Origin of the sequence: Methylocystis parvus (genome assembly GCF_049675845.1) — a bacterium.
Lineage (GTDB): Bacteria > Pseudomonadota > Alphaproteobacteria > Rhizobiales > Beijerinckiaceae > Methylocystis > Methylocystis parvus_A.
This window is the reverse complement of the sequence record NZ_CP187161.1, coordinates 1,097,100-1,151,988: the sequence shown is the minus strand read 5'-3', so window position 1 is coordinate 1,151,988 and position 54,889 is coordinate 1,097,100. Positions and strand designations below refer to the sequence as shown.

50 protein-coding genes, 2 tRNA genes, 4 pseudogenes and 1 riboswitch (2 of these 57 only partly in view) are annotated in these 54,889 nt (G+C 64.1%); of the genes and pseudogenes, 23 read left to right on the top strand and 33 right to left on the bottom strand.

Translation table 11 applies throughout. The features are described 5' to 3' along the window. The 3 genes from ACPFMJ_RS06110 to ACPFMJ_RS06100 form a co-directional block, all read right to left on the bottom strand. Positions 1-193: the 5' portion of a Panacea domain-containing protein gene (locus ACPFMJ_RS06110; protein ID WP_424362949.1), read on the bottom strand. The gene continues 365 nt to the left of window position 1, outside the view; the window shows 193 of its 558 coding nt (coding positions 1-193); the start codon lies at positions 191-193; its stop codon lies beyond the left edge, outside the window. Between the two features lie 724 nt (positions 194-917). Further along, positions 918-1,181 (bottom strand): general stress protein, encoded by a 264-nt coding sequence (locus tag ACPFMJ_RS06105; RefSeq protein WP_424362948.1) that lies wholly within the window; start codon positions 1,179-1,181, stop codon positions 918-920. 1,117 nt (positions 1,182-2,298) lie between these two features. Further along, positions 2,299-2,421, bottom strand: coding sequence for a hypothetical protein (locus ACPFMJ_RS06100; protein ID WP_424362947.1), 123 nt, complete (start codon positions 2,419-2,421; stop codon positions 2,299-2,301). 165 nt (positions 2,422-2,586) lie between these two features. Between ACPFMJ_RS06100 and ACPFMJ_RS06095 the strand changes: the two genes are divergently transcribed. Further along, positions 2,587-4,440 (top strand): ABC-F family ATP-binding cassette domain-containing protein, encoded by a 1,854-nt coding sequence (locus ACPFMJ_RS06095; RefSeq protein WP_424363797.1) that lies wholly within the window; start codon positions 2,587-2,589, stop codon positions 4,438-4,440. A gap of 44 nt (positions 4,441-4,484) precedes the next feature. Here ACPFMJ_RS06095 and ACPFMJ_RS06090 read toward each other — a convergent pair whose 3' ends face one another. Next, positions 4,485-4,616: a hypothetical protein gene (locus ACPFMJ_RS06090; protein WP_424362946.1), complete on the bottom strand. Its 132-nt coding sequence runs from the start codon at positions 4,614-4,616 to the stop codon at positions 4,485-4,487. A 143-nt stretch (positions 4,617-4,759) separates the two neighbouring features. Next, positions 4,760-5,035 carry a GNAT family N-acetyltransferase gene (locus ACPFMJ_RS06085; RefSeq protein ID WP_424362945.1) on the bottom strand — a complete coding sequence of 92 codons (276 nt, stop codon included), beginning with the start codon at positions 5,033-5,035 and terminating at the stop codon, positions 4,760-4,762. Positions 5,036-5,186: 151 nt separating this feature from the next. Between ACPFMJ_RS06085 and proS the strand changes: the two genes are divergently transcribed. Genes proS through ACPFMJ_RS06070 form a run of 3 tightly spaced genes read left to right on the top strand, consistent with a single transcriptional unit; the run spans position 5,187 to position 8,581 of the window. Beyond that, positions 5,187-6,530, top strand: coding sequence for a proline--tRNA ligase (proS, locus tag ACPFMJ_RS06080; RefSeq protein ID WP_424362944.1), 1,344 nt, complete (start codon positions 5,187-5,189; stop codon positions 6,528-6,530). 49 nt (positions 6,531-6,579) lie between these two features. Further along, entirely contained in the window at positions 6,580-7,893 is a 1,314-nt protein-coding gene (locus tag ACPFMJ_RS06075) for a lipoprotein-releasing ABC transporter permease subunit (protein ID WP_424362943.1), read from the top strand. A gap of 4 nt (positions 7,894-7,897) precedes the next feature. Continuing rightward, positions 7,898-8,581, top strand: a complete 684-nt coding sequence (locus ACPFMJ_RS06070) for an ABC transporter ATP-binding protein (protein ID WP_424362942.1) — start codon at positions 7,898-7,900, stop codon at positions 8,579-8,581. A gap of 62 nt (positions 8,582-8,643) precedes the next feature. On the opposite strand, the gene ACPFMJ_RS06065 is transcribed toward ACPFMJ_RS06070, so the two are convergent. After that, the gene (locus ACPFMJ_RS06065) at positions 8,644-9,216 is read right to left on the bottom strand and encodes a hypothetical protein (protein ID WP_424362941.1); all 573 of its coding nucleotides are present in this window, start codon (positions 9,214-9,216) and stop codon (positions 8,644-8,646) included. Positions 9,217-9,643: 427 nt separating this feature from the next. Here ACPFMJ_RS06065 and ACPFMJ_RS06060 point away from each other — a divergent pair, with 427 nt between their 5' ends. Beyond that, entirely contained in the window at positions 9,644-10,273 is a 630-nt protein-coding gene (locus tag ACPFMJ_RS06060) for an enoyl-CoA hydratase (protein ID WP_424362940.1), read from the top strand. Here the strand turns inward: ACPFMJ_RS06060 and ACPFMJ_RS06055 are convergent, their stop codons facing one another. The 4 genes from ACPFMJ_RS06055 to ACPFMJ_RS06040 form a co-directional block, all read right to left on the bottom strand. Beyond that, the gene (locus ACPFMJ_RS06055; protein WP_424362939.1) at positions 10,274-12,571 is read right to left on the bottom strand and encodes a putative bifunctional diguanylate cyclase/phosphodiesterase; all 2,298 of its coding nucleotides are present in this window, start codon (positions 12,569-12,571) and stop codon (positions 10,274-10,276) included. A 24-nt stretch (positions 12,572-12,595) separates the two neighbouring features. Beyond that, positions 12,596-13,525 (bottom strand): crotonase/enoyl-CoA hydratase family protein, encoded by a 930-nt coding sequence (locus tag ACPFMJ_RS06050; protein ID WP_424362938.1) that lies wholly within the window; start codon positions 13,523-13,525, stop codon positions 12,596-12,598. A 283-nt stretch (positions 13,526-13,808) separates the two neighbouring features. Beyond that, on the bottom strand, positions 13,809-15,146 hold the full coding sequence (locus ACPFMJ_RS06045) for a multicopper oxidase family protein (RefSeq protein ID WP_424362937.1): 1,338 nt from the start codon (positions 15,144-15,146) through the stop codon (positions 13,809-13,811). Positions 15,147-15,231: 85 nt separating this feature from the next. After that, entirely contained in the window at positions 15,232-15,840 is a 609-nt protein-coding gene (locus ACPFMJ_RS06040; protein ID WP_424362936.1) for an MliC family protein, read from the bottom strand. 139 nt (positions 15,841-15,979) lie between these two features. Between ACPFMJ_RS06040 and ACPFMJ_RS06035 the strand changes: the two genes are divergently transcribed. The 4 genes and pseudogenes from ACPFMJ_RS06035 to ACPFMJ_RS06020 all read left to right on the top strand — a co-directional run bounded on the left by ACPFMJ_RS06035 (position 15,980) and on the right by ACPFMJ_RS06020 (position 20,453). Continuing rightward, positions 15,980-16,064, top strand: a tRNA-Leu gene (locus ACPFMJ_RS06035). 80 nt (positions 16,065-16,144) lie between these two features. After that, a complete protein-coding gene (tig, locus tag ACPFMJ_RS06030) occupies positions 16,145-17,494 on the top strand; it encodes a trigger factor (RefSeq protein ID WP_424362935.1) in 1,350 nt (449 codons plus the stop codon). 177 nt (positions 17,495-17,671) lie between these two features. Further along, positions 17,672-18,305, top strand: a pseudogene (clpP, locus tag ACPFMJ_RS06025) (ATP-dependent Clp endopeptidase proteolytic subunit ClpP). 141 nt (positions 18,306-18,446) lie between these two features. Beyond that, positions 18,447-20,453: pseudogene (locus ACPFMJ_RS06020) on the top strand (acetyl-CoA carboxylase biotin carboxylase subunit). A gap of 119 nt (positions 20,454-20,572) precedes the next feature. Here the strand turns inward: ACPFMJ_RS06020 and ACPFMJ_RS06015 are convergent. The 3 genes from ACPFMJ_RS06015 to ACPFMJ_RS06005 are packed head-to-tail and all read right to left on the bottom strand — an operon-like array spanning position 20,573 to position 24,953. Further along, complete coding sequence (locus ACPFMJ_RS06015; protein ID WP_424362934.1) at positions 20,573-21,763, bottom strand: HlyD family efflux transporter periplasmic adaptor subunit; 1,191 nt, start codon at positions 21,761-21,763, stop codon at positions 20,573-20,575. Positions 21,764-21,807: 44 nt separating this feature from the next. Further along, on the bottom strand, positions 21,808-23,358 hold the full coding sequence (locus tag ACPFMJ_RS06010; RefSeq protein WP_424362933.1) for an efflux transporter outer membrane subunit: 1,551 nt from the start codon (positions 23,356-23,358) through the stop codon (positions 21,808-21,810). 5 nt (positions 23,359-23,363) lie between these two features. Then, positions 23,364-24,953: an MFS transporter gene (locus ACPFMJ_RS06005; RefSeq protein WP_424362932.1), complete on the bottom strand. Its 1,590-nt coding sequence runs from the start codon at positions 24,951-24,953 to the stop codon at positions 23,364-23,366. 870 nt (positions 24,954-25,823) lie between these two features. On the opposite strand from ACPFMJ_RS06005, the gene ACPFMJ_RS06000 reads away from it, so the two are divergent. Further along, a complete protein-coding gene (locus tag ACPFMJ_RS06000) occupies positions 25,824-26,747 on the top strand; it encodes a LysR family transcriptional regulator (RefSeq protein WP_424362931.1) in 924 nt (307 codons plus the stop codon). A gap of 6 nt (positions 26,748-26,753) precedes the next feature. On the opposite strand, the gene ACPFMJ_RS05995 is transcribed toward ACPFMJ_RS06000, so the two are convergent. The 5 genes from ACPFMJ_RS05995 to ACPFMJ_RS05975 form a co-directional block, all read right to left on the bottom strand. Beyond that, complete coding sequence (locus ACPFMJ_RS05995; protein ID WP_424362930.1) at positions 26,754-27,827, bottom strand: 5-(carboxyamino)imidazole ribonucleotide synthase; 1,074 nt, start codon at positions 27,825-27,827, stop codon at positions 26,754-26,756. Position 27,828: 1 nt separating this feature from the next. Next, complete coding sequence (gene purE / locus ACPFMJ_RS05990) at positions 27,829-28,293, bottom strand: 5-(carboxyamino)imidazole ribonucleotide mutase (RefSeq protein ID WP_424363796.1); 465 nt, start codon at positions 28,291-28,293, stop codon at positions 27,829-27,831. A 110-nt stretch (positions 28,294-28,403) separates the two neighbouring features. Continuing rightward, a complete protein-coding gene (locus tag ACPFMJ_RS05985) occupies positions 28,404-29,222 on the bottom strand; it encodes a carbohydrate kinase family protein (protein ID WP_424362929.1) in 819 nt (272 codons plus the stop codon). Positions 29,223-29,458: 236 nt separating this feature from the next. Next, entirely contained in the window at positions 29,459-31,819 is a 2,361-nt protein-coding gene (locus tag ACPFMJ_RS05980) for a TonB-dependent receptor domain-containing protein (protein ID WP_424362928.1), read from the bottom strand. A 107-nt stretch (positions 31,820-31,926) separates the two neighbouring features. Then, positions 31,927-32,120, bottom strand: a riboswitch (cobalamin riboswitch). Positions 32,121-32,132: 12 nt separating this feature from the next. Continuing rightward, positions 32,133-32,663, bottom strand: a complete 531-nt coding sequence (locus ACPFMJ_RS05975; protein WP_424362927.1) for a hypothetical protein — start codon at positions 32,661-32,663, stop codon at positions 32,133-32,135. Between the two features lie 103 nt (positions 32,664-32,766). On the opposite strand from ACPFMJ_RS05975, the gene ACPFMJ_RS05970 reads away from it, so the two are divergent. Both ACPFMJ_RS05970 and ACPFMJ_RS05965 read left to right on the top strand, forming a co-directional pair. Further along, positions 32,767-33,978, top strand: a complete 1,212-nt coding sequence (locus ACPFMJ_RS05970) for a cation:proton antiporter (RefSeq protein ID WP_424362926.1) — start codon at positions 32,767-32,769, stop codon at positions 33,976-33,978. Between the two features lie 109 nt (positions 33,979-34,087). Further along, positions 34,088-34,261 (top strand): hypothetical protein, encoded by a 174-nt coding sequence (locus ACPFMJ_RS05965; RefSeq protein WP_424362925.1) that lies wholly within the window; start codon positions 34,088-34,090, stop codon positions 34,259-34,261. A gap of 408 nt (positions 34,262-34,669) precedes the next feature. Here the strand turns inward: ACPFMJ_RS05965 and ACPFMJ_RS05960 are convergent, their stop codons facing one another. The 6 genes from ACPFMJ_RS05960 to ACPFMJ_RS05935 all read right to left on the bottom strand — a co-directional run bounded on the left by ACPFMJ_RS05960 (position 34,670) and on the right by ACPFMJ_RS05935 (position 40,352). Then, positions 34,670-34,903: a hypothetical protein gene (locus ACPFMJ_RS05960; protein WP_424362924.1), complete on the bottom strand. Its 234-nt coding sequence runs from the start codon at positions 34,901-34,903 to the stop codon at positions 34,670-34,672. A 111-nt stretch (positions 34,904-35,014) separates the two neighbouring features. Next, positions 35,015-36,574 carry an ATP-binding protein gene (locus ACPFMJ_RS05955; RefSeq protein WP_424362923.1) on the bottom strand — a complete coding sequence of 520 codons (1,560 nt, stop codon included), beginning with the start codon at positions 36,572-36,574 and terminating at the stop codon, positions 35,015-35,017. Continuing rightward, a complete protein-coding gene (locus ACPFMJ_RS05950; protein ID WP_424362922.1) occupies positions 36,564-38,066 on the bottom strand; it encodes an ATPase domain-containing protein in 1,503 nt (500 codons plus the stop codon). Before ACPFMJ_RS05950 ends, ACPFMJ_RS05955 begins: the two co-directional genes overlap by 11 nt. A gap of 135 nt (positions 38,067-38,201) precedes the next feature. Further along, positions 38,202-38,420, bottom strand: a complete 219-nt coding sequence (locus ACPFMJ_RS05945; RefSeq protein ID WP_424362921.1) for a YdcH family protein — start codon at positions 38,418-38,420, stop codon at positions 38,202-38,204. Positions 38,421-38,508: 88 nt separating this feature from the next. After that, positions 38,509-39,936 carry a protein adenylyltransferase SelO family protein gene (locus ACPFMJ_RS05940; RefSeq protein WP_424362920.1) on the bottom strand — a complete coding sequence of 476 codons (1,428 nt, stop codon included), beginning with the start codon at positions 39,934-39,936 and terminating at the stop codon, positions 38,509-38,511. A 236-nt stretch (positions 39,937-40,172) separates the two neighbouring features. Continuing rightward, positions 40,173-40,352, bottom strand: coding sequence for a YdcH family protein (locus tag ACPFMJ_RS05935; protein WP_424362919.1), 180 nt, complete (start codon positions 40,350-40,352; stop codon positions 40,173-40,175). 289 nt (positions 40,353-40,641) lie between these two features. Between ACPFMJ_RS05935 and ACPFMJ_RS05930 the strand changes: the two genes are divergently transcribed. The 3 genes from ACPFMJ_RS05930 (at position 40,642) to ACPFMJ_RS05920 (ending at position 41,649) form a co-directional block, all read left to right on the top strand. After that, positions 40,642-40,716 (top strand) — tRNA-Val (locus tag ACPFMJ_RS05930). 452 nt (positions 40,717-41,168) lie between these two features. After that, positions 41,169-41,294: a hypothetical protein gene (locus ACPFMJ_RS05925; RefSeq protein ID WP_424362918.1), complete on the top strand. Its 126-nt coding sequence runs from the start codon at positions 41,169-41,171 to the stop codon at positions 41,292-41,294. Between the two features lie 112 nt (positions 41,295-41,406). Then, positions 41,407-41,649 (top strand): hypothetical protein, encoded by a 243-nt coding sequence (locus ACPFMJ_RS05920; protein WP_424362917.1) that lies wholly within the window; start codon positions 41,407-41,409, stop codon positions 41,647-41,649. A gap of 18 nt (positions 41,650-41,667) precedes the next feature. Here the strand turns inward: ACPFMJ_RS05920 and ACPFMJ_RS05915 are convergent, their stop codons facing one another. The 4 genes from ACPFMJ_RS05915 to ACPFMJ_RS05900 form a co-directional block, all read right to left on the bottom strand. Continuing rightward, positions 41,668-43,380 (bottom strand): MEDS domain-containing protein, encoded by a 1,713-nt coding sequence (locus ACPFMJ_RS05915; RefSeq protein ID WP_424362916.1) that lies wholly within the window; start codon positions 43,378-43,380, stop codon positions 41,668-41,670. 125 nt (positions 43,381-43,505) lie between these two features. Further along, the gene (locus ACPFMJ_RS05910) at positions 43,506-43,730 is read right to left on the bottom strand and encodes a hypothetical protein (RefSeq protein ID WP_424362915.1); all 225 of its coding nucleotides are present in this window, start codon (positions 43,728-43,730) and stop codon (positions 43,506-43,508) included. A gap of 73 nt (positions 43,731-43,803) precedes the next feature. Next, complete coding sequence (locus tag ACPFMJ_RS05905; RefSeq protein WP_424362914.1) at positions 43,804-44,481, bottom strand: SH3 domain-containing protein; 678 nt, start codon at positions 44,479-44,481, stop codon at positions 43,804-43,806. Between the two features lie 57 nt (positions 44,482-44,538). After that, positions 44,539-44,928: a hypothetical protein gene (locus ACPFMJ_RS05900; RefSeq protein WP_424362913.1), complete on the bottom strand. Its 390-nt coding sequence runs from the start codon at positions 44,926-44,928 to the stop codon at positions 44,539-44,541. 51 nt (positions 44,929-44,979) lie between these two features. Here ACPFMJ_RS05900 and ACPFMJ_RS05895 point away from each other — a divergent pair. After that, positions 44,980-46,169, top strand: a pseudogene (locus ACPFMJ_RS05895) (adenylosuccinate synthase); the annotation flags it as partial. Between the two features lie 353 nt (positions 46,170-46,522). Here the strand turns inward: ACPFMJ_RS05895 and ACPFMJ_RS05890 are convergent. Continuing rightward, positions 46,523-46,777 (bottom strand): annotated as a pseudogene (locus ACPFMJ_RS05890) (PilZ domain-containing protein); the annotation flags it as partial. A 155-nt stretch (positions 46,778-46,932) separates the two neighbouring features. Here ACPFMJ_RS05890 and ACPFMJ_RS05885 point away from each other — a divergent pair. After that, positions 46,933-47,124, top strand: a complete 192-nt coding sequence (locus ACPFMJ_RS05885) for a DUF6494 family protein (RefSeq protein ID WP_424362912.1) — start codon at positions 46,933-46,935, stop codon at positions 47,122-47,124. Here the strand turns inward: ACPFMJ_RS05885 and ACPFMJ_RS05880 are convergent, their stop codons facing one another. Continuing rightward, positions 47,125-47,589 carry a VOC family protein gene (locus ACPFMJ_RS05880; RefSeq protein WP_424362911.1) on the bottom strand — a complete coding sequence of 155 codons (465 nt, stop codon included), beginning with the start codon at positions 47,587-47,589 and terminating at the stop codon, positions 47,125-47,127. It abuts the gene before it with no gap. Between the two features lie 57 nt (positions 47,590-47,646). Here ACPFMJ_RS05880 and ACPFMJ_RS05875 point away from each other — a divergent pair, with 57 nt between their 5' ends. The 6 genes from ACPFMJ_RS05875 (at position 47,647) to ACPFMJ_RS05850 (ending at position 51,602) form a co-directional block, all read left to right on the top strand. Continuing rightward, on the top strand, positions 47,647-48,087 hold the full coding sequence (locus ACPFMJ_RS05875) for a MarR family winged helix-turn-helix transcriptional regulator (RefSeq protein ID WP_424362910.1): 441 nt from the start codon (positions 47,647-47,649) through the stop codon (positions 48,085-48,087). A 10-nt stretch (positions 48,088-48,097) separates the two neighbouring features. Continuing rightward, on the top strand, positions 48,098-48,580 hold the full coding sequence (locus tag ACPFMJ_RS05870) for a VOC family protein (RefSeq protein ID WP_424362909.1): 483 nt from the start codon (positions 48,098-48,100) through the stop codon (positions 48,578-48,580). A 158-nt stretch (positions 48,581-48,738) separates the two neighbouring features. Next, complete coding sequence (locus ACPFMJ_RS05865; protein ID WP_424362908.1) at positions 48,739-49,215, top strand: DUF2948 family protein; 477 nt, start codon at positions 48,739-48,741, stop codon at positions 49,213-49,215. Between the two features lie 173 nt (positions 49,216-49,388). Beyond that, positions 49,389-50,690 (top strand): histidinol dehydrogenase, encoded by a 1,302-nt coding sequence (gene hisD / locus ACPFMJ_RS05860; protein ID WP_424362907.1) that lies wholly within the window; start codon positions 49,389-49,391, stop codon positions 50,688-50,690. Beyond that, positions 50,647-51,171: a UPF0262 family protein gene (locus ACPFMJ_RS05855; RefSeq protein ID WP_424362906.1), complete on the top strand. Its 525-nt coding sequence runs from the start codon at positions 50,647-50,649 to the stop codon at positions 51,169-51,171. Before hisD ends, ACPFMJ_RS05855 begins: the two co-directional genes overlap by 44 nt. Positions 51,172-51,176: 5 nt before the next feature. Beyond that, on the top strand, positions 51,177-51,602 hold the full coding sequence (locus tag ACPFMJ_RS05850; protein WP_424362905.1) for a low molecular weight phosphatase family protein: 426 nt from the start codon (positions 51,177-51,179) through the stop codon (positions 51,600-51,602). A 12-nt stretch (positions 51,603-51,614) separates the two neighbouring features. Here the strand turns inward: ACPFMJ_RS05850 and ACPFMJ_RS05845 are convergent, their stop codons facing one another. The 3 genes from ACPFMJ_RS05845 to ACPFMJ_RS05835 form a co-directional block, all read right to left on the bottom strand. Beyond that, entirely contained in the window at positions 51,615-51,881 is a 267-nt protein-coding gene (locus tag ACPFMJ_RS05845) for a hypothetical protein (protein WP_424362904.1), read from the bottom strand. Between the two features lie 131 nt (positions 51,882-52,012). Next, complete coding sequence (locus ACPFMJ_RS05840; protein ID WP_424362903.1) at positions 52,013-53,182, bottom strand: amidase; 1,170 nt, start codon at positions 53,180-53,182, stop codon at positions 52,013-52,015. Between the two features lie 27 nt (positions 53,183-53,209). After that, positions 53,210-54,889 carry the 3' portion of a long-chain-acyl-CoA synthetase gene (locus ACPFMJ_RS05835; protein WP_424362902.1) on the bottom strand. Its footprint extends 99 nt past the window's final position, so 1,680 of the gene's 1,779 nt are visible here — the last part of the coding sequence; its start codon lies off the right edge, out of view — the gene reads right to left on this strand; the stop codon is at positions 53,210-53,212.

Genomic DNA, 54,889 nt, shown 5'->3' with positions numbered 1-54,889 from the left:
GCGAAACGGGTACCGGGCCCATTTTCCAGGCGAAATAATCCAACCCGGTCACGCTTCGGCCGGTTGCCTTGAAGTGCTCAAAGTCTAAGAAATACAATAGCTTGAAAAGCTTCACCTTGCCGCATTTCTTTGTGTTCTGCACAAAGAAAACGATGGCTTGTATGAGCTTCTCCCTTTCTCGCGAAATAAGCATGGCCTTCGTGTCCCCTCGATGATCCAGCCGGCATCGGAACAGATTACGAATGCCTATCTTGGGCGGACCCTACATCCTGGCGATTCACCCGACAAGGACGCGATTGCCACAGTGACCTCCCGCTACACCGGCCCCGCCATGGATCTCGGCAACCTCCGCAGCCTCGGCATGAGCGCGGTCGACGTGTCCTGTGCCTGCGGCCGGCGGGAGAGCGTCGACGTCTCGGGGCTGCCTGGAGAGGTAGAGGTCCCGTCGCTCCGCCTGCGGCTGCGCTGCACGGCTTGCGGCGCCAGGCCCGAGGACGTCCGGCCGGACTGGGGTCAGTATCGGGCGATAGGGATGGGGGCGGCCGCTCTAGCCCCCGGCCAGCCGCACAGCCGCGCTCACCAACTCGGCGACGAGGACTGAGAGCACGAGCGCATCGAGGATTGGAGCCCGGATGAACATGCGGGGAAAATCACCCCGAGTGACGCGGCCCGCAATCCCTCACAATGTCGCGCGCGGGTTGGTCGCAGCGTCAGGCAAATGCGATTGCGGCTACGCTTGATTTGCAGATTGTCTGTGCAGATCATCAGCGCACATAAGCTGACGCCGCACACTCATAGCCGTCAGCCTGGAACGGGTCGCCTCTGGCCAGGCGGCCCGTTTTGGTTTCGAGCTCGTCGCGCTGCACGTGCTTGCCGCCCCGTCATCCGAGGCTCAAAACAAAACCGTGGATTAGCCTTCACTCTTTTGCCGGCTCGCATGCGAGGTCCTGTCCACCCTTCGCGCCACCTTCGGACGCGAGCACGGGGTTTCGTGAAAACGAGCGCTTGGCAGGATTCACCGATTGGCCGCCTTTCTTACCCGCCTTCGAAGCCAATGCTGGATCCTGCGAAAAGCTACGCTTCTCGGCCGGCACGGCTAGACCTCCCTTGCGCGCGATCTCCCGCCGCTTCTCCGGAGACATGGAGGCAAAGCCGCGCGTGCTCTTCTTCGGTTCGTCCATGATCCGCTGCCCTGATCACCCCCAGATAGCCAAGCTAAATCGTGTGGTTACGATTCGAGCAAGCGAAGCAATTGGGGCATCGTGCAAAGAAATCCCCGGGCGTGGGCGTATCACGCGCCGGGGACCGTGCGCCCCAGCTAAGTGGCGTGACCCTGGGGTCTAGGGCCGCCTTTACGATTGCTTAACGACAGTGGAGGGGCAAGCGCCCAAAAGGTCGCGGCTTTGGTCGAAAAAGGACACTGGGAACATTGTTCGAGGATCCAGAGTTGATCTCTCAACTTCTCCTTACTGCCCGCGCCCGCACTCCCAGGTCGGGCGCTTTTTTTGCCCCCATCTGGCGTTACTTACCGCGTTGGGCTCGCCGCGGACTTGGGGCCGGCGAAGGCTATCGATCATGGGCGACCGCGAGTGCCCCTCTGCTCAGGTGTTATATCGCGACAAGCTTCATGAGCTTCTTCCTCTGCGGCGTGCCGCATAACCTCCACTAAAGCCAACCGCAAAAGCAGTAACCCCATATTCCTGGGAAGGGGCTCGGAAAGCGCCGCCTTCAATGAGACGCGCAGCGACCTGCCGAGCTCGGCCAGAACGAGCGCGGGGAATTTCTCATGCGGCGATGACATTAGATTATCGTTATTGGGCCGCATCTGCTCCTCCGTCTGCAAATGCCTTTCATTTGGCAAACCTTCAGCCCGCTAGAGCCGTTCCCCCCAAAAAAGGACTGAGCGAATTTGTCGCGCACGGATGGTTGTGCGCGAGAAAGGGCCCGGCTTGGGAGGCTGCGCCCGCAGTCGGTGGACGTCTGCCGCGCTTTGACGGCTCTGACTCGCTGGCGTTCGTCATCTCGCGCAACCTCCATCGGCGACACATGGACGACGGTCAGCGAGGCATGGTCGCGACGCGGCTCGCGGGTATGGAGCGGGAACTTCTCGACCGCTGCCTTGTAGAAAGCGGCTTCTCCACTAGGAGGGGACGAGGCCCCAGCGCATAGGGACGGCTCCCGCCCGGCTTCGCCTATCCTGAGAATCGGCGGCGCGCCCCTTCGGCCGACCAGCCGGCGCTGAGTGTGGGACTAAACGTGGGACCGTCGCTCAGGGCAGGGCCAGAAGCGCTGGGTTTCTCAAACGCCCCATTTAGCTAACTCATAGAAATATAATCCAATTCGCGTCGCGTAGATGCCGATCAGCGCGAAACCGAAGGCTTTCACCGTGATCCACAGATAGGCTTCCATGTCCGGGTGCATATTTCTGGCCTTTCGTCTCAGTTTGATGCGCCCTGGGCTTCCTTCCTTTCCGCCGTTTGATGGGGACAAAGCAAGGAGCGTGCCGAGTTCTCGTCGGCTTCCTCTCCCAGCGCCGTCAATTCTTCCTAGCGAGCGTTGCGCGAGCCTGTTACTGCCCTTGCGGCCATGCTCACCATCAACGAACTCACCTACCGGCTCGGCGACCGGCTCATCTTCGACCATGCGGGCGTCTTTCTGCCGGGCCGCTCGCGCGCGGGCTTCGTTGGGCGCAACGGCGCGGGCAAGACCACGCTGTTTCGCCTGATCGCCGGGGAGATTGCCGCCGAATCGGGCAATATCGCCCTGCCGGCGCGCACGCGGCTCGGGCGGGTCGAGCAGGAGGCGCCGGGCGGGCCGACGAAACTCATCGACTTCGTGCTGGCCGCCGACCTCGAGCGCGCCGAACTGCTGGCGCGCGCCGAGACGGCGCATGACGCCCACGACATCGCCGAGATTCAAACGCGCCTCGCCGATATCGACGCGCATTCCGCTCCCGCGCGCGCCGCCGCCATTCTCCACGGGCTTGGCTTCGACGCGGAGGCGCAGCAGCGGCCGCTCTCTGAATTTTCTGGCGGCTGGCGCATGCGCGTCGCGCTGGCGGCGGTGCTGTTCTCGGCCCCGGACCTGCTGCTGCTCGACGAGCCGACCAACTATCTCGATCTAGAAGGCACGCTCTGGCTCGTCGATTATCTCGCGCGCTATCCCGCGAGCGTGATCGTCATCAGCCATGACCGCGACCTGCTCGACGACGTGGCGACTCACATCCTGCATCTCGAGCGCGGCAAGCTGACCCTCTACAAGGGCGATTACACCTCTTTCGAAAAGCAGCGGCGCGAGGCGGCGCTGCTCGCGGCCAAGGGCGCGAAGAAGGCGGAGGAGAAGCGCAAGCATTTGCAGGCCTTCGTCGACCGCTTCCGCGCCAAGGCCACCAAGGCGCGGCAGGCCCAGTCGCGCCTCAAAATGCTGGAGAAGATGGAGCCGGTCGCCGCCATCGTCGACGACAGCGTGCTGCCGATCCATCTCCCGTCGCCCGAAAAGCCGCTCTCGCCGCCGATCATCGCGCTCGAAAAGGCGAGCGTCGGCTATGGCGACCGCGTCGTGCTTTCGCGCCTGACTTTGTCGATCTCGAATGACGACCGCATCGGCCTGCTGGGCGCGAACGGCAACGGCAAGTCGACTTTCGCCAAGCTCCTCGGCGGGCGGCTCGAGCCCATGGCCGGCAAGATGGTGCGGGCCGCCAAGCTGGAGGCGGGCTTCTTCGCCCAGCATCAGGTCGACGATCTCAACGAGAACGACACGCCCTATCTGGTCTTTTCGCGGCTGATGCCCGACGCCCCGGAGGCGCGGGTGCGGGCGAAGGCGGCGCAGGTCGGCTTCTCCGGCGCGCGGGCCGACACCAAGGTCGCGCATCTCTCGGGCGGCGAGAAGGCGCGGCTGCTGATGGGCGTCACCTCCTTCAACGCGCCGCATCTGCTCATTCTCGACGAGCCGACCAACCATCTCGACATCGACAGCCGCGCGGCGCTGATCGAGGCGATCATGGACTATGAAGGCGCGGTCGTGCTGGTCTCGCATGACCGCTATCTGCTGGAGGCCTGCGCCGACCGGCTTTGGCTCGTCGATGAGGGCACTGTGAAGCCCTTCGACGGCGATATGGACGAATACGCCAAGATGGTCCTGTCGAAGACCAAGGCCGAAGAGCCCAGGCGAGAGCCGCCGCCCGCGCCTTTGGCCGAGGCGGCCCCCAAGCGCCGGGACGCGGGCTTCTACCGCCGCAAGCTCGCGGAGGCCGAGGCGAAGGTGGAGAAATTCACGCAGCTTCTCGCGCGGGTGGACGAGGCGCTCGCCGCCCCCGACGCCTTCTCGCGCAACCCGCAGGAGGCCGCGAAGCTCGCGGCGCAGCGCGACGAGCTGGCCAAGGCGCTCGCCGCAGCGGAAGAGCAGTGGCTCGAATTCGCTGCGGAGGCGGAGGCGGGGTGAGGACAGCCGGCGGGGAGACCCGCCGGCGCGGCCTTTTCGGAGACTCAGCAGGCCTTGGAGGGGGTGTCGCAGTTCGACCCGTATCGGTTGTAGTAATCGATGGAGTTCGCGGTCGCGGAGGTCGCGGCGCTCGCGGCCAGCATAGCCGTCAGCGCGATGGTCACGATCAGCTTCATGGCGTCTCTCCCAGTTGCGGTTTTATGGTCGCAACCGGCTAAGCTAGCGCGCGAGCCGCCTTTGAAAACGGGCGGGAGCAGACAATCGTTACAGGATGATGACGTTCTTTAGGGTAAGTGGGACGCCGATGTGGTCGGGCCGACTATCCCTCGATATCCGCGAACTCCCGGTGCCGCTTGAGGTAGGCAACCACGAAAGAACATGTCGCCCGCACCTTCAGCCCCTGCGCCCGCGCCGCCAACAGGGCGCCGTGGATCAGCCTCGAGGCCGCCCCACGCCCCTGCAGCGACGGGGGCGTCTCTGTGTGGGTGAAAGTCATCACCCCGTCTTCGAGCCGATATTCCGCGAGCGCGAGCGCGCCGTCGACCTCCAGCTCGAAGCGGCTCTCCGCCGGATTTTGGCGCACGTCCTGGTTCATCCGATCCTCCCGTTCCGCCCTCGACATGGCGCCCGGGCGGCGGAAAGGGAAGGGCGCGGCCTTCGAAGCTTGCCTTTTCGGGCCGTCCGCGCTTCAACCCCCCGCAAGCCGCCGCTATGCTCGGCGTCCTCGAATCGAGAATGGAAAATCCATGCGTCTGTCCCGCTACTTCCTGCCCATCCTGCGCGAGACGCCCAAGGAGGCCGAGATCGTCTCGCACCGGCTGATGCTGCGGGCGGGCATGATCCGGCAGGAATCGGCCGGCATCTACGCCTGGCTGCCGCTAGGGCTGAAGGTCCTCAACAACATCACGCGCATCATCCGCGAGGAGCAGAACCGGGCAGGGGCCATCGAATGCCTCATGCCGGTGATCCAGTCGGCGGACCTGTGGCGCGAATCCGGCCGCTACGACGCCTATGGCAAGGAGATGCTGCGCATCCAGGACCGCCATGAGCGCGAAATGCTCTTCGGGCCGACCAATGAGGAGATGATTACGGAGATCTTCCGCGCCTATGTGCGCTCCTACAAGGATCTTCCGCTCAATCTCTATCACATCCAATGGAAGTTCCGCGACGAGGTGCGCCCGCGCTTCGGCGTCATGCGCTCGCGCGAATTCCTCATGAAGGACGCCTACAGCTTCGATCTCACGGCCGAAGGCAGCCGCCACTCCTACAACAAGATGTTCACGGCCTATCTGCGGACCTTCGCCCGCATGGGGCTGACGGCGATCCCGATGGCCGCCGACACGGGCCCCATCGGCGGCAATCTTTCCCACGAGTTCATCATCCTCGCGGATACGGGCGAGAGCGAGGTCTATTGCCACAAGGACTTCCTGTCCTTCGCGCCTCCGGCGGCGGATGTCGACTTCGACGATGCGGCGGCGATGCAGGGCGTCTTCGAGAAATGGACGAGCCGTTACGCCGCGACGAGCGAGATGCATGACGCAGCCGCCTTCGCCGCGGTGCCGGACGACGCCAAGGTCGCCGCGCGCGGAATCGAGGTCGGCCATATTTTCTACTTCGGAACCAAATATTCCGAGCCCATGAAGGCGGTGGTGAACGGTCCCGACGGCAAGGAGGTCGTCGTGCAGATGGGCTCCTACGGCATCGGCCCCTCGCGACTCGTCGCGGCGATCATCGAGGCCTTCCACGACGACGCCGGCATCGTCTGGCCGGAGGCGGTCGCGCCTTTCCATGTCGGCGTCGCGGATCTCAAGGTCGGGGACGCGGCGACCGGCAAGGTGTGCGGCGAACTGGTCGAGCAGCTCGAAAACGCTGGGCTCGACGTGTTGCATGACGACCGCGACGAGCGGCCCGGCGCGAAATTCGCGACGCTCGACCTGATCGGCCTGCCCTGGCAGATCCTCGTTGGGCCGAAGGGCCTGGCCGAGGGCAGGGTGGAAGTGAAGCGCCGCAAGACCGGCGAGCGCGAGATGCTGGCCCCGGCCGACGCGGTGGCCCGGATCGTCGAGACGGTGAAGCAGGCGGGCGCGTGAGAGCGAGCCATGAGGCTCGCATAGGCGTCCGCCATCATAGGATGGCCGTATGAGCGAAGCGACGACGACTGCGACGACCGCCGCGGAGGAGGCAGCGCCGCCCGTCCCGAGGGCGCGGGCCTTCTCGCCTTTCGAATGGATGGTGGCGCTGCGCTATGTCCGCGCGCGCCGCGCCGACGGCTTCGTCTCCGTCATTGCGGGCTTCTCTTTCCTTGGCATCATGCTCGGCGTCGCCACGCTGATCGTCGTCACCTCGGTGATGAACGGGTTCCATCGCGAGCTGATGGACAAGATCATGGGCATCAACGGCCATGCCTTTCTGCAGGCCGTCGAGACGCCGTTCACGGATTGGGACGACCTCTCCGCCAAGACCGGGAAAGTTCAGGGCGTGAAGCTCGCCATTCCGATGGTCGAGGGCGCCGCCGGCATTTCCACGCAGTTCGGTCAGTCCGGCGTGCTGGTGCGCGGCATTCGCGAGAAGGATCTGGTGCGCCTGCCAGGCATTGCGGGGAATGTGAAGATCGGCGCGCTCGCGGGGTTCGACAAAGGGGAGAGCGTCGCCATCGGGCAGCGCCTCGCCGAGACGCTCGGCGTGACGGTCGGCGACAAGGTGAGCCTCCTGATCGCCAAGGGCGCCCAGACGCCCTTTGGCGTCGCGCCGCGCATCAAGGCCTATACAGTCTCCGCCATCTTCGCCATCGGCATGTCCGAATTCGACAATGTCTTCGTCTATATGCCGCTGGCCGAGGCGCAGAGCTTCTTCAACAAGGACAATGAGGCGACGGTTGTCGAGGTCTTCGTCGACGATCCCGACCAGATGGACCTCTTCCGCGCGCGCTTCCAGAGCGCCGTGACGCGGCCGGTGATCGTCACCGACTGGCGCCAGCGCAACAAGACGTTCTTCGACACGCTCCAGGTCGAGAAGAACATCCTTTTCATCATCCTGACCCTCATCGTCATCGTCGCGGCCTTCAACATCATTTCGGGCCTGACCATGCTGGTGAAGGACAAGACGCAGGACATTGCGATTTTGCGCACCATGGGCGCATCGCGCGGGTCGGTGCTGCGCGTCTTCCTGATCATCGGGGCGTCGATCGGCGTCGTCGGCACCTTCGCCGGCTTCCTGCTCGGCCTTCTGATCGCCGAGAATCTCGAGACGATCCGCGTTTTCCTCAACAAGGTCTTCGACGCCAATCTGTTTCCGGCGGAATTCTATTTCCTGTCGCGGTTGCCGGCGATCGTCGATACGCGTGAGGTGACCGTGATCGTCGTCATGACCCTCGTCATCGCGATCCTCGCCTCGATCTTCCCCGCCTGGAAGGCTGCTTCGCTCGACCCCATTGAAGCGCTGAGGCACGAGTGAACGCATGAGCGACGCCGTTCTGGAATTGCGCAATATTGCGCGCCACTATCGCGAAGGCGAGGCGCGCCTCGACATTCTCGTCGATATCAACCTCTCGATCTTTCCGGGCGAGACCGTGGCGCTGGTCGCGCCCTCGGGCGCCGGCAAGTCGACGCTGCTGCATATCGCCGGCCTGCTGGAGCGGGCGGATGGCGGCGAGACCTTCATCAACTCTGCGCCGACGTCGCGGATGAACGACGCCGAGCGCACCAATCTGCGCCGGGCGACGATCGGCTTCATCTACCAGTTCCACCATTTGCTGCCGGAGTTCTCCGCGCTGGAGAACATCGCTTTGCCGCAGATGATCAACGGCCTCGACCGCAAGGAGGCCGAGGCCCGCGCGCAGCAATTGCTGGAATATCTACGCCTCGGCGCGCGCGCCTCGCATCGGCCGTCGGAATTGTCGGGCGGCGAGCAGCAGCGCGTCGCCATCGCCCGCGCCGTCGCCAATGCGCCGCATCTGCTCCTTGCCGACGAACCAACCGGCAATCTCGATCCCCGCACGGCGGACCTTGTTTTCGCGACGCTGATGACGCTCGCGCGGCAATCCGGGCTCGCTGCGCTCATTGCGACGCACAATCTGGAGTTGGCGGAGCAGATGGACCGCCGCGTTACGCTCCGCGACGGCCGGATCGAGGAGCTTCCGTAAAAAGAAGAAGCCGGGCGAACCCGGCTTCTTTTGTTGTCAGTTCCGACGAGACTGCTGGCCGATCAGGCCGCCGTCTTCTTCTTGTCGATGAACTGGTGCTTGTACCAGAGACCGAAGCCCGCTGCGGCCAGCAGGCCGAAGAAGATGGCGATGGTCATGTCCTTCGTGGAGGTGAGGCCGACCGAGAAGGGGAAGCGGGCGACATATTCCTTGCTGCCGTCGTCGCTCTTGGCCTTCACGATACCGATATACTTTCCTTCGTTCGCGAAGTTGTGATCGAAGGTCAGCGTGCCGGTCTTGTACTTCTTCGGCGGCGAATAATATTCGGTGTTCGCCTGGAGGTTCTCGTTGTCGTCCTTCTGGCCGACGTCGCGCAAGACGCGCATTTCGAGATTCATCTCACGCAGCTCGTCCTGCTGGGCGTCGAGCGTGATGATGGTCGGGCCGGCGTCCGGAATGTCGTCGCAGAACTGCTCGCGGGACTTGAGCGGCTGATAGCCCGTGAAGCTCATCGTGTCCGGGCCGATCTTCATGAGACACTGGCCCTGGTTGGAGCCGACGTCGCCATGCGCGTGCGCCTGGGCCACCCAACCGACCGTCGCCAGGGTCATGGCGACGAGAAAGCGCATTTTCATACTGTTTCTCCCTCTTATCATTCCTCTGCCGCTTCTTTTCCGAGCGGTTCACACTTCAGCCGCCGCGTGATCGCCGCGTCTCCCAGGAAAGCTCGCAAGCGCCCTTGTCTGGCAGGTTGGGGACGCCCCTAGCAGCTTGTTATTAGCATATATCAATTCAAGGGCGGCTGTCCCGCGACCTTCAGCCACACGCCGCGCAGTGTTTTTGGGCCTCCCACCGCGCGCAAGGAGCGAGATTTACAACCCGCCATTAACCAAGAAGCGCTCGAATTTTAACGAGTCCCTAATTTGTCGTGGGAAAAACGGATGCTTTGCGTTAAGTTTTTCTTAACGATCGGCGTCTCGCTGATTTAGCCCAGAGGCCACCATGGGACTTGTATCGAGTAAGGATTGGCAAGCGTTCAACCCGCTTCAGGCGGGCGTAAAGATGACCTGGCTACGCGAGGGCGACACCCTCGTCGTTTCCAAGGCGCGTGCGGGTTTCGACCGCGCCAGCATCGACGTCGTCCTCGACTTGCTGCGCAAGATCGAGAGCGGCGCGCATCCCTCCCTGAAATTCCTGGTCTTCGACTTCGCGCAGGGCGGCGCCGAGGCGACCAGAGCCCCGGACGGTTTCGGCGAAATGGTCGCCGCCAATGCGGATCTGATCGTCGACACGCCAGTCATCACGCTCGCCTGGGCGCGGTCGTTGTTGAACGGGCTCGATTTCGACTTCGCGATGAACTGCTCCGCGCTCGTCGCGGAGACCGGCGCGCGTTTCTCCTTCGCAGGAGAACCGTTCGATCTCTTCGGCCTTTACGCCGCGCTGGGCCGGCGGATCGGATTCGTGAAGGCGGAGCGCTTGATCGACAGCGAGCGCACCCTGTCGGCGGCCGAAGCCAAGGAGTTGATGCTCGTCAAGGACGTCGTGGCCCCCCAGCCGGATTTCAGTGGAATTTTGGCGTACCTGACGAATTTCGAACGGCGCTACAACGCGTCGCACGCGATCTTCCGGGCCCAGCGTCTGGCCGAGCCGCCGATCGACCGTCGCCCGGTCGACATGGTCCAGCGGAGCTGATCAGGCGAGAGCGGCCTCGGCGAGACGGGGAGCGTCCGCCCAGTCCTCGAGGAGGGGCAGGAGTTCCTCGATCGGCCGGGGCTTGCTGTAGAGATAGCCCTGGATGAGGAAGATGTTCTTGCTCGCCATGAAGGCGAGCTGGGCGTGCGTCTCGACGCCCTCCGCGACGAGATCGAGATCGAGATCGCGCGCGAGCGTCGAGATCGCGCCGATAATCGCTTGGGTCTTTGCCGAATCGATCGCCTGGCGGGAGAAAGCCTGATCGATTTTGACCTTCTTGACCGGGAAGCGGTTGAGATAGCTCAAGCTGCTGTAGCCCGTGCCGAAGTCGTCGAGGGCCAATCGCGCGCCGAGCAGCGTGATCGAATTGAGCTTGGCCTCGACGTCCTCCGTGTGGGAAATGAGCGCCGACTCGGTGATCTCCAGCTCGAGCCGCTCGGGGGGAAGGCCCGTCTCCTCCAGCGCCGCCGCGATCGTGTCGACGAGGTCGGACTGCTGGAACTGGAGCGGGGCGAGATTCACCGCGACGCGGATATGGGACGGCCATTCGGTCGCGTCGCGGCAGGCCTGGCGCAGCGCCCAGGCGCCGATCTCGACGATCATTCCCGTCTCTTCTGCGATCGGGATGAAGACGCCGGGCGACACCATTCCGCGTTGGGGGTGGCGCCAGCGCAGAAGCGCCTCCATGGCCACGACCGCGCCACGGCGCGAATCGACGATTGGTTGATAGAAGACGCTCAACTCGTTGCGGGCGAGCGCCTCGCGTAGATCGTCCTCGATCTCCCGCTTCCTGAGCAGCTCTTCCTGCATTTTCGGCGTGTACCAGACGGCCGTGCCGCGGGAGTTCGTCTTCGCCTTGTAGAGAGCGAGGTCGCTGCACCGCAGGAGGCCAACCGGCGTGTCGGCGTCTGTGGGGGCGATGGCGACGCCGATGCTGGCGCCGATGGTGATCCGATGGCCGTCGATGAGGAAGGGACGGCTCATCTCGGTGAGAATGCGGCTGGCCATCGCCGCGATCTGTTCCGTCTCGGGCGATCCACGCATAACGACGCAGAATTCGTCGCCGCCGAGCCGGGCGACGAGGTTCGGCGTCGGCGCGCAGAGGCTCAGCCGTGCGCCGACATGGGCCAGAAGCTGATCGCCGAAGACATGGCCCAGCGTGTCGTTGACTTCCTTGAAGCGGTCGAGGTCGATGTTGATAAGCGCGGCCGTGCGGCCCTCGACCTTCAATTGCGACAGATCCTCGCCGAGCGCGTCCTGGAACTGGTAGCGGTTCGGCAGGCCGGTCAGCTCGTCGAAATGGGCGATGCGCTCTATCTCGCGCAGCGCCCGCTGCTTGGTGGTGACGTCCTCGACGACAGTGATGAAGGCGCCGTCTTCCGCGCGTTCGCAATGAAAGTCGAAATAGCGGTCGCCGATCTTGTGCATGAAGACGTTGGCGTGGGCCATGGAGGCGTGGCGCATCCACCTTTCCGTGAACATGGACGTTTCCACGGGCGCCATGCCGGCGCTCCGGCCGATCGCATGGGCGAGGGCGTCGAGCCGGATCGGCGTCGCGGCGGCGACGATCCCGAAAAACTCGACGATGCGCCGGTTCATGACCGAGATCGTCAGGGTCGAGTCGCCCATGCAGAGCCCATGGGTCATGGAGTTCAGCGCGATGCTGAATTTCTGGCGCTGGCGCATGGCGTCGATGCCGTTGCGCAAGGCGGACTCCAGATGGCCCTGCAGGAATTTCGTCGTCTTGAAGACAGAGAGCGCGCCGAAGAACAGAAAGGCGGAGATGCCCCAGTACCAGGGCGAGAAATTGATCAGCAGGGTGAAGGCGAGGGACATGCAGGTGCCCATCACCTGCCAGAACACGATGTTCGGCCGCGCGGCGTTGCGGCTGGCCAGATTGCCGGTGACGCCGGTCATGATGATCACGCCGTAATAGCCGATCATCTCCTGGTGGTGGTAGTTGAACAGAACGGCCGCCGAGAAGCCCAGCAGCCCCATGAACATGATCGCGCCCGTGGCGTAGCGCCGCTCCCAGATCGCTGCGTCTCGCCGCCTAATTTGGATCGGCGTGCGCTGATGGGCGAGGAGCACTTCCACGCGATAGGCGCCGACGGCGGCCATCATCGCGACGAGACCGAGATAGGAGGCGGTCCCAGTGGACAGCCAGGCGATGGTCGGAATCAGGACGCCGGAAAGAATGCCGGTGATGAGCGTGTGCGTCGTATCGAACAGAGTCTCGACGAGATCCGCGTAAATCTCCGCTTCGGCGGATGTCTTGTGATGGATCGAGACTTTCATATGCAAGTCCGTTCCCCGTCGCCGTCAAAACGAGCTGGATTCAAGGGATCGCTCGGGCTTTGCAGACTTTCCCGTCACCCCGACCAATCTCCGCTGCGCGCGTACCAGCCGCTCCATATGCCTCAGATCGCGTTCCTCGATCCGGGCCGAGCATTCCGCCCAAAGCTCGGTAATGCGAATCAACTCGTCATGGGTGATCGGGTGGCTCCGGCGGCGCGCTTCCGCAATGGCGCGGCGGCGACGCCACTTCTTGTCGTCCGGCTCCTGCATCCATTCGATCGCCGCGGCGCGGACGGCGCCGCGCGGAGCGACCTGGTCGACGACTTCGAGTTCGAACATTTCCCGTCCCGTATAGGTCTGTCCGCTCATGATGATCTGCTGGGTTAACGCGGACCCGACGCGGCGGGTGAGCATTGTCACCGCTCCCATGCCCGGAAATGTATTGAAGGCGACTTCGGGCAGCCCGAAGATCGTGTCTTCCTCGGCGAGGATGAAATCGAAAGCGAGCGCCGCCTCCAGCGCGCCGCCCAGGCATTGCCCATGCGTGGCGCAGAGCGTGACGATCGGCAGGTCGAGACTCTGCGAATAGCTATAGACGAGGTCGACGCAGGCGTGCGCGTATGTGACGAGCGTTGAAAGATCCTGCCGGCGGATCGCCGCGGCGAAGGTCTCGAGGTCGCCGCCCAGCGAGAAAACCTCTGGCCGCTTGGCGGCCATGACGAGGTAGCGGAAGGGAAAATCTTCCGTACGCCCGCCGGCCACGAGCGCGCGGAGAGAGTCGCGCAACTGCAGCAGCTCGACGAGCATGTTGAGCGTGTAGCATTGCGGCGCGTCGGCCCGATAGTTCATCCAAATCGACGCGGTTTCAGGATGATGCTCGATGTCGAGCGTCTCGAAGCGCCAGTTGGGAAACTCCCAGGGGTCTTTGGGGCCGCGGAAGACAATTTCCGTCATGGAAGTCTCTCACACGCATTTCCGCGCGCGACGGGCGTCCTCACTGCGCGCGCGCCGATGAGAGAGTCGCCCAAGCAATCCGCCAGCATTGAAGGGTTCATGCATCCGTCCGGCGCGAGATCGGCGATGGACGCAAGAGTCCAGCGCATCCCACCAAAAATCACAGGTTGTATTTTACGCTGCTGCCGATTATCGGGTGCAATTCTGAAAAAAAAGGAAAAATCCCCATTTTATTTCAATGTGATGCTGAACTCTCTTAGTTTTCAGTAAGATGTGGTCAAGATCAGGCGACCTCGAACCATGTCGCCAGGCCCGACGCTTCGTGCTCCAGAATGTCGTCGTGAATCGCCCATTTACCGGGACTGTTGGCGATGAAGGAGACGTGCTTCGTCTTGCCGGCGGGAACGATCACGCCGTTGCGCCAATAAGGCTCCCACCCGTCGTCCAGATCATGCAGCAGCCGCATGGCGTGGCCATGCACATGCATGGCGAGCGGGACTTTTGATTTATTTACATAGCCCAGCGTGACCGGCGTCCCCGGCTTCACAGTAAAAAGCGCCGGCCCGTCATAGGCTTTCGACGCGGCGCCGTTGATCGTCCACGCCGGTCCGCCAGCGGCGCCGGGTTCGATCACGAGATCGACCTTCCTGGCGTTGTTGAGCTTGATTTCCGCCGGCAAAGTCGGGTTTTCCGGCAGGGAATAGATGAGGCCGCGCTTTTCGGCCTTCGCGCCTTTGGCTGTCGCGACGATGAGGTCGCTCTCGGCGCCGTCGGCGCCGCGCAGGAAGAGGCGCGCCTTGGCGCCTTCCGTCGCCGGCATGTCGAAGATCAGCTCGAACCGTGCGCCGGGCGCGACGGGAATGCTGCGCCGGACCGGTTCGAAGGCGTCGCAGGGCTGACTGTCGATGGCGACGACGAAAGGCTGCACGCCATCGAAGGTAAGGATCATGATTCGCGCGTTGGCGAGATTGGCGAGGCGCAGCCTCACGCGCGAATTGGCCGCAAATTCCAAACGGTTCGGCGCCGCCTTGCCGTTGACCGCGAGGAGCGGGCCCAGGCGCCCGGCTCTGCGCGCCTCCGCTGGGTCGTCGAAGGCCCCGTCGATCTTGTCCTGCGAAAGCCGCCAGTCGTCGAGGACGAGGAGAAGGTCGTGGTCGGCGGGCAGGGGCTCGGGCTCGTCGACGATGAGGAGCCCCTTGAGGCCGCGGCCCATCAGCTCGGGCGTCTTCCCGTAAACGCTGGGGCGATAACAGAAGAGTCCCGGCTCCGTCAGCTTGCGCCGATAGTCGAAAAAGGCGCCCGGCGCGACGGCGGCCTGCGTCAGCGGCGCGACGCCATCCATGGCGTTCTCGCCGCGCAGCCCGTGCCAGTGGATGGAGGCCGGGAGGTCCAGTTTGTTGACCAGTCGGACGGCGAGCTCCTGGCCCTGCTTGTAGCGCAGGATGGGCCCCGGCGTGACGCCGTCAAAGCCCAGAATGTCGGTCTCGCCCGTCCCGATGGTCGCCTTGCCCGGCCGCGCCTCGACGATGCGCGGCCCCATGGGCGACGTCGCGCCCGCGGGCAGGGATATGAAGCTCGCGGCGACGCCCGAGAGGAAAGCGCGGCGGTTGGGCTGTCGCATGGGCGTCGTCCTTCGGGGTCGGGAGGCTGGGATGCATATGGCTTAGCTAAGGGCGGCGCGCAATTCCGGTCGTCGCGCGAGCGCGCTAGCCGCCCTGGTGAATCTCGCAGTTAAGCGTGGGTTTTCCGGGCAGATCGACCGTCGCTTCCTGCCCCTTGTTCCAGAACTGCGCCTCGCCGGGCCCATAGGCTCCCGTATAGCGCGCGCCGGAGGCCGCGACCGCCTGTTTCAGGACGACGGCCTTGTCACGCCAGACCAGAAAGGCGAGGGCGGGGTCGCTGTTGACGAAGGTCACAGAGATCAGCGCGTCGAAGCCGGGGCAGGCCGCGACGGAAGGGCCAAGGCTGATTCCCTCCGAGTCCTTCGTGCGCGCCTCGGCGTAGACTTGCCTCAGATGGAAGATCCGTTCGACCAGCGTGCGTTGCAGGCAGGGTTTTGCGTCCCCGCAGACCGGCAGAGTCTTGCGGAAGCTCGCCTCGCTTCGGGCAAGCTCAGATTTGCGGGACGCCGTCATTTGCGGGCTGGAGCCGGCCAGAACGGCGAGGCGGGACGCCTCCTTGTCGAGCGCCGCAAGGGTCGGATCCTCGCAGATCGTCTTCGCGGGTGGGCGGGTCGCTTTGGCGCAGTCGGTCGGGCTGGCGAAGGCCGCGCCGGGACAAATCAAGAGGAGGGCTGCTAGGGCCGCTCGAATCATGGACGCGTCTCCTGGATGACGTCGGCCGGACTGTAACATGCCCGTATTTTTTTCGAGCATCCCGCGTCGGCCATGCTATAGAGCGGCGCCCGCGGTCGCGGGTTCAAGTTTCGCGGCGGGTCCGGTTGGGGCCGCTCTCGCGGGCGTGGCGGAACTGGTAGACGCGCCGGATTTAGGTTCCGGTGACGAAAGTCGTGGGGGTTCGACTCCCTCCGCCCGCACCAAATGCCGCAGTTTCGCGGAATTTATGCATGAGCCGCCGTCGCGCGCACGGGCGGCTTTGAAGTTGTAGAAGGCGATCGACATGCAAGTGACGCAAACCTCCTCGCAGGGTTTGAAGCAGGAATTCAAGGTCGTGGTGCCGGCGGGCGACCTCGCCGCCAAGCTCGGCGCCCAGCTCGCGGACGTGCAGGCCAAGGCCCAGATCAAGGGCTTCCGCCCCGGCAAGGCGCCGATCGGCCATCTCAGGAAGCTCTACGGCAAGAGCATCATGGGCGAGGTCCTGCAGGAGGCCGTCAACGAGGCTAACCGCAAGATCGTCGAGGACAACCAGCTGCGCCTCGCCGTCGAGCCGAAGCTCGATTTCCCCGGCGGCCAGGAAGAGGTCGAGCGCGCCCTCGAAGCTGAAGGCGATCTCGCTTTCACCGTCACTTTCGAGACGCTGCCCAAGTTTGAAATCGGCTCCTTCGACGACATCTCGCTCGAGCGCCCGGTCGCCGAGGTCGCCGACGCGGACATCGAAGCCGCGTTGAAGAACCTTGCCGACCGCGTTCAGGAATTCGAACCGCGCGCCGAGGGCGAAAAGGCCCAGTCCGGCGACAAGCTGACGATCGACTTCACCGGCAAGCTGGACGGCGTCGCCTTCGAAGGCGGCACGGGCGGCGACATCGACCTGGTGCTCGGCTCCAACACCTTTATCCCGGGCTTCGAGGACCAGCTCGTCGGCGCGGCCGTGGGCGACGCGCGCGTCGTCAAGGTGACGTTCCCGGCGGACTATTCCGCGGCCCATCTCGCCGGCAAGGACGCCGAGTTCGACGTGACCGTGAAGGGCGTCGCCGCGCCGAAGGCGCTGGAGATCGGCGAGGAGCTCGCCAAGAAATACGGCTTCGAGAATTTCGACGCCATGAAGGAAGCGGTGAAGGGCAATCTCGAAGCCGACTTCCACAAGGTCTCGCGCGACAAGCTCAAGCGCGCGCTGCTCGACGCTCTCGACAGCCGCTATTCCTTCGAGCTTCCCGAGACGCTGGTCGGGCAGGAATTCAACAATATCTGGGGCCAGCACGAGGCCGAGAGCCGCCGCGCCGGCCAGCCGCTCGCCGAAGAGGGCAAGACGGAAGACGAGACCAGGGCGGAGTTCCGCAAGATCGCCGAGCGCCGCGTGCGCCTTGGCCTTGTTCTTGCGGAGATCGGCCAGAGCGCCGGCGTGAAGGTCGAGGACAAGGACTTGACCGACGCGCTGATCGAGCGCGCCCGCATGTTCCCCGGCCAGGAAAAGCAGGTTTGGGACTTCTACCGCAACAATGAACAGGCGCTCGCCCAGCTGCGCGCGCCGATCTACGAAGAGCGCGTCGTCGATCACATCTCGAAATTGATCAAGATCACGGACAAGACCGTGACCAAGGACGAACTCTTCAAGGAAGACGACGAAGCGTAAGCTTCGTTTGCGTCCCGGCGCGCTCCGGCATATGACGGGACAACGGTTTTCGCCGGCGGGGGACGCCTCCGCCGGCGTGGCTGCATGAGAGGGACGCGGGGCAAGTTCGAGTAATTGCCTTGCGGCCGGTCTAAATGCGCGGCGCGCCGAGACGGCCGCGCTCGGGAAGGCGATGCGATGCGTGATCCGATCGAGGTTTACAACCAGTATCTCATTCCGCAGGTGATCGAGAATACGTCGCGCGGCGAGCGCGGCTTCGACATCTATTCGCGCCTGTTGCGCGAGCGAATCATCTTTCTGACGGGCCCGGTCGAAGACCACATGGCCTCGGTCATCATCGCGCAGTTGCTCTTCCTCGAATCGGAAAATCCGAAGAAGGAAATTTCGCTCTACATCAACTCGCCGGGCGGCGTGGTGACGGCGGGCCTCGCAATCTACGACACGATGCAGTTCATCAAGCCGAAGGTTTCGACGCTCTGCGTCGGCCAGGCGGCGTCGATGGGCTCGCTTCTGCTCTGCGCCGGCGAGGCCGGCATGCGCTATGCGCTTCCCAACGCCGCGCGTCATGCTGCATCAGCCGTCGGGCGGCTTCCAGGGCCAGGCGTCGGACATTCAGCGCCACGCCGAGGACATTTTGAAGGTCAAGAAGCGCCTCAACGACATCTATGTCCGTCACACGGGCAAGGATTACGAGACGATCGAGCGCACGCTCGATCGCGACCACTTCATGTCGGCGGAAGAAGCCAAGGCTTTCGGCATCGTCGACAGCGTGCAGGTGAAGCGCGCCGACGACGAGACGGAAGCGAAGTGATTTTCCTCTCCCCATGCGAGTGGGGAGAGGCCAAAGCCGCGAGGCCGTGAGAGCTGCGGCGAAAAGAAAAATGACGCCCGCCTTCCTCTTGGGGAAAGGAACGGGCGGCGAGGTGAGAGAACGAGGGCTTAGGGCGCGCGCATGTTTCGCAAGATTTTGATCGCCAACCGCGGCGAAATCGCCTGCCGCGTCATCAAGACGGCGAAGAAGATGGGCATCGCCACCGTCGCCGTCTATTCGGACGCCGACGCCGACGCGCTGCATGTCGAAATGGCCGACGAGGCCATCCATCTCGGCCGCCGCCCGCCGCGCAGTCCTATCTGCTCATCGACAAGATCATCGCAGCCTGTAAGCAGACGGGCGCCGAGGCCGTGCATCCGGGCTACGGCTTCCTCTCCGAGCGCGCCGCCTTCGCGAAGGCGCTCAAGGACAACAATATCGTCTTCATTGGCCCCAACCCGCGCGCAATCGAGGCGATGGGCGACAAGATCGAGTCGAAGAAATTCGCCGCGGCCGCCAAGGTCAGCGTCGTGCCGGGCTATCTGGGCGTGATCGAATCGCCGGAAGAGGCGGTCAAGATCGCCAATGAGATCGGCTATCCGGTCATGATCAAGGCGTCCGCCGGCGGCGGCGGCAAGGGCATGCGCATCGCCTTCAACGACGCCGAGGTCATCGAGGGCTTCACCCGCGCGAAATCCGAGGCGGCGTCCTCCTTCGGCGACGACCGCGTCTTCGTCGAGAAGTTCATCGTCAGAATCCGCGCCATATCGAAATCCAGGTTCTCGGCGACAAGCACGGCAACGTCTTCACCTCAACGAGCGTGAATGTTCGATCCAGCGCCGCAACCAGAAGGTGATCGAGGAAGCCCCGTCGCCGCTGCTCGACGCAGAGACCCGCGCCGAGATGGGCGCGCAGGCCGTCGCGCTCGCCAAGGCCGTCGATTACGATTCCGCCGGCACGGTCGAATTCGTCGCGGCCAGGACAAGAGCTTCTATTTCCTCGAGATGAACACCCGCCTGCAGGTCGAGCATCCCGTCACGGAGCTCATCACCGGCATCGACCTCGTCGAGCAGATGATCCGCGTCGCGGCGGGAGCCCCTGCAGCTCAAGCAGGAGAACGTCAAGATCAATGGCTGGGCGGTCGAGAGCCGCATCTACGCCGAAGACCCGACCCGCAACTTCCTGCCCTCGATCGGCCGTCTGGTGAAATACCGCCCTCCGGAGGAGAAGAAGGAAGGCGGGGTGACCGTGCGCAACGACACGGGCGTCACCGAGGGCCGCGAGATCTCGATCCATTACGATCCGATGATCGCCAAGCTCGTGACGCATGCGCCGGATCGTCTTGGCGCGATCGTGGCGCAGGCCGACGCGCTCGACCGCTTCGTGATCGACGGCATCCGCCACAACATTCCCTTCCTCTCGACCCTGATGCAGATGGAGCGCTGGCGCACCGGCAAGCTCTCGACCGGCTTCATTGCCGAGGAATTCCCGGAAGGCTTTACGGCGCCGGAGCCCAAGGGCGATCTCGCCCTCACGCTGGCCGCCGTCGCGACGCTGATGGATCACATCGGCAACGCCCGCAAGCGCATGATCACCGGCCAGCTCATGAACGGCCGCCCGGTGGAGTTCTCGCGCGAGCGCGTCTGCATGCTCGGCGACGCGCGCTATGATGTCGCGCTCGAGGAGCAGGGCGAGGCGCTCGTCGTCCGCTTCGCGGAAGGCGACAACCGCGCGCATCGCATCTCCTCGCATTGGCGTCCGGGCGAGCCGGTCTTCAAGGGTGACGTCGACGGCCGCGCGGTCTATGTGCAGGTCCGTCCGATCCTCAACGGCTATGAACTCGCGCATCAGGGCGTGAGCGTCCAGGCGCGTGTCTATACGCAGCGCGAGGCCGAGCTCGTCGCCTACATGCCCAAGAAAAAGGACGCCGGCGCCTCCAAGCATCTCCTCTGCCCGATGCCGGGCCTCGTGAAGACCATCGACGTCAAGGAAGGCCAGGAAGTGAAGGCCGGCGAAGCGCTCTGCATGGTCGAGGCCATGAAGATGGAGAACGTGCTGCGCGCCGAGCGCGACGCGACGATCAAGAAGATTGTCGCCAAGCCGGGCGACAGCCTCGCGGTCGACGCAGTGATCATGGAATTCGCGTAAGCGAGCAACTCAATCGAGAAACGCAAAACGCGGCCTTTCGGGGCCGCGTTTTTTGTTTAGTCATGATGTTGATCAAAGCCGCTCCCCTCTCCCAGTTTCCCGGAGAGAGAGGGAAATAATCACTCCGCCGCTGCGCAAGCGCCATCGCTTGCCTCCGCGCCGGCGACGAGATTCTCCTTCACGATCTTGTCCGCGCGGGCTTTCGCTTCCATCAGATCCTTATCGAAGACCTCGGTCGAATATTCTCCCGCCGCCGTCTTCACGATGGAGTCATTCGCGGGCTTAGCCTCCGCGCTCACATTGATCGAGGTGATGGTGGAGAGGCCCGGCCGCAGCGGGGTCGTCTTCAGCTCTTCCGGATCGATGGCGATACGCACGGGAATGCGCTGCACGATGCGGATGAAATTGCCTGTCGCATTGTCGGGCGGCAGCGTGGCGAAGACGGCGCCCGACCCCGGCACGAGGCCTTCCACCGTCCCATGGAAGGTCGCGCTCGAACCGTAAAGGTCGACCTTGATGAGAGCCGGCTGGCCGGGGCGGACCCGTTCCATCCGGTTCTCCCAGAGATTCGCTTCCACCCAGAGGTGATCGAGCGGCACGATGTTGAGGATCTGGTCGCCCGGTCGCACGCGCTGGCCGACCTGCACGCGGCGCTTCGCGACATAGCCGGTCGCCGGGGCGCGAATGTTCTGGCGCAGGAATTCGATATAGGCGTCGTTGAAACGCGCTTTGGCGAATTCGATGTCGGGATGGTTCGTCGGCGTGACGCCCCCCACGCGCGACTCGATGGCTCGAAGCTCCGCGCGCGCCTCGCGCAGGTCCGCCTCCTGCGCGGTGAGGGTGTCCTGAGTGTTCTGCAGCAACTGGTTCGACGCGGCGCCGCTCGACGCCGCTTGCTTGTAGCGCGCAAGATCGTGTCGCGTGCGCTCGCGGACGGCGGTGCGCGACGTGACCTTCTGGCAGACCTGATGGCGGCTGGCGAAGAGCGCGCCGACATTTCTGACCGCGCGGGCAAGTTCCGCCTCGGCCTGTCCCAATGCGGCGCGCGCGCGCTGCGCGTCGAGGCGCACGAGCACGTCGCCCCTGTTCACAAGCTGCGTTTCTTCCGCGAGCACTTGAGCGACGACGCCGGTTGCGTCCGACTGCACCGGGATGATGTTGCCGGTGACGAAGGCGTTGTCCGTCACGACCCAATTTCGGTCATAAGTGAGATAGCGGAACGCCGCCGCCAGGGCGCCGACTCCGACGCCGACTGCGAGAACTTTCAGCAGGAAGTTCCGCCGCGCGCGAATGCTTTTGCGCGAGAGCATGGGTGTGGGCGCTTTTGGCGCCTCTGTTGTTTGTTCGCCCAAGATCAGCCTCCTCCGAGCGATTGGACGGCGTTGACGACCGGGTTGATCGGGTCCGTCTCCGGCGCGGGTCTGGGTTCATTGGCCGCCGGGCCGGCGTCATAACCGCCGCCGAGCGCCTGAAAGAGATCGACCGCCGCTATGAGCTTGTCGCCTTCGAGACCGCGCTGAATGAAGATGGCGTCGAGCATGTCGGCATATTCCTGCACGACCTCGCGGCGGTCGCGCAGCCCGTCGCGCAGCCTGATGCGCGCCAGCTCGAGTTCCGCCTTGCGGGCCTTGATGAAACGCCCCTGAGACTCGTATTCGCTTTTGTAGCGCTTGAGATTGGCGAGCGCGTCCGCCACCTGCTGAGCGGCGGCGAGCACCGTCTCGTTATAGGTGTCGACCGCCTGATCGTAATCGGCGCGCTGGATTTCGAGATTGCCCGTCAGCTTGCCGCCCTGGAAGATCGGCAGATGCAGGCCCGGCGTCACGCTGTAGACCATCGCGCCGGGATTGAAGAGATAGCCGCCGAGCTTTGCGAATTGCGACGAGGTGACCGACGCTTCGAGGCCCGCCGTGACCGAGAGGTCGATAGAGGGCAGGAACATCGTCTTCGCGGCATGGATGCGATCCGCCCAGGCCTCCGCGCGGCGCAGCGCCGCCATCAGGTCGGGACGATGCGCGAGGAGTTCGATCGGCAGGCGCTTCGGCAGAGAGGGCTGAACGGGCGCGATGGATTTCTTGCCCGCAAGGAGATTGCGGGCGTAGTCCGGCCCTTCGCCCATGAGGCGCGCCAGCGCGTTTTCCTGGATGGAGATGGCGGCCTCGAGCGAGGCTTCCCGCCTCACCGCCGACTCCTCTGCAGCCCGGGCGAGCTGCACGATGTCGAGCGTTTCGATGCCGGTATTGTAACGGGTCTCGGCGAGGCCCCGCAGCTCGCGGCGCAGTTTCGTCAGCTCCTTGGCGAGCTTGAGCTGTTCCGCAAGAACATAGCCGCGCAGATAGGCGCGCGCGACGCTGGTCGTCAGCACCAGGCGGGTCTGTTCGAGTTCGCCTTCCTGCGCCAGCGCGTCGCCGATAGAGGCGTCGAGCAGGGCGCGGTTCTTGCCCCAGAAATCGAGCTCCCACTTGGCGGAGATCGGGTTGAGGAAGGCGGCCGACTTTTCCAGTCCCGCCTGCCTGGGGTTCAGCCCCGCCGCGACGCCGCGCTCTGCGTAGCGATACTGCTTATAGGTAAGATCGCTCTCGATATAAGGCGTCAGGCGCGAGCTCGCGACGTCAATTCCGGCCTCCGCCTCCTTGAGCGTGTCCGCGGCTTTTCTGAGGTTCTGGTTGTCCTCGAGCGCCTTCTCGACGATCCGGTCGAGCTCGGCGCTTCTGAAGGCGCGCCACCATTGCTGGCCGGGCCAACCCTTCTCGCTGCTGACGCTCCGGACCCCCGAGGCCGCAACCGTGCGGCTGAGGGACGGCGTCTCCATGAACTGGGCGCGCTCCTCCTGCGCCGTCGGCATGCAGCCGGCGGCGAGCGGCGTGGCGCCCGCAAGAAGGGACAGACGGAAGAATCTGCACATGCGCATCAATGTCCCGCCGTCACCGCTTTGCCCCCGAGTTTCGGCGTCGCATGCGTCGCATAGGCGGATGGGTCCTTCTTCAACCGCGCGAACCAGACCAGGACGCCGAGCAATAGCATGATGCAAGCGCCGAGCAGAAAGGCGTCGTTGAGAGCCAATATGCCCGCCTGCTGGCGCATCACGCGCGCAATCTGGCGGCGCGCCACCGATTCGGACATGCCGAGATTTTGAAACTGTTGGGTCAGCGTCGCGATCGTGTCCAGAGAGGCGTATCGTCTTCCCCCGAGATAATCAGACAAATTGAGCTGGTGCCATGGGGTGCGGCGGAAATAGATCACGCTCTGCAGCGCGATTCCGAAGGCGCCGCCGACAAGGCGGAAGAGCAGGAACTCCTCCGCGGCGCGTTTATATGTCGCGCCCGCCATGCCGTAAGTCGCAAGCGTGGACGTCGGCGCGGAGAGCGCCGCGACGCACAGGCCGAGGAAAATGACCGGAATGACGAGCGCGTCAAAGGACGCGTGCTTGTCGAAGAGTCCGAGCCATGTCAGCACCACGGAGGAAGAGACGCACATCAGGCAGATGACGAGCCGGACGTCGACAGCCTTGGAGATGGCGTACATGAAGCCGGCTAGCGGCAGGCCCGCGATCATCATGACGAGATAGACGTTGCCCGCGAGCGACGAGGTGTATCCGAGCAGCAACTGCATCTGCACGGACAGGAGCGACATCAGGCCCTGAATGGTGAGAAAGCCGAAAAAGCCGCAGGCGACGCCGATGGCGTAGCTCGACCGCGAAAAAAGGCGGACGTCGACGATAGGATTGCGCTCGCCCCATTCCCAGAAGATGAAGGCTGGAACCAGGACGACGAGAATGATCAGATCCAGTTCGAGCAGCGGCGAGCCGAACCAGTCGAAATCATTGCCCGTCGAGAACATAATCTGCAACCCGACGAGGATCGCGGCGAGAAGGCCGAAGCCGACGGCGTCGAAGCGGACGATTTTGCGCTTGTAGCTGCGCCCGTAAAGGAGCGCCCCAACCGTCGCGGAGATGAGAAAGCCCAGCGTCGCGTTCGTGTAGAAGAGCCAGCGCCAGGAGAAATACTCCGCCCAGAAGCCGCCGAGAAACACGGCGAGCGTATAGGGAAGGATACCGAGCGCGGCCCAATAGCCCAGGCCGATCTTGTATTGCTTCTCCGGCAGTTCTCCGAGCGCGGCCGATTGGCTGACGACAGCGAGGAAGCCGCCGATCACGCCGAAGGAAAAGCGCGCCGGCGCATACATGAAGATTGTCTCGCTGAAGGCGCAGACAAGAGAAGCGATCGCGTAGCAGAAGTAACCCGCGAGGAGCGTCCGATACTCCCCGTATCGGCCCGACAGAATGCGGGCGAGCGGCACGCCGAGCGCGACGCCGATCAGATAGAAGGTCGTTCCCCAGGCCGCGAAGCTCGGCGTGACGCCTTCCAGTGAGCCGGCGGAGTAGGGCGTGAGAATGCTGTGGCCGGAGACGTTCGACAGCACGTCGACATATCCCACGCCGAGCGCGCCAAGAAGCAGCAGCAGCTTGCCGCCCGTCAGTCTGTCGAAATCCGCCATCATGCGGGCTGACGATCCTTGGCTCGATTGGGCTGAAGGCGTTCGGGCTTCTGTTCGCAAGCGGGCGCGCCCGCGGAAGCGGGGAAAGCGGCGGAACGAGCGACCTTCTCTCCCTCGGGGCGGAACCTTAAGCATGGGCTGCGCGGCGAAGCAAGCGTTAAAACTGTCATATTCGCCGTCCTATTCTTGAGAAAAGTCTAATTTTTGTGGCTCCAAAATTTCCAATGCTTGTGGTCTCATAAAATTGAATGGTCGTCGACGGCATCAGTTTTCGCCTTTCCCTTGGGATTTTCCTTGACCACGCGGCGAATTATGACGTTTGAACGATCTGCTTTGAAAATAGAAAGAACAAATATTTGGGATCGATTTTCCCAATATACGCAGCGCTTGGGCTTTGCTTTTCAGGAGGTTGTCGAGGGGGATTGCGAAAAGGCGGAAGGACCCCTGCCTGGAGGGAGGATCCTTCCGCCTCTGAGCCAAAGCGAAGAGCGCTCGGTCCTACGCCGGTGCGGGCTGCCGTGCAGCCTATGCAGGCCCGCATCCGGTTTGGAGACGACCAAACACCGCTACGCTTCGACCAAAAGTCCCGGCGCCAACCCTCCGTCATTGCGAAGGCCGCGAACTTCCGGCACTGTGTCGTGAGGCCTCACTCTTGGGCGACTCATCGAAACGCGCCGGGGAAGGACTGGCCATCTCGCCAGCATGGCGGCGTCGATGGCGGTCACCCGGACCTTACGCTCTCCTGACGCTACGCGGTTCCCGCACATGAAGGGGCAGCGGCGCGGGGACCCATGCTCTTGAAATAGCGCAGCCTAGCGTTATAGAGAAATAGGATATAACTATTCGATCCATCGTCTTTTCCGATGAGCTGCCATGGACCGCCTGAACTACCAGCATCTCTTCTACTTCTGGAACGTCGCGCGCGAGGGCAGCGTGACGCGCGCCAGCGAGAAGCTGCGGCTCGCCCAACCGACGATCAGCGGCCAACTCGCCGTCTTCGAGGATGCGATCGGCGCGCAGCTTCTGCGCAAGGAGGGGCGCAAGCTCGCCCTGACGGAAAAAGGGCGCACGGTCTACAATTACGCCGACGAGATTTTCGCGCTCGGGCGCGAACTCACCAACACGCTGAAGGGCCGTTCGGGCGCCCTCGGCCATCGGCTGAGCGTCGGGGTCGCCGACGCGCTCCCAAAGCTTCTCGTCTACCGCCTGGTCGAACCCTCGCTTCGCAATCCGGAAGATACACAGGTCGTTCTGCATGAGGACAAAGTGGAGCGCCTGCTCGCGGAGCTGTCCCTGCATGGCGTCGATATCGTGTTGTCCGACGCGCCGGCGACCGCGTCGATCGGCGGGCGCGTTTATAATCATTTGCTGGGGGAATGCGGCGTCGCCGTCTTCGGCGCGGCGCATCTCGCGGTGAAGTATATGGACGATTTTCCGAGGTCGCTCGAGGGCGCTCCGTTACTCTTTCCCACGCCAGCGACGGCGCTGCGCCGCTCGCTCGATCTTTGGTTCGAGCGGCTGAAGATCTTCCCCAATATCCGCGCGGAGATCGAGGACAGCGCGCTGATGAAGACCTTCGCCGCCGCCGGCGTCGGTCTCTTCGTCGCGCCGCTCGCCGTGCGCGAAGAGATCGAGCGCCAATATGGCGTGTTGAAGGTCGGCTGTCTCGACGGCGTGACGGAGACTTTCTACGCCATCACCGTGCGCCGGAAGGTGGACCATCCCGCGATCACGGCGATTTTGGAGAACGCCAAAAACTGGTTGGTGATCGGGGATCCGCCCGCCTCTGCGAAGTAGGTCGGCCTATTCAGAAATCCGCGTAACGTGACCCATCTTGCGGCCCGCGCGGCTTTCCTTCTTGCCGTAAAGATGCAGGCAGGCGCCGTCCTGCGCCAGTATCTCCGCCCATTTGTCGGCGTCGGCGCCGATCAGATTGCGCATCACGACCTGTTTGCCGTGGCGGCGCGCAGAGCCCAGCGGCATGCCGGCGATGGCGCGCATATGCTGCTCGAACTGCGAGGTCACGGCGCCATCGAGCGTCCAGTGACCTGAATTATGCACGCGCGGCGCGATCTCGTTGACGACCAGGCGTTCGCCGCTCGCCTCCTGCACGACGAACATCTCGACCGCGATGACGCCGACATAATCGGCCGCTTCCGCAATACGATGCGCCATGTCGACGGCGGCCTGCGCGGTGGCGTCGCTGATCGCGGCGGGCGCGGTGGTCGTCGCGAGGATGTGATGCTCGTGGACATTCTCGCAGACGTCGTAAGCGCGGAACTCGCCGTCGAGCCCGCGCGCCGCGACGACCGAGACTTCCTTCGCGAAGGGCACGAAGCCTTCGAGAATGCAGGGCGCATTGCCGAGGCTCTTCAGCGCCTCCGCGAGCTCGACGCCCTCTGCGATCTTCGCCTGACCCTTGCCGTCATAGCCGAAACGGCGGGTCTTCAGGATCGACGGCCGTCCAAGCTGTGCGACGGCGCGCGTGAGCGACTCGGTATCCGTCACATCGGCGAAAGGCGCGGTGGCGATGCCGAGGCTCTGGACGAACTGCTTCTCTATCAGCCGGTCCTGCGTCAGCGCGAGAACCTTGGGGTTCGGCCGCACGGGCCGATGGGCTTCGAGCACTTCCGCCGTGCGCGCGGGAACGTTCTCGAATTCGTAAGTGACGACGTCGACCGACTCGGCGAAGGAAGCGAGCGCCGCCTCATCGAGAAAGTCCGCCTTGGTATGGGCCGCGCAGACGTCGAAGGCCGGGTCGTCCTCGACCGGCGAATAGACATGCGATTCGAGGCCGATCCGCGCGCCGGCCAGCGCCAGCATGCGCGCGAGCTGCCCGCCGCCGAGAATGCCGATGGTCGCGCCGGGTTTCAGCATGTCACGCCTCGTCCTTCGGAGTCTCGGCGACGCTCGCCGTCTGCTTCGCGCGGAAATCCGCGAGCCGCGTCGCGAGCGCCTTGTCTTTCAGGGCCAGAATGGACGCGGCGAGAATGCCGGCGTTGATCGCCCCCGCCTTGCCGATGGCGAGCGTCCCGACCGGCACGCCGCCCGGCATCTGCACGATGGAAAGGAGCGAATCCATGCCCTTGAGCGCATGGGATTCGACCGGAACGCCGAGCACGGGCAGATTGGTCATGGACGCCGTCATGCCGGGAAGATGCGCGGCCCCGCCGGCGCCGGCGATGATCACCTCGAAGCCCTCATCCGCGGCGCCCCTGGCGAAGGCGACGAGCCGGTCGGGCGTGCGATGGGCGGAGACGATTCGCGCCTCGCAGCCGACGCCGAGCGCTCCGAGCGTCTCGACGGCATGCCGCATGGTGGCCCAGTCGGACTGCGACCCCATAATGACCGCGACAGGCGTGTTCGGCTTCGCCACTTTGAAAATCCATCGGCTCGAGCGTGGGAAGCCACGCCCCATAGACGATGGGGCGGCGCAAGGCAAGGCGTCCGCCGCTACCGGGCGCCGAGCCGGGTGATGGCCAGCGCCGCCAGCCGCAGGCCGTTGCGCGCGGCCGTCGCAGCGTCCGCTCCTTTAAGCAGCGCCGCGATAACCCCGGCGTTGAAAGCGTCGCCGCCGCCGATGCGGTCGACGGGCTCGACCGGGACCGTGGGGACGGTCTCCACGCGGCCCCCGCTCAGGACCTTCGCGCCCTCGGCCCCATGGGTCACGTACCAGACCGCTGGATCGCAGCCGTGATGCTCAAGCAGAAAGCCCATCGGATTCTCCGAACCGATCGCGCGCGCCAATTCGTCCCGGTTCGTGAAGACGTAATCCGCCGCGCGGGCGAAGGCGGGATCGTAGCTGCCGTTGAGCTCCAGCGAGAGCCGCCACGGCCCGCGCGCGCGTGAGAGGAATTTGGCGTCCCGGACCGTCACATGCAGCCAGTCCGCTTCCGCCGCGAAGGGCAAGGCGTCTTCCGGCGTCCACGGAGCGTCGAGGGTCGGGCTCGTGACGATGCGCTTGTCGCCGGGCGGCGAGAGGCAGACCGCGACGGGCGATGACGACCGCACGACACTGACGCCCGCCACGTCCACGCCCGAATCCGTGAGGTCGCGAAGGGCGAAGGCCCCGAGGAGGTCGTCGCCAACCCAGCCGAGCATCCGCACGCGGGCGCCTTCTCGCGCGAGCCAAACGGCCGTATTGGCGGCCGATCCGCCGCCGCCCACGGCGATGGCGTTCGCCGGAATCTTCTCATGCGCCTCGGGCAGGCGGTCGAGCCGCAAGGCGACGTCGAAATTGATGCTGCCGAGGCAGCAGATTAGTCGGGGCATGGCGCGGGCGATCTCAACGAGCGGGGCGGTTGGTCCGGCCGAAATAACAGTCTCGCCGCACCTTGTCGCATTATTCTCATCGCTGCAGCGCCCCCACCCTTTATCCCTCCCCGCCACTCCGCGGGGGTGGGAGGCGACTCACGCCAAATATCCGTGGATGCGGCTGCGTCTTGATCCCCGCACTGCGCGCCACCCCTTCTCCCAAAAGTGGGAGAAGGGGTGGCGTGGTCGCAGCCCTAAAACGCCGGCAGCGGCCCGCCAAGCGTCACGCGCACGGCCGGCGGCTCCACCGGCTTGAAATGCCGGTCCATGACGCCGACGCCGCAAACCGACCCCGGCGCGACGCCCGCGAGACATTGGGCGTAAAGCGCGTCGCTCGGCAGCAGCGAGCCATAGCCATAGGTGATCTGGTCCGAACGCGAGTTGAAGATGTTGAAAGCGTCGAGCTGCAGCTTCCAGCCGTCTTCCCAGCGGTATCCAAGCCGGGCGTTGAACGTGCCGGTCGCAGGACTTGTGAGGTAGCCGTCCTCGGTGAGCGGGCGGCGTCCGAAATAGCGGTATTTCAGCGCGCCGAACCAGCCCGTCGCTTCGCCAAGCTCCAGTCCCCCCATGGCGACGATGGATGGCGAGTTGATGAGATAATTGCCGGGCGCATTGCCGAGATAGGTTCCATAGGGAAAGGCCTCGGGCGAAAGCAGGTCGATCCAGGCCAAAGCCTGTTGTTGGTCGACCCCGCGAAAACGCGCCTGCACCAGCGACACGTCGCCGTCGAAGGTGATCCAGCTCGCCGGTTTGTAGTGATTGGCGATCTCGACCCCGTAGCGGCGGCTCGGTCGCCCGAAGGTCGTCGTGCCTTCGTCGCCGACAAACTGGTTTTCGGAATCGAGATTGAGCCAGAAGAAGGCGACGCTGCTGTCGAGGCCCTCGATATATTTCGTGCGCAACCCAAGCTCCGCGCCGCGAGACTTCACGAGCAACGGAATGCGCGCCACGGGAACGAAGCCGTCGCTTTCCGAAAGTTCGGATGTCGAGAAGCGCTGCACGGCGCCGCGCGCGTCGGTCGAATGCATGCCTTCGCCGTAATTGGCGAAGAATTCGGTCTTCTCCCACGGACCGAGAATGATCGAGGCCTTGGGGCTGAAGATCGCCGCGTCGCGCGTTCCGCTGTTGAAGGGGCCCGTCCAGAGGAACGCGGCAAGGCCCGTGCTCGCCGTGAATTTCGGCGCGTCCCAGAGCGTCTGGATGGAGTTGACGCTCGCCGCGTAATAATCGAAGCGCCCGCCCGCGACGGTCTTCAGCCACGGGGCCCAACGCACCGTCGTATCGGTCCAAAGGCCGACGCTGCCTTCGCCAACGGCGTCGTTGCGGATCGCGTCATAGGGCTGGCGACGGATGCTGTCCTGCAAACCGAGGCGAATATCGTCATAGCGCGTCTGCAGGCCGATGAGCGTCTCGACTGGCAGGCCGAAGGAGTCCCATCTGATCCCATGCTGCGCATTTGCGCCGATCATGGTGCGGTAATCGAATTGCCGGAACTGATCGCCGAGATCGGGATGGGCGAGGAAATAGGTGAAGTTGTTGAGAAGCTCCAATGTCGAGCGCACGGCGTAGGCTTCGACCCGCGTCGAATGATCGCCGCTCGTCTCGCTCCAGCGCGCGGAAAGCGAGAAGCGTGACGTGGCGCCGCCGTCTGTCGCGTCGAGCGTGCCCCAAAGCGATTTCAGTCCCGAATAAACGGCGCGCTCCGGTATCTGATCGGTCGAATACCATTTATTGGCGTAGCCCATGAAGGTGACGGAGGCGCCGTCCGCTTCCGTGCCGCGCGACCAGCGCAGCACGCTGTTGATGCGGCGCAGATTGTCGCCGCGCTCCCACGGCCCGTTGTAATATTGCGCCTCGACGGCGCCATAGGCCGAGCCGCCCGCAAAATCCTTGTAGGGCGCGACGGCGAGCGCGCGGCCATAGGCGAAACTGCCGCCGGTGAGCGCGAAGAAGCCTTTGTCGATCTTGTCCTTGTATTGAAGATAGATCGAGCCGGCGGAGGAGAAGTCGCCGTCCTGCGCGTCATAGGGCCCCTTTCGCGCGAGCACGTAAGCGAGCAGCTCCGGGATCAGGAAATTGGAATCCGCATAGCCCTGCGCATGGCCGTTCGTGCGCATGTTCAGCGGCACGCCGTCGAGATACAGCGCCATGTCGGTGCCGTGATCGAGATTGAAGCCGCGCAGGAAATACTGGTTCGCCTTCCCGTCGCCGGAGTGCTGGGAGACGACGAGGCCGGGCACGATCTCAAGCGCTTCCGCTGGCCGCGTGAAGGGCAGGGAATTGACTTGCTTGCCGGTGAAAAAGCTTTCGCTGGCGGCGGTGAGCGGCGGCGGCTTTGGGCCGTCTGAGACTGGCGCCGGCGCCGCGACGGGGCGCGAGACGGCGGCGACGGGAGACGTCGCGCGCGGCTGTTGCGGCCTGGCGGGCGCAGCGACATGCGTCGGGCGCGCCGGGCGATGCGCGCCGATATTGATGGTGGGAAGGGCTTGTTGGGCATGCGCCGCCGTTGCGGCGGATAGAGCAAGGGCGGAGGCGAAAAGCGAAAGACGCGACATGGCTGACTCGCAGCAGACGTGGACCGTCACTGCGAATGGCCGCCGCCTTCGCCGCGCAAACGACGAAAGATGAAGCCGCTCCGGTGCACCCCGCCCGGCGCTTTCGCGCGTGACCACGAATAACGGCAGGTCTCCTGGCTCGCGGGTCATTGCGCTGGACCGCCTTCCCGGGTCGCCCCAGTGGCTTTTTTGGTCTCGCGCTCGCCGCTTACAGTTGCGGGGGCAGCCGCGGCATTGGGCCAAGGGCCCGCACCGCATTCCCTTTTGATCCCCGAAGGGAACCGTTGACGCTAGTCAAAAGGGTTGACGCAGGTCATGTCAAGGGCGCCGGTTCAGATTTCGGCACGGGGAGAGTCTTCGCGGCGTGATGCGTGAGTTCCCGCTCGGCGTTGTAGACGAAATCAGCATGGACCCTGATGAACGAATATTCGTCGGGGATCGAGGTGACGAAGCTATACTCCGTCCTCACGCCCGGATAGACGAAGGTGTATTCCATCTTCTCGGATATGAAGCCGCCTTCGCGAATGAGGTGTGGGAATTTGAGCTGCTTGCGGATCTTCGGATCGCTGTTGTCGATCCCGTCGGTTTCTTTCAGCCCGTTGATGCCGAAGGTGAACTCATAAAGGCGCAGAGGCGTGACGCCCTTGTTCTCGATGGTCGCGACGACTTCCGCGACGGTTTCGCCCTTGTGTCGCCCGACGAAATTGCAGGTGACTTCCAAGAACACCCTCGGAAATAGCTCATCCGTGCGGCGCCATTTCCATAGCGCCCATGCGCCGCCTGCGACGGCTATAAACAGGGAGCTGACGCCCCCGAGAAATGTAATGGCCTCCGAAAAAGACATTTTGATCCTCCGAAAATCCGGAGCGCCGGCGCAAATAGTCTTATTCCGGCGACGACGCCCGCGCTAAAGATAGTCCTTCTTTGCTTCGCCGAAAATCGACACCATGGACGAACAACTCACCAAAGCCGTCGCCTCTCTCGCCGTAGCGATGATCGTCGCCATCGTCGCGCGGCGCCTGAAGCTGCCTTACACGGTCGGCCTCGTCATCGTCGGCGCCGTCATCACGCTGACCAAGCCGGACTTCGGGCCGCATCTCACGCATGAGTTCATCTTCGATCTCATCCTGCCGCCCTTGCTCTTCGAAGCAGCTTTGACTCTCTCCTGGCGGGAGCTGCTGCGCGACTCGCTGCCGCTGCTGACGCTTGCAGGACTCGGCACCGTCATCTCGGCGGCGGCGGTCGCTTATGCCTGCGTTGCCCTTCTGCATTGGCCGGCCCCTTCCGCGCTCGTCTTCGGCGCGCTCATTGCGGCGACCGACCCCGTGGCGATCATCGCCATGTTCAAGGACAACGGCGTCAAGGGCCGTCTGCGGCTCCTCGTTGAGAGCGAAAGCCTGCTCAATGACGGCGCGGCGGCGGTGCTGTTCGTCATGGCGGTCGCCTGGGCCGAGAGCCATGGCGCGGGGCAGGGCGCAAGCGAGATCCTTCTCACGCTCGGCCGCATCGTGCTCGGCGGCGTCGCCGTCGGCGCGCTGGTCGGGGGCGCGGCGATCCTGCTGGCCATGGGCACGACGGAGCACCTCATCGAAGTGGCGCTGACGACGATCGCCGCCTTCGGCTCCTTCCTCTTCGCGGAGCATCTGCATGTTTCAGGCGTGCTCGCCTGCGTCACGGCCGGCCTGATGATGGGCAATCTCGGCCTGCTGCGCGAGGAGAACCGCAGCTATCTGAGCTTCAAGGGCCGGGAGATGGTCCACGGCTTCTGGGAATACGCGGCCTTTCTCGCGAATTCGATGGTGTTTCTGATGATCGGCGTCGACGTCGCATCCACGCCCTTCGGGGAATATGGCTTCGGGTTGATCGTCGCCGTAATCGCGATCGTTCTCGTCGCCCGCGCGCTGACCGTCTATCCGCTGAGCGCGCTCTTTTTGCCGACCCGCTGGCGCATCAGCTTCGGGGAGCAGCATGTCTTGTGGTGGGGCGGATTGCGCGGGGCGCTCGGCCTCGCGCTCGCGCTGTCGCTGCCCGACGAATTGCCGATGCGCGACGTCATCGTGGTCGCAACTTTCGGCGTCGTGGCCTTTTCCATCGTCGTGCAAGGGCTGACAATGCCCCTGTTGATGCGCGCCCTCGGCTTTGTATTTCAAAGGGGTTGACCTTCGGGCTTATGGCGGTCGAACCTGGTTTGACCCGGCGGGGTCTAAAAGACGAATTGGAAGCAAACCATCCGCACGCGCTTCGTCAAAAGGGCGTCACCGGCCAAGGATGCACGCTCTCGGCGTAAAAGGCGCATTCCGGGAAATCTCCGAGGAATTGCCGGAGGACAAGCAATACGTCAGCCGCGTGCGCCGTTGCCCCAAGATCGACGGCCGCAAAGAAATCCGCGAGAAGCATGTCCCGCACGACCTCAGGCCCGCGCCAGAGGTTCAGCAGATATGACGAAAGCAAAACCCGATGCTTGGTCGATGGAGTCACCCCCAGGATCAACTCGCCAGAGGGCAGGCCAGACGCTGCACTAAACTCATTAACGCTCAGCATTTTCGACCTCCGCTCACGGCATCTATGGGACATGATGCTGCGCAGGAAGGCCGCGTTTCAATTTGGTAAATTTACGTATCCTGTGGATAAAACCGCACGGCGATTGACTCATGCTAAAAGAGACGGAGCCTGAGCGAAGCGAGCAAGCCCGCCCCGTTCGAGCGGCACGCTATTCTTATTCCCGCCGAGCCTGTTAACGGCGCGGAGGTCGGTCGCCAAATCGACGACCGGTCCGCGCCGGGGCTGCAATCGGCGACAAAAGCTCCCCGGCGCAGGGGACTTTGCGAGCCCTCGGCTTTATTCCGAGGGTTAGTGATGGAAGGAGAACAACCGCCAGATCGCGAGCGACATCGAGGCGATGGCGACGAGGGCGAGCGCCGTCGTCACCTTGAGGAAGACGGACGCGAAGAGTGGCGCCTTCTCGCGCTCGCCGACGACACGCACGCCGGAGACTTGGCGGGGGCGGCGGCCATAGGCGTCGGGCTGCGGCGCCCGGGGACGGCGGTCGAAGGAGTCGTTGATCGAAATACCGAGACGGGGCATGGCTTGGTTTCCCAATAATTGACCGATGGCGGATCGCTTCTGTCCCAAATGGGGACAGTGGACCGGCCTACAGTCACGGGCTTCAAGCCGCGTGCCGGGGAACCCGCAGTTCTAGCAACCGACGACCTGGCGCAAGGCGTCGCGGCTGATCGGTTTGACAAAGTGATGGGAGAACCCGGCTTCCCGCGTGCGGTCCCGGTCTTCGCTCTGCCCCCATCCGCTGAGCGCGATCAGCATGGCGTCCTTACCTCCTGGCGTCGCCAATATCTGTCTCGCCGTCTCGTAGCCGTCCATTTCCGGCATGCCGAGATCGAGGAAGACGAGATTCGGCCGGAACTCGGACAGCGCGCCAAGCGCTTCCTGGCCGCCATAGGCGACCCGGCTTTCCACGCCCATCGTTGTCAGCAGCAAGGCGAAACTGTCCGCGACATCGCGGTCGTCATCGACGACGAGCGCCTTCACATCCGTCGCGTCTTTGGGAGCAGGGGCGGCCCTGGCCGCTTCCTCGCGTCTTTCGGCCAATGGCAGGCGGACGATGAATGAGCTTCCGCGATCCGGGCCGTCGCTGTGCGCTTCTACCGTACCGCCATGCAACGTCACCAGATTGCGCGACAGAGCGAGCCCGATGCCAATCCCGCCCTGCGCAATGTCGGCGACTCTGTGAGATTGCGAAAAGAGCTCGAACAGCTTGGGCAGCACGGCCGGGAGGATGCCCATTCCATTGTCGGTGACGTCGATCACCGCTTCGTCGCCTTCAGCGCGCATCGAGACGCGAATGTCGCCGCCGGCGGGGGTGTATTTCGCAGCGTTGTTCAGAAGATTTGCGAAAACCTGCGCGAGCCGCACCGGGTCGCCATCCACGATGAGCGGAGCCTCGCTCGGACAGACGGTCAGAACATGGCCGCCGGCCTTGATCAGGGGATCGCTGATTTCGAGCGCCTGGCGCAGGATGTCGGCGAGATTTTCGCGACGCTTCTGGAGAACGATTTTTCCGGTGGCGAAACGGGAGATCTCCATCAGATCGTCAACGAGACGAACCAGATGATCGACCTGCCTCTCCACCATCGAGACCAGCGCACTCGCCTTGTCGCTCCCGCCCGCTCCGTCGCGCTCCAATGTCTTCAAGATGTAAACCGCGTTGCGGATCGGCGCGAGCGGGTTGCGCAATTCATGCGACAGAATAGCGAGAAACTCGTCCTTCTTGCGATTGACGGTCCGTAGCTCCTCCAACGCGTCGCGCACGGAATATTGCAGCCGCCGCGCTTCGACCGCCGCGCGCAGGGCGCTGACCAGCGTTCTTTTCGGAACCGGGCGCACGAGGAAATTGACATTGGGGCGCGCTTCGAGAGCGCGCAGAGCCGGGATTTTGCGAAGAGACGCGCTCCTGCCGAGGAGCACGACGACAGGCAATGACGACCAGGACGGTTCGGGGCGGAGCCAACCATCCTCAAGATCGGCGCGCTCGGTCGGCAGCGCCTCTTCCGCTATCAGCACGCAACCCGCGCCGCGGTCGATCTCCCTGCGCAACGCCTTGAGATCGTCGCAGATGCGCGTCTCCAATCCGCTTCTGGCGAGGGTCTCCGCAGCGAGCGCGGCGTCGCGACCCTGCGGCGTCGCGATCAAGACGCGCAGATCGTCGCAGTCGCTCGCTGCGTCGACGCTAAGGTCCATGAGCCGCACCGTCGCCCTGAGTGGGCGCGAGATAGACGGGCGCTCCCGTGAGTACGCCGGAAAACCCCTCCAGCGGCTCGCTCACGGTTATGAAACCTGCGCCGGGAATCAGCTCGCGGATCGTGGTTTCATGTGGCCCGCTTCGCTTCTTGACCACGGACATGGCCTTGTGGATGGCGCCTTTGACCTCATAGTACCGCATGAGGAACACATTGTCGGCGAGAAAGCTCAAATCAATCGGCGCTGACATTTCGGAGCCCAATATTCCGTGCTGCGTGAGCGTCAGGAACGTCGCGACCTGCCGGCGACCGAGATAGGAGACGAGTTCTCGAATGTGCAGAAACACCGTTCTTTCATCCATGGCGGATTGCAGGTAGCCGTTTAGCGTGTCGATCACGACGACCTTGATCTGCTCCTTTTCCACCTGCCGGACCAGCAGATCGGCGATCTGTCCGACGCTGAGTTCGGCGGGGTCGAGATGGCTCATCAGAACAAGCCCCGACTCTTTCGCGCGCCTCATGTCGAAGCCAAGGCCTTCGGTCCGGGCGAGATGGGTTTCCACGCTTTCGTCAAAGAGCATGATGCTGCTCTTCTCGCCCCTCCTGGCCGCTTCAGCCGCGTAGAGCGTCGCGATTGTGGACTTTCCGATCCCCGCGGGTCCAACGATGAGCGTGCAGGAGCTTCGCGGCACGCCGCCGCCCGTGAGCATGTCGATCTCGTCGATGCCGCTTCGGATCGGCTCGCCCAATACCGCCCTTTCATGGCTTTGGGCGACGAGGCGCGGATAGACGACGAGGCCGCCGGTGACGATGGTGAAATCATGCGCGCCGCTCAAATAGCGGCAGCCGCGCAGCTTGCGCACGCGGAGCCGGCGGCGGTCCGCGCCATAATTGGTGTCGATTTGCTTGAGCTCGATTATGCCGTCTGCGAGGGTCTGGCTGCGAAGGTCTTTCTCCGACGTCGCCGACTCGTCGAGCATGATCGTCGTGCAGTTTTTCGACGACATGTAGTCTCGAATGCATATGAGCTGGCGGCGGTGAAAAGCCGGCGTTGGCGCCAGCACTCTCAGGCTCGAAATTGTGTCGAGCGCGAGCAGCCTCGGCTTCAGCCGGTCGACCTCCTCGAAAAGATGGCGCAGCGTTTCCCCGACTTCGACCTCCGCTTCGGGAAAGAGCGTGTAGTCGGCTCCACCCAGCGCGTCGCCTGTCGCCGGATCTCCAAACTTGATGGTGGGAACCCTCTCCAGGCTCCAACCGTGAGATCGGGCGATGGATTGGAGTTGAGCAGGCGTTTCCGCATTCGTCGCGAGGAGACAGGTCTCGCCGTTTCGGACCGCCTCGAGCAGGAACTGCATCGCAATCGTGGTTTTCCCGCTGCCTGGCGGTCCTTCGATCAAAATCAACGAATTTCGTGGCAAGCCGCCCTGCAGAACCTCATCCAGGCCGGGGACGCCTGATTGGAAACGGGCAAACTCAACCGGAACGTTAGACATAGGCCGCCACCTTGGATCTCAAGGAAATAGAAGCATGGCGGCAAATATGGATCAACTCAGCTGGCCGCTGTAGAAGTAAAAGTCAGACATGATCGGGAATACATCTATCGCTAAGGCTCAGGTTGTTCTCCTGTCCTAAGCGATGATGTCGGGCGTGATCTGGTCTTCCAGCATGGAAATTCGGTCGCGCAGCAGCAATTTGCGCTTTTTCAACCGCTGAATTTGGAGCTGATCCGGCGCGCCCACGGCGATCAGCGCATCGATCGCGGCCTCCAGGTCATGATGCTCCAGCCGAAGCCGCTCCAGTTCGGCCCGGATGGCGGCCTGTGCGGCATCGCTCGGATTGTCGTTCATCGCCGTCAAAACACGCCCCGCCGCAGGGTTCAAGATTCGCTGGGAGATTATCGCGCCGCACATAAGGCGCGTTCAAGCGTAAAACGCCTCAGGCGGGGGCGAAACCGTAAGCGTCTCGCATCTCGGCGATTTGCGCGATTTTGTCTCGCAGCGCCGACCAGTCGTCCGTCTCCGCGATCGGCGCCCAGATGGCCTCGACTTCGTCGATCAGCATGGTGCAGGGGTTGGGCCGCCGGAAATAGGAATGGTCGAGCCGGGCCTCCGCCGTCGCCTTGTGCTCCGCAAGGGCCGCGCGGACGGGTGCAAACTCTTCTTGTTCGTAGAACGGCGCCGAGGGGCTCGCTTTCGCCCGCGCCTCGCTCGCCAGCCCGCCGCGCCAGTCGAAGAAGGTCTGTTCGAAGGGCGCGCGCGTCTTCATCAGAAAATCGGTGAAAGCCTTGGAGAGCCGCGCATCGGCCTCTTCGCCAGCAGGGGCGAGCGCCAGGCGGCGCAGCAGCGCGGCGCGAAATTCCCGCTGGATCAGGGCCGGGAAAGCGTCGAGCGTCTTCTGCGCCGCATCGAGGCCGGTGAGATGCAGCAGGCATTCGGCGAGCCTCGCGAGATTCCAGGCGAGCGCCGGCGGCTGGCGCGCGAAGGAATAGAGCCCGCCTTCGTCGAAATAGGCGGCCGTGAAGAGCGGGTCATAGGCGGGCGCGAAGCGCCAGGGGCCGTAATCGAAGCTCTCGCCCGTGACGTTGATGTTGTCGGAATTCAGCACCCCGTGGACGAACCCGGCAGACATATAACCCGCGCCGAGCTTCGCGACCCGGGCGCAGACCTCCTCCAGAAACGCGCGCGCCTTGGCCTCACTCGGGAGATCTGCGAGGGCGGGGAAATAGTGGCTGCACACATAATCCAGCAGACGCGCAATCGCAGGCTGGTCGTCGTGGAAGGCGAGGCGTTGAAAGGTGCCGATGCGGATGTGCGAGTGCGAAAGCCGCACAAGCACGCTGGCGCGGGTAGGAGAGGGCTCGTCGCCGCGCATCAGCGCTTCGCCGGTTTCGATGAGGCTGAAGGTCTTGGAGGTGTCGACGTCGAGCGCCTCCAGCATCTCGGTCGCGAGAATCTCGCGCACGCCGCCCTTGAGCGTCAGCCGCCCATCGCCGCGCCGCGACCACGGCGTCTGGCCGCTGCCCTTGGTGCCGAGATCGAGCAGGCGGCCATCGGCGGCGTCGCGGAGTTGCGCGAAGAGGAAGCCGCGACCGTCGCCGAGCTCGGCGTTGTAAACCCGGAACTGATGGCCGTGATAGCGGAGCGCCAGCGGCTGCGGCAGGCTGTCCGGCAGGGGCTCGAAGCGGCCGAAATGGGCAATCCATTCCTCATCAGTGAGGCCGTCGAGCCCGACGCGCGCCGCCCAGCGCTGGTTGCGATAACGCAGGATCGTCTTGGGGAAGGAAGCGGCGTCGACGCGGTCGAAAAAGGGTTCGCCCAGGGTCTCGTGCAGGGTCTCGGGACGGTAGGCGGCAGTGACGGGCATGGGATCGCGATCTCTTTGGGTGGGATGCAACGGAGCAAGCGTTGCGCCAGAAGATATGTCGGAATGGCGGCGAGGGCAGGTCGGCGGCGAGGACGATTTTGACGAAAGCCCGGGGCGCGCACCTCATCGCTCGAGCAGAGGGGCAGAATCGGCCTCGCCCGTGCGAACTCAAATCCGCAAAAGAAAAGGGCGGAAGCAGAGCTCCGCCCAACATCTCAACGTCTTGTCTCGGCCGGTCAGTGTCGCGTTTCGCTTACGACCAATTTGGCGAGCTCGTCCTTGATCAGCAGCTTTTTGCGCTTCAGCTCGATGATTTTCGCCTCGTCGGCGTTGGGGTGGAGCTGCTCTTTTTCGATTTCCTTCTTGAGCGCCTCGTGGCGGCGTTGGAGTTCGACGATATGGCCCTGTAAGGACATGCGAAACCTCCTTTGTGTCTGTCTCCTATGAAAGGAGCGCACGGCCAAGCATGCCACAACCGGAAACCGCCGCAAGTCATGAAATGACGCAGGCGTCACAAATCTTTCGCAGGGGCGCCGCCCGCCTTTAACGTTTCGTCAATTTTTCCGAGCGCTAGACCGGAATCAGCGCCCTTTTCCGGGCGAAATGAATGGAAGCAATTTTTCGCAACAAAGGCGCTTGCGCCCCGGCGCTTCCCCCACTATACACCAGCCCACCCGAGCCGCCCACGCGGCGGACCCCGGAAGGGGGCGCGTAGCTCAGCGGGAGAGCACTACGTTGACATCGTAGGGGTCACAGGTTCAATCCCTGTCGCGCCCACCATTAATCCACGGAAAACGTTGGAATAATATACGCGGCCTGGAAGCCGCTTCCGTACACGGATGTCCGGTGGGCGCCATATGGCACGCGACCGACTCGCGTGGCGCGCCACCCCGCTTGTCGGGGGGTACCGGCAAGGCTCCTACTTTGCCATCAAGGCGGGGAGTGGCGCCCCCATGGATCTCACAGCTCCGCCACAAGCGCGATTAGGAGGGCGAGGCGTTTCAAGCTTCTGAGAAGAAGGCGGACGACTTGCGCGCGCGATAATGCATACCCTGCGTCTTTGCCGGCAAGCCGAGTGCAAGATGTCTTTCCAGCCAACACAGGTTTGGCTGTGCGCGGCGCATCAAGCTAACCTCCGCGGCGAAATCCAGTTATCAGAACGCGTTCGCCTTTCCCTGGGACCGCGCCGCGCCAATTTACTTTATAGCTATCCATCTCGGCGCGAGCAGCCCATGAATCCCTACGGCGAGATTCTCCTCAAGGCGATGGTGGCCGCCACCGTCACCTACTTCACCCTCAGGATCGCGATCGACGTCGCGCCCGCGGCCTATGCCGCGCTCGCCGTTGGAACCGGATGATCGCGAAGGCCTTTTCGTCGGCGCGCGGGCGCGTGCGCCAAGTAAAAATCCTTAGATGGAACTACTTAGGCCGCAGAAAGTTCTATCTAGACACATAGGGAGGGGAGGAGCCATGCGTCCCCTTGAGAGCCAACTTGCGTCGTCCAAGGAGTCGAGCGCGGCGACAGCCATCCCACCCGAGTTGCAGATCGCGATACGGCTCTCGTTCGAAGCCGTGACGGAAGAGCCGCTGCCCCGCGAGATGGCGCTCCTGCTCTTACGCCTCGCTTTGGCCGAACTGATGCGAAGCGCCGGCGGGCGGGAGACATTCCAATCGGCCCACAGGGAGTGCGAACTCGAGCCGGAGTGGGGCTGACGCGCGTTTCCGCTTTCTTTAATCGGTCTCCAACAACGGCAATGTGAAGCTCACGATCGAGCCGCCCTGGGGGTTGGAGCGCGTCCAGATTTGCCCGTCATGCGCTTCGATGATGGCGCGCGACACGGAGAGACCGACGCCGAGGCCATGAACCTTGGATGTGACGAAAGGCTCGAACAGTTCGGCCTTGATCTCCTCCGGGAAACCGGCGCCCGTGTCGATCACGTCGACCTGCACGGCGTCGCCGGTGGGGAAGGCGGCGATGGTGACTTCGCGCCGCTCGGCGTTCTGCACGGCCTCAACGGCGTTGCGAATGAGGTTGACGATCACTTGCTCGATCTGAATGCGGTCGGCGAGGACGCGTCCTTTGGGGGCTTCGAGATCGCATTTGAGATCGACGCCGGCCTGCCGGGCGCTTTGATTGGTCAGCATGCAGGCGTCGTAGATCAGGTCATGCAGGCTCCACAGCATCTTGTCGGGTTCGCGGTGCGAGACGAATTCGCGAATGTGCGAGATGATTTTTCCCGCGCGCAGCGCCTGCTCGGCCGCGCGATCCAACGCGTTTTCGATGCGCGCGGGACGTTTGTCCTCCGGCATGCGCATGAGCCGCTGGGCCGCCTGCAGATAGCTCGTCGCCGCCGTCAAAGGCTGGTTCAATTCATGCGCCAGGGCGGTGGCCATGCTGCCGATGACATTCACGCGATCCGCGTGAAGCTTGCGAATTTGAGCTTCGGTCGCGCGCTGCCGCGTGAGGTCGCGCACGAAGCCGACGAAGAGCGGCTGATTGTCGGCCGTCACCACGCTCAGCGTCCATTCGACCGGGAAGGTCGAGTGGTCCTTGCGTCGCGCTTCTCCACCGAAGCTCGCATGCGGCGAAACATCGCCGCCGCGCCGTAGCGCTTCGGCGAGATCGGGAACGAAATCGCCGATATTGGCGCCGACGATTTCGAAAGGCATGCAATTGAACATGCACTGCGCCGCGAGATTGGCGAGCACAATGGCGCCGGTTCTGTCGCAGGTGACGATGCCGTCGCTTGCGCCGTCGATGGTCGCGCGCAGCTGTGCTTCGCTCTCACGAAGCACCTGTTCATTGCGATAGCGCGGATAGTTCCTGAAAGTGGTCCAGTCGCCTCGCTCGCGCGTGAGCGCGAATTCGTGGCTGGCAACGACGTCGAAGATTTGGCGCGCGTTGAGCAGGTCCAGCGGGTAGCTGCAGAGCGCCAACACTGGATGCTGCTTGATGACCAGGTCTATTCGCTCTTCGTAATGGACGAAGGACTCCCAGTCCGTTTCGTCGATCCAGGACGTGTCGCCGGAAAGCCGCATGCCGTCGAAGCCGCGCGCGAGCGCGGGGTGCAACTTGTCCAACCAGGCCTGGCTTACGCGCGCCCCGTCAAAACCGCCACCGGGCGTGTACCACTCCCGGTAGTCGAGGATCTCGATCTGCCCGCTCGCCAGATGATGGTCGAGTTGCGGCAACGCCGCGCGCAACGCGTCGGCCGCGTCCTTGGGGCTCAACGCCTGCGACGTGATCCAGAGGCAATATTCGTTGGAAAGCAGACCCTCGCGGAAATAGGGGACGAGTATTTCCAGCAGCTCGTCGCGCGAGGAATACATGAGGCAGATATGCGCGCCCCAATGCAGCGGCCCGACGCAGTCGAGACCCGAGCGGCGCGCGTCCTCGGAGGCTGGGGCCTTGAGGCTGTGAATGTGCGTGACATTGCTGTTCAAGGGCAAAGCTTCCAGTCCAGGCGCCGCTCCGGAAAGCATTTAGCAACCCAAAACGGACGGCGAGCAAGCGTGGCGTTTCCACGGAAAATACTTACCGCGGTCAAGCTTTCGGCTGATTCGCGTCATCATTCCGACACGTCCAGAAGCTCGCGTCGCAGTCGTTCGACATCGGCAACATGCATCGCCTGAAGCTCTTCAGCCTGGCTGAGCTGTTCTCTGGCGAGCGCGGCGTCGCGGCCGACGCTCTCGAGATTGATCACGCGCTTGCGCTGTTCTGTCACACGCCGAATGTCGAGGTGAAGATAACCCTCGGCGCGGTCGAGTTGCTGCTGAATCAACGCCCGTTCCACTGCCGACCTCTCATGAGCGCCCCTCTGCGCATTTTTAGAGAAGCCGGAACGCTCTTCGAGCGTTGCGGGCGCGTTACTGCGACGGCGGCGCCCCTTCGCGCAGATATTTGCCATTGACCCAGCCGCGGCGCCCCGCGCCGTCTTCGACCTGGCACCAGCGCTGGCCGCGCGTGTTCCTGCAACCGAGGTTTTTCATGATTGCGGAATTGAGCGCTTGCGTGACGAGCTTCCCTTTTGGGGAAGGCGTCGCGCGAACGCTCAGCCTGTCGCCCGCCGGTACGTCCGTCACTTCCCAGTAATCGGGGCCGCCGGTGAGGCCGTCGGCGAAATCGGGACCGTTCGGCTTACCGGCGCTCTTCATGCCCAGGGCGATATTCAGCACGTAATTCGCCTTCACGCCGCGCCGCGCGTCGTTGCGCATGAGATAGACGCGCGCCGTATAATCCCCGCTGACGGGCGCCGCGCCGCTGAAGCTCGCGCCCGATGTGGAGCCAATGAAGAGCGCTTCATCGGCGCCCGGCGCGGTGAGGTTGAAATAATTGCTGAGCCTGTTCGTCTTGAGGCTTATGGCGATGGATTCGCCTGCGTTGGCCGGAAACACGTAATCGCGCGTCTCGTAGCCCGTCACGCTGCCACGCAGCGAGGCGTGGCCGTCGCGGAAACCGACGCGCGTGACCTTGACGGCGTCCTGCCCGTTGGCGGCGGCGGGAAGCAGCGCAAGCGCCAGCAGCAATCCAAATGGCCTGAACATGAAACCCCTCCGCTGAAACGGCGACCCGTGCAGCCTAGGGGTTCATCTCGACCACGGCTAGACCCGCTGCTCGTGCATCGTCTCCTGCAGCCGCACCATGGCCCGTTCGACCTGCTGGAAGTCGCCCCGCAGGGCCTTTAGCGCATAGCGTTCCTGATCGATCTCGTGGCTGGTGCGGAAGCCCAGGCGCCGCAGGACCGGCAAGGGCGGGCACCAGCCCTGCACGGCGTGCTGGAGGAGGAAGCCCGCGACGAAGGCGGGGAGGGCGAACCAGCGACGGTTCGCCGCGAAGCCGAGCCCGATGCCGACCAGCGCCAGCGTCGAGGCGTTGGCCTCCAGCGCCCGCTCGATGTCCCATTCCCGGTCGAGCTCGTCGAGCCGGTGGCCGATTTTGGCGGGATGGAGCGCGAAATAGACGAGCCGCTCCAGCATCTCCTCATGGATCATGCGGTTGACGGCGTCGGATGTGTGGTTTTGAACCCTGTCTGCGGCGGCTGCGGCCACAATGCCGGCCATACGCTCGTCATCGACAGCAAGACCTACAAGCTCGCGCTGCTGCCATCGGGCATCGTGCGGCCGGGCAAGCTGTCGGTGATCGGCAACGGCGTCGTCGTCGATCCGCACTTCCTCGTCGGCGAGATCGACCGGCTGCGGGAGCAGGGCGTCGAGATCACGCCCGAGAATTTCAAGGTCGCCGAGAACGCGCCGCTCATCCTCTCGCTGCATCGCGAGCTGGACGCCCATCGCGAGGAAGCCGCCGGCGGCGAAAAGATCGGCACGACCAAGCGCGGCATCGGTCCCGCTTACGAGGACAAGGTCGGCCGCCGCGCGATCCGCCTGATGGACCTCGCCGAGCCGGACACGCTCGACGACAAGATCGCTCGGGTGCTCGCCCACCACAATCCGCTGCGTCGCGGCCTCGGCCTGCCGGAAGTTTCTCCCGCGACTCTGCGCGAGGAGTTGCTCGCCGTCGCGCCGAAGATCCTGCCCTTCATGGACGCGGTTTGGGACCTGCTCGACGACCAGCGCCGCGCCGGCAAGCGCATCCTGTTCGAGGGCGCGCAGGGCGTGCTGCTCGACGTCGATCACGGCACCTATCCTTACGTGACCTCCTCGAACACGGTGGCGGCTTCAGGCCGCGACCGGGTCGGGCCTCGGGCCGCGGCGCGATCGGCTACGTGCTCGGCATCGCCAAGGCCTATACGACGCGCGTCGGCGGCGGGCCGTTCCCGACTGAGCTTGACGACGCCATCGGCGAGCTGATCGGCGACCGCGGCCGCGAGTTCGGCACCAATACGGGACGCAAGCGCCGCTGCGGCTGGTTCGACGCCGTGCTGACGCGCCAGGCGGTGAAGACCTCCGGCATCAATGGCATCGCGCTGACGAAGCTCGACATTCTCGACGGCTTCGACGAGATCAAGATCTGCGTCGGTTACATGCTGGACGGCAAGCAGATCGACCGCCTGCCGGCCTCGCAATCGGCGCAGGCGCGCGTGACGCCCGTTTATGAAAGCTTCCCCGGCTGGAAGGAGACGACGAGCGGCGCGCGGAGCTGGGCCGATCTGCCGGCGCAGGCGATCAAATATGTCCGCCGCGTCGAGGAGCTGATCGAGTGCCCGGTCGCGCTGCTCTCGACGAGCCCCGAGCGCGACGACACGATCCTGGTGCACAATCCATTCCAGGATTGAGGATCGATCTCGACCGGCGCAAACGGCGTGAGAAACTTGGCCGCGAAGCCGCCGTCGAAATGTCGAATGACATTCGCATAGGCCTTGCCGATCGAGACGCGCTCGCCCACCGCCGGCAGATAATTGGAATCCACGCTGACGCCGGAAGCGGACAGATCGCGGATCGTCACGACCATCTCGTCCCCGGAGCAAAGGCGCATCGGGACGAATTTCTGAATGGGCTCGATGCGCTCGTCACACCGCTGGTCTGAGAGGTTGAGCGCGATGCGGTTGGCGAACCATGTCAGCTTGTCGGCCAGCATCTCGCGTCTTTCGGGCGACGCGTTGATGGTCATGGAGAAGCCCTCGGGAGAGGTGCGAACCACATGGCCGGTGAAGCGGCCCAGCGCGTCGATATAGGCGATGACGCTCTCGCCGGTCTCGGGCCGCGCCGTGCACATGAGCTTCATGCCGCCGGGGGAAACGTCCACCGTTCGGCACTGAAACTCCGCCTTCGACGGGAGAACGATCCGCCCGAACAGGTCGATATGCACGCGCTGGAAACGGCGCCGCTCGGAACTGGTGAAGATAGGTTCATATCCCTGGAACGAACCGGTCTTGCCAGTCATGCTCATCGGACGCTTCCACATTCCATTTGCGGAGAGAATGAGCTTCTGTACGGAAACTGCTTTAATTTTCCCTACTTAAGCACAACCATAAGTCGGCCCCCATATTCATTTTTTCGCGTCGGCGTTATTTGGAGTGAGAGGAAAGGAGACCGATCATGGACGAAGACGCCTTCAACATGGCCGTGCGCAAGTTCCTCAAGGAAGTCGGCGTCACCTCGCAACGCGAAATAGAACGCGTTGTTCGTGAACACAAAGTCGATGGCGGCAGGCTGAAGCTGCGCATGACGCTGACGGCGGAGGGCACGCCGCTCGAGCATGTCGTAAAGTCGGAGATCGACGTTTCTTAACTATTCGCCGCGAAACGCCTTTTCGAGCGCCGCGACGTCGAGCTTCACCATGCCCATCATGGCCTGCATCGCGCGGGCGGCGGCCGCGCGGTCCGGGTCCGTCAGCAGGCGGGGCAGGGCCTCGGGCACGATCTGCCAGGAGAGCCCGAAACGGTCCCTGAGCCAGCCGCAGCGATTTTCCGCGCCCCCACCCGCCAGCAGCGCCTCCCAGAGTCGGTCAGTCTCTTCCTGATCCTTCGTCACCACGGAAATCGAAACGGCGTCGTTGAGCGTGACGTAGTCGCCCATGTTGAGGGCCTGATAGGGCGTCCCGGCGAGGGTGAAGAGCGCCATCAGCGCTGGCCCGTTCGGGTCCGGGCGAAAAGCGGTCTCGAATTCCGAGCCGGGTATGAGCGACACATAGAAGCGCGCGGCTTCCTCGGCCTGGTCCCTGAAGGCGAGGCAGGTTCTGACTTTGGCTTGCACAGGCGGCTCCCGACGGTGGACTTTGCGTTGAAAGGTTGATATCAACATATATGCGCCATGTCAAAGAAACTGCCCCTTGCCGCCGTTCACGAGGTTCGCGACGCCTGCCTCTGTCTTGCGACGCAACGCGCTGCGCGGCGACTCGCGCGTCGCTTCGATCGCGCCTTCGCGCCCGTCGGGCTCACCAATGGCCAGTTCTCGCTGATGATGGCGCTCAACGCCCCGCAGGCGCCGACGGTCGGCAAGCTTGCGGAATTTCTCGCGATGGACCGCACGACGCTGACGGCCGCGCTGAAATCGCTGGAGCGGCGCGGTCTCGTCGCCGTCGCCGCGGATGAAAAAGACAAGCGCGCGCGCCTGCTGTCGCTCACCGACGCCGGGCGCGAGACGCTCGCGGCGGCGCTCCCCATCTGGCGGGAGACGCATGCCGCGCTCGAGAACGAACTTGCGCAGGGCGACGCCGAGGCCCTGCGCAAGTCGCTTCGAAAGATCGGCTGAGGAGAACGCCATGGATGAGAACGTAAAACCCGTCCCCGAAGGCATGCATACGCTCACGCCGCATATTGTCTGCGCCGGCGCCGCCGAGGCGATCGACTTCTACAAGAAGGCCTTCGGCGCGACGGAGTTCATGCGGATGCCGGGGCCCGACGGCAAGCTGATGCATGCGAGCCTGCGGATAGGCGACTCCATGCTGATGCTCGTCGACGAGATGCCGCAATGGGGCGCTTTGGGCCCCAGGGCGCTCAAGGGCGCCTCGGTCACGCTGCATCTCGCCGTGCCGAATGTGGACGAGGTATTCGCGCAGGCGGTCGCCGCTGGCGCGTCGGTGAAAATGCCTGTGGCCGACATGTTCTGGGGCGACCGTTATGGCTTGGTGATCGATCCCTTCGGCCATGAATGGGCGATTGCGACGCGCATTCGCGACATGACGCCCGAGGAAATGATGGCCGCTGGTCGCGAGGCGATGCAGAAGGGGTGCGCGGAGGCGTAGAACGCGGTCGGACTCGTTAGCCTTGCGACGTCACGCAGCCAAAAATTCCGCGGCTCGAAAAGAGCCGTGGATAGACCACGCGCGACCCGCGTTGACGCGGTGCGGCGGACTTGCGCGCCCCGGCCCCTCTCGCCATATCGCGTGCAGGGAGGATCAGCATGGCCGTAACCCCGCTCGACAAAGGGCTCCTCGCGCCGGCGCTGCGATTGCACGCGCTCGACAGCGAAGACCTCGCGCTTCTTTCCGCGCATTTGCAGGACGCGCTCGTGCGCGTCGGCGACATGACATACCTGCCCGCCAAGCGCCGCTTCGCGCTGGTCGGTTCGCGCTTCGACTGGGCGGCGGAGTTGGAAGGGCGGCTGGAGCGTTGCCGCGCGGGCCTGCATTTCGAAGGCGTGCAGCGGGTGCGTTGCAACCGCGTCTCGCGCGAGCAGCCCGACCTGATCCTCGACCTGCTCGCCGTGACGTTCGAACCCGGTCCCGAAGCGCCCGGCGGCACGATCCGCCTGACCTTCGCCGGCGGCGCGGCGATTTGTCTCGATGTCGAATGCGTGGAGGCGCAGCTCACCGATATCGGCCCCCGCTGGAAGACGGCGGCGCGGCCGAGCCACGATACGCAGAGCGTCGTTCCCTGAAAAAACCGCCCCGGCGGGACGTTCGCCCATCCCGCCGCCCTTCGGCGCGACCTTCCCTTCGGGCGGAGAGCGGGGCGCCGCGGGCCTGCAAGCGCCGCATTGGCGCGCTTCAAACTTGACGAAAGCGCTTCCCCAAGGTCATGACAACCGGAAACCCCCGGTTGGAGATGGAAATGACCCTGCGTTTGGACGCCGCCGCCCCTGATTTCGAGCAGCAGTTCGTTTCTCTGCTCGCCATGAAGCGGGAGTCCTCCCAGGACGTCGACACGACCGTCCGTGGCATCATCGAGGATGTCATCGCCCGCGGCGACGAGGCGCTCATCGACTATTCCAAGCGCTTCGACCGCATTGATCTTGCCCAGACCGGCATCGCCGTCTCGGCCGCCGAAGTCGATGCGGCGGTCGCCGCATGCCCGAAGGAGCAGCTCGCGGCGCTCGATCTCGCGCTGGAGCGCATCACCGCCTATCATTCGAAGCAGAAGCCCGAGGACGTGCGTTATCGCGACGCGGCGGGCGTGGAACTCGGCTGGCGCTGGTCGCCGCTCGATTCGGTCGGCCTCTATGTCCCGGGCGGCACGGCGGCCTATCCGTCCTCCGTGGCCATGAACGTTGTCCCGGCCAAGGTCGCGGGCGTGAAGCGCATCGTGATGGTGGTGCCGACGCCGGGCGGCCATGTCGAGCCGCTGGTGCTCGCGGCGGCCAAGCGCTCGGGCATCGACGAAATCTACCGCGTTGGCGGCGCGCAGGCAGTGGCGGCGTTGGCTTACGGCACGAAGACCATCGCGCCGGTCGCCAAGATCGTCGGCCCCGGCAACGCATGGGTCGCGGCCGCGAAGCGCCGCGTCTTCGGCCAGGTCGGCATCGACATGATCGCCGGCCCGTCCGAAGTGCTGATCCTCGCCGACAAGACGGCCAATCCCGACTGGATCGCCGCGGACCTGTTGGCGCAGGCCGAGCATGACGAGTCGGCGCAGTCCATCCTCATCACCGACAGCGTCGAAATCGCCGACGCGACGGTCGCGGCGGTGGAGCGTCACCTCTCGACGCTCTCCCGCTCCGAGATCGCCAGCAAGTCCTGGCGCGATTATGGCGCGGTGATCCTCGTCAAGAAGCTCTCCGATTCGTTGCCGCTCGCGGACCGCATCGCCGCCGAGCATCTCGAGATCATCTCGGAAGACGCTGAAGAACTCGCCGCCCGCGTCTCCAACGCCGGCGCCATCTTCATTGGCGGCTATACGCCGGAGGCGGTGGGCGACTATGTCGGCGGCAGCAATCACGTTCTGCCGACGGCGCGCTCGGCGCGCTTCTCCTCGGGATTATCGGTTCTCGACTTCCTGAAGCGCACCTCGATTCTGAAGTGCGACGCGGCGTCGCTGCGCGCCATCGGCGCCGCGGCGGTGACGCTGGGAGAGGCCGAGGGCCTCACCGCGCATGCCCGCTCCGTCTCGATCCGGCTCAATTCGATCGGGGCGTAGCGTGGACGCTTGCGCGCAGAATCGGCTGATCTCGGTCACGCTCGACGAGAATTCGATCGGGCGTGGCTCGGCCGACCAGGAGCATGAGCGCGCCATCGCCGTCTATGATCTCATCGAGGAGAACAGCTTTGCGCTGATCGGCCATAGCGGCGGACCCTATGCGCTCAATATCTCGCTGATGGACGCCAAGCTCGTCTTCGACATTCGTGACCAGAACGGCGCCAGCGTCGTCACGCATATTCTGTCGCTCACGCCTTTCAAGCGCATTCTCAAAGACTATTTCATGATCTGCGACGCCTATTACGCCGCCATCCGCACCGCGACGCCGAGCCGGATCGAGGCGATCGACATGGGACGGCGTGGCCTGCACAATGAAGGGGCGGTGCTGTTGGCGGAGCGACTGAAAGGCAAGATCGAGACCGACTCCGACACGGCGCGGCGGCTCTTCACCCTGATCACGGCCCTGCACTGGAAGGGGTGACGGCGATGGGCGACCGCCCGCAATCCGTCCTCTTCGCCTGCACGATGAACACGGTGCGTTCGCCCATGGCGGAAGCCATTGCGCGCCATTATTTCGGCCGCGAGATCTACTTTGCTTCCGCCGGCATCAAGCGCGGCGAGCCGGACCCCTTCGCCGTCGCGGCGATGGAGGAGATTGGCGTCGACATGTCGCGCCACAAGCCGCACACTTTCGAGGATCTGGAAGACTCGAATTTCGACCTGATCGTCACGCTCTCGCCGGAGGCGCATCACAAGGCGCTGGAGTTCACGCGGACGATGGCGGTCGACGTCGTCTATTGGCCGACGCCCGACGCGACCGTCCGGCAGGGTTCGCGCGACGCGATCCTCGCAGGCTATCGCGAGGTGCGGGACAGGCTGACGATGCGGATCAAGCAGTTTCTGGCGCGGTGACGGCTTCGCCTTTCATGCAGGCGGCGGCCAAGTTTCGCCGCAGGCGGGCGCCGCGTTCAGATGCATCTCCGGATGATATTCCCTGATGATTTCCTTCATGCCTGCGCATAGGGCGGCGATGATCTCGTCTTCCTGTTCTTCCGTAAGCTCGATCGGCGCGTCGCAAATGATCCCGCCGACATTGAGCGCGAGGCTGTCGATCTCGTCGCTGATTTGCTCCTCGGGCGTCTGCTGGAGGTGACGCAGCAGCATCTCGGCGAAGGCGTTGTGTCGTTTCATGGCGAACGCGCCCACTGTCGCGGTCCGGGGAAGGACGCGCTAGGCCCTCATAACGCGACGGCGCGCTCGATGTTTCAGCGAGCCGCTGAGAAAGCGCCGAAGCCGCTTCCGCCAGGCGGCTCACGCTCCCCTCATTTCTTCATTTTCCCGCAAAAACTCTGCGCCAGTCTTATGAGCTTGCGGTCCGTCCCGCGCCGGCCGACGAAAGACAGAGCAACCGGCGCTTCGCCATTGGTCGGCAACGGCAGGCTGATCTGCGGCAGGCCAAAATAGCTGGCGATGAGGAAGAGCCGCATCATCTGGTAACGCTTTGCGTCGAGCTGTTCCTCGCTTTCCGAAAGAAGCGGCGAGCGGAAGGGCGTCGTGGGCATGACAAGAAAGCCGTCCGCGCCAAGCAGGTCGTCAATGCGCTTTCTTGCCTCCTCGCAAAAGGCGATGGCGGCCTTTTTCTGGTCGAGCGTGACCTTGGAGGCGATGGCGAAACGCTCCTCCACGCCCTTGCCGAAGGTCGGATGGTTCGCCGTGATCCACGCGCCATGCGAGGCCCAGGCCTGATGCGCCTGTAGATTGCGGAAATGGGCGAGCGCATTTTTGAAGAAATCTTCGTCGAGCCGGCCCTCGCGCCATGGTCCGCTTTTCAGCATGTCGACGGCCGGCGCCGCAGCTGTGGCGAATTCAGCCTCGACGTTGCGGAAGCCATCAGCAAGCAGCACGGCCTGCTCGAATTCCCCGGCGCCGGAATCATCCGGGAGAAGTACCGCGCCGACATCCGCCATCCGCCCGAGATCGCGCGCGAACCAACCGATCACGTCCAGCGACGGCGCAAGCGGCACGACGCCCTCGACGGGAATCGCGCCGTGAGAAGAACGAAAGCCGAAGACGCCGCAAAAGGCCGCCGGCGCCCGGCAGGAGCCGGCCGTGTCCGTTCCGATGGCGAAGTTCACCAGCCCCGCGGCGACGGCGACGGCCGAACCGGATGACGAGCCGCCCGGATGCCGGTCTGGCGCCGCCGGATTGATGGGTGTGCCGAAATGCGGATTGGCGCCGAGCAGGCTGTAGGCCATCTCGTCCATATGCGACTTGCCGACGAGGCGCGCGCCGGCCGCGAGCAGCTTGTCGACGACCGGCGCGTTCGCCTGCGCCGGGGGGTGGGTCGACGCAAAAAGCGGATGCCCGTTGGTGGAGACATGGCCTTTGACGTCGATATTCTCCTTGACGACGAAGCTCGCGCCGTAAAGAGGACCGGCGCCGTCGACGCCTTCATTGAGAACGACGGACAATGCGCCGACATCGACTTTCATCGGGCCAACCTCTCGCGCTGCAACCGCCTATAGGGGAACGGCGCCGGAGAGAATTTTCTCATAAAGCGCCAAATCCAAGGCGGCATATATAGAACGCTCGGAAGACGCGAAAAAGACAGGGTCGGGAACCCGGCGCGGGTCGAAACCCTCTGTCGCGAGCTCCCGCTTGCGGTGCTTGAAGGTCTCCGTCACCTCCAGCTTGCGCGACAGGCGCAGGAAAAGCGGGCGGGCATAGGCGGGGAGTTGCTCGGCGAGGTGCGCATAAAGCCCCTGGAGCGCGAAGCCGTCGCCCGCGACGATCGCCGCCATACCGGCGCGGCCGTCGCGGCCGGGAATTTCTACGCCATAGACATTCACGTCGAGAACCCCCGGATAGGACGCGATGGCCTGAGCGACTTCGGCCGTCGCGACATTCTCGCCCTTCCAGCGGAAGGTGTCGCCGACGCGGTCCACGAAATAAAAGAAGCCGCGGGCGTCCTTGCGCATGAGATCGCCGCTGCGCATCCAGGCGTCGCCGGGCTTGAAGACGTTGCGCAGGATTTTCTTCTCGGAGGCGTCGCGATCGAGATAGCCGTCGAAATCGCCGGAGATGCGGGCGATGGCCTCGCCGGGCTCGCTCGGCCCGCAGGGAATGCAGAACCCGTCTTCGCCGCGCGAAGGCGCGTCGCTTTCCATGTCGTATCGCACGAGACGCACGACCTGGCTCGCCGCGAGAAAGCCTGGGATGCGGCCGATAGCGCCGGGCTCGCCCTCCACATTGTAAAGCGAGAAATTGCTCTCGGTCGCCGCGTAGAATTCCAGAATGCGCGGGATGTTGAAGCGTCTCTCGAAGACAGGCCAAACCTCCGGCCGCAGCCCATTGCCGACGGCCGCTCGCAAATGGTGCTTCTTCTCCGCCTCGCATTCAGGCGCGTTGGCGAGATAGCGGCAGAGCTCTCCAATATATTGGAAGAGCGTGCAGTCATATCTGACCACGTCGTCCCAGAAGGCGCTCGCCGAGAAGCGTTCTCGCAAGGCGACCGAGCCGCCGCCGAGCAGCGCCGAGAAAATCGCCACGACGCCGCCCACCGAATGATAGAGCGGCAGGCAATTATACATGCGGTCGGCAGGCGTGACGTCGAGAAGCCCGCAGAACCAAAGCCCCCAATTCAGCACGCGCTTGTGGGAGACGATCGCCGCCTTCGGCAGGCCCGTCGTGCCGGAAGTGTAGATGTAGAGCGCGGGGTCCGAGATTGTGGGTATCAGGGTCGGCTCGAGATCGAGCGGCGCGGGGGATAGGGTCGCAAGCGCCGCGTCGAACGCGTCGTCGCAGATCGCGATGCGAGCGACGCTCTCCGATGCGGCAGGCGCGCAATTCTCCGAAAGGGCGGCGGACGCAAGTACTAGGCGCGGCCTCGCAATATGGATGCAATGCGCGAGCGCAGGGCCGGTGAGGTGATGATTGATCAGCGCGACGACGACGCCGATCTGCGTGAGGCCGAGCCAGATCGCCACATAATCGGGCCGGCTTTCCATGACCAGCGCGACCGCGTCGCCCTTTTTGAGCCCTTGTGAAAGCCCCCAGCGCGCATAGCGGCGCGCGCGCTCCGCGAGTTCGCGAAAGGTGAACCCGCCTCGCTCGAACAGGATCGCCGGCGCGTCGCCGCGTTCGCGCGCGATGTCCTCGAACGCGACGGGCAGCGTGCGGAGCGGATTTTCTTCGATCGA

Bases quoted from the DNA above. Each gene is read 5' to 3' on its own strand.
- ACPFMJ_RS06105 (WP_424362948.1), bottom strand. From the start codon at position 1,181: ATGGACGAACCGAAGAAGAGCACGCGCGGCTTTGCCTCCATGTCTCCG.
- ACPFMJ_RS06100 (WP_424362947.1), bottom strand. From the start codon at position 2,421: ATGCACCCGGACATGGAAGCCTATCTGTGGATCACGGTGAAAGCCTTC.
- ACPFMJ_RS06095 (WP_424363797.1), top strand. From the start codon at position 2,587: ATGCTCACCATCAACGAACTCACCTACCGGCTCGGCGACCGGCTCATC.
- ACPFMJ_RS06090 (WP_424362946.1), bottom strand. From the start codon at position 4,616: ATGAAGCTGATCGTGACCATCGCGCTGACGGCTATGCTGGCCGCGAGC.
- ACPFMJ_RS06085 (WP_424362945.1), bottom strand. From the start codon at position 5,035: ATGAACCAGGACGTGCGCCAAAATCCGGCGGAGAGCCGCTTCGAGCTG.
- proS (WP_424362944.1), top strand. From the start codon at position 5,187: ATGCGTCTGTCCCGCTACTTCCTGCCCATCCTGCGCGAGACGCCCAAG.
- ACPFMJ_RS06075 (WP_424362943.1), top strand. From the start codon at position 6,580: ATGAGCGAAGCGACGACGACTGCGACGACCGCCGCGGAGGAGGCAGCG.
- ACPFMJ_RS06070 (WP_424362942.1), top strand. From the start codon at position 7,898: ATGAGCGACGCCGTTCTGGAATTGCGCAATATTGCGCGCCACTATCGC.
- ACPFMJ_RS06065 (WP_424362941.1), bottom strand. From the start codon at position 9,216: ATGAAAATGCGCTTTCTCGTCGCCATGACCCTGGCGACGGTCGGTTGG.
- ACPFMJ_RS06060 (WP_424362940.1), top strand. From the start codon at position 9,644: ATGACCTGGCTACGCGAGGGCGACACCCTCGTCGTTTCCAAGGCGCGT.
- ACPFMJ_RS06055 (WP_424362939.1), bottom strand. From the start codon at position 12,571: ATGAAAGTCTCGATCCATCACAAGACATCCGCCGAAGCGGAGATTTAC.
- ACPFMJ_RS06050 (WP_424362938.1), bottom strand. From the start codon at position 13,525: ATGACGGAAATTGTCTTCCGCGGCCCCAAAGACCCCTGGGAGTTTCCC.
- ACPFMJ_RS06045 (WP_424362937.1), bottom strand. From the start codon at position 15,146: ATGCGACAGCCCAACCGCCGCGCTTTCCTCTCGGGCGTCGCCGCGAGC.
- ACPFMJ_RS06040 (WP_424362936.1), bottom strand. From the start codon at position 15,840: ATGATTCGAGCGGCCCTAGCAGCCCTCCTCTTGATTTGTCCCGGCGCG.
- tig (WP_424362935.1), top strand. From the start codon at position 16,145: ATGCAAGTGACGCAAACCTCCTCGCAGGGTTTGAAGCAGGAATTCAAG.
- ACPFMJ_RS06015 (WP_424362934.1), bottom strand. From the start codon at position 21,763: ATGCTCTCGCGCAAAAGCATTCGCGCGCGGCGGAACTTCCTGCTGAAA.
- ACPFMJ_RS06010 (WP_424362933.1), bottom strand. From the start codon at position 23,358: ATGTGCAGATTCTTCCGTCTGTCCCTTCTTGCGGGCGCCACGCCGCTC.
- ACPFMJ_RS06005 (WP_424362932.1), bottom strand. From the start codon at position 24,953: ATGATGGCGGATTTCGACAGACTGACGGGCGGCAAGCTGCTGCTGCTT.
- ACPFMJ_RS06000 (WP_424362931.1), top strand. From the start codon at position 25,824: ATGGACCGCCTGAACTACCAGCATCTCTTCTACTTCTGGAACGTCGCG.
- ACPFMJ_RS05995 (WP_424362930.1), bottom strand. From the start codon at position 27,827: ATGCTGAAACCCGGCGCGACCATCGGCATTCTCGGCGGCGGGCAGCTC.
- purE (WP_424363796.1), bottom strand. From the start codon at position 28,293: ATGGGGTCGCAGTCCGACTGGGCCACCATGCGGCATGCCGTCGAGACG.
- ACPFMJ_RS05985 (WP_424362929.1), bottom strand. From the start codon at position 29,222: ATGCCCCGACTAATCTGCTGCCTCGGCAGCATCAATTTCGACGTCGCC.
- ACPFMJ_RS05980 (WP_424362928.1), bottom strand. From the start codon at position 31,819: ATGTCGCGTCTTTCGCTTTTCGCCTCCGCCCTTGCTCTATCCGCCGCA.
- ACPFMJ_RS05975 (WP_424362927.1), bottom strand. From the start codon at position 32,663: ATGTCTTTTTCGGAGGCCATTACATTTCTCGGGGGCGTCAGCTCCCTG.
- ACPFMJ_RS05970 (WP_424362926.1), top strand. From the start codon at position 32,767: ATGGACGAACAACTCACCAAAGCCGTCGCCTCTCTCGCCGTAGCGATG.
- ACPFMJ_RS05965 (WP_424362925.1), top strand. From the start codon at position 34,088: ATGCACGCTCTCGGCGTAAAAGGCGCATTCCGGGAAATCTCCGAGGAA.
- ACPFMJ_RS05960 (WP_424362924.1), bottom strand. From the start codon at position 34,903: ATGCCCCGTCTCGGTATTTCGATCAACGACTCCTTCGACCGCCGTCCC.
- ACPFMJ_RS05955 (WP_424362923.1), bottom strand. From the start codon at position 36,574: ATGGACCTTAGCGTCGACGCAGCGAGCGACTGCGACGATCTGCGCGTC.
- ACPFMJ_RS05950 (WP_424362922.1), bottom strand. From the start codon at position 38,066: ATGTCTAACGTTCCGGTTGAGTTTGCCCGTTTCCAATCAGGCGTCCCC.
- ACPFMJ_RS05945 (WP_424362921.1), bottom strand. From the start codon at position 38,420: ATGAACGACAATCCGAGCGATGCCGCACAGGCCGCCATCCGGGCCGAA.
- ACPFMJ_RS05940 (WP_424362920.1), bottom strand. From the start codon at position 39,936: ATGCCCGTCACTGCCGCCTACCGTCCCGAGACCCTGCACGAGACCCTG.
- ACPFMJ_RS05935 (WP_424362919.1), bottom strand. From the start codon at position 40,352: ATGTCCTTACAGGGCCATATCGTCGAACTCCAACGCCGCCACGAGGCG.
- ACPFMJ_RS05925 (WP_424362918.1), top strand. From the start codon at position 41,169: ATGAATCCCTACGGCGAGATTCTCCTCAAGGCGATGGTGGCCGCCACC.
- ACPFMJ_RS05920 (WP_424362917.1), top strand. From the start codon at position 41,407: ATGCGTCCCCTTGAGAGCCAACTTGCGTCGTCCAAGGAGTCGAGCGCG.
- ACPFMJ_RS05905 (WP_424362914.1), bottom strand. From the start codon at position 44,481: ATGTTCAGGCCATTTGGATTGCTGCTGGCGCTTGCGCTGCTTCCCGCC.
- ACPFMJ_RS05900 (WP_424362913.1), bottom strand. From the start codon at position 44,928: ATGATCCATGAGGAGATGCTGGAGCGGCTCGTCTATTTCGCGCTCCAT.
- ACPFMJ_RS05885 (WP_424362912.1), top strand. From the start codon at position 46,933: ATGGACGAAGACGCCTTCAACATGGCCGTGCGCAAGTTCCTCAAGGAA.
- ACPFMJ_RS05875 (WP_424362910.1), top strand. From the start codon at position 47,647: ATGTCAAAGAAACTGCCCCTTGCCGCCGTTCACGAGGTTCGCGACGCC.
- ACPFMJ_RS05870 (WP_424362909.1), top strand. From the start codon at position 48,098: ATGGATGAGAACGTAAAACCCGTCCCCGAAGGCATGCATACGCTCACG.
- ACPFMJ_RS05865 (WP_424362908.1), top strand. From the start codon at position 48,739: ATGGCCGTAACCCCGCTCGACAAAGGGCTCCTCGCGCCGGCGCTGCGA.
- hisD (WP_424362907.1), top strand. From the start codon at position 49,389: ATGACCCTGCGTTTGGACGCCGCCGCCCCTGATTTCGAGCAGCAGTTC.
- ACPFMJ_RS05855 (WP_424362906.1), top strand. From the start codon at position 50,647: ATGCCCGCTCCGTCTCGATCCGGCTCAATTCGATCGGGGCGTAGCGTG.
- ACPFMJ_RS05850 (WP_424362905.1), top strand. From the start codon at position 51,177: ATGGGCGACCGCCCGCAATCCGTCCTCTTCGCCTGCACGATGAACACG.
- ACPFMJ_RS05845 (WP_424362904.1), bottom strand. From the start codon at position 51,881: ATGAAACGACACAACGCCTTCGCCGAGATGCTGCTGCGTCACCTCCAG.
- ACPFMJ_RS05840 (WP_424362903.1), bottom strand. From the start codon at position 53,182: ATGAAAGTCGATGTCGGCGCATTGTCCGTCGTTCTCAATGAAGGCGTC.